We start from the raw sequence: 54,267 nt of genomic DNA on the forward strand, positions 1-54,267 counted from the left end.
GAAGGTGATGAAACCGCTCACGCCGTCGACGAAGCGGATCTTGACTGCGCCCGCGTTGCCCTTTTCAGTGCCCGAGCGGTCTTCGCTGCCCAGAAACCGGCCCCCTTCGTAGGACTTGAGATCGGCCGTGACCTGGTTGTCCACCACATTGCCCACAGCCAGGTAGAACGTGGACTTGCCGGTGTTCTCGTACGCATACATCTGCATCACCAGCGTGCCGTTCTGCACGTCGATGCCGAAGCCGCGGCCGGGCTTGCCGTTGACCTCGGAGGTCACCACCCAGGTCCCCGCCTGGGGGATGAACGCATGGGCCACGCCCGCACCGAAAACAAAGGCCGCAGCCACCAGCTTCTTGAACATCGCTCCCTCTCCTTTTCGCATTGACGACAATGGCGCCAGCCTTCCGATGAATGCTGAAGCGCGAACCCGAAATCATCGCCGTGAAGCCTGAATATTAACTTACACGATGTTGCAATATTTCACATTACCCGTCACCGCTTTCCAGCAGAACTGCTCGTTGGTGTGGTGCGACGAAACCCTTCTGGCCGCGGTGATCGACCCCGGTGGCGACCTGCCAGCCATCCTCGCCCAGGCGGAGCGGCGACAGCTGAAGCTGGAGCAGATCTGGCTCACCCACGCCCACATCGACCATGCAGGCGGAGCGGGCGAGCTGGCCCGCACCCAGGCGCTGCCCATCGTCGGGCCGCATCCCGGGGACCAGTTCTGGATCGACGGACTGCCGCAGCAAAGCGCGATGTTCGGCTTTCCGCCTGCGGAGGCCTTCACGCCCACACGGTGGCTGGACGATGGCGACACGGTGCAGATCGGCAAGGAGACGCTGGCGGTGCGCCACTGCCCCGGCCACACGCCGGGCCACGTGGTGTTCCACGCGCCCCAGATCGAGCGGGCTTTCGTGGGCGATGTGCTGTTTGCCGGCAGCATCGGCCGCACCGACTTTCCCCAGGGCAATCACCAGCAGCTCATCGACAGCATCACACAGCGCCTGTGGCCGATGGGCGACGGCACGGTTTTCATCCCGGGGCACGGGCCGGAGAGCAGCTTCGGGCGCGAGCGCAAGAGCAACCCCTACGTGGGCGGGACCTGATCCGCGCCCCACGCCGCCCCCGGTCGGCTCACCCCCGGCGCGCCGCCTGGTACAGCCCCTGCACCCGCGGCACGTTCTGCTCCAGTTGGCGGATGCGCTCCGGCCCGCTGGGGTGGGTGGAGAGAAACGCGATGCCGCCCTGGCCGCTGGTGGCCTCGCCCATCTTGCGCCACAGGCTCACCGAGGCGTCGGGGTTGTAGCCGGCGCGGGCGGCCAGTTCCAGGCCCACCAGATCGGCTTCGGTCTCATCGCCGCGGCTGAACTTCAACGTGATGAGCTGCGTGCCCAGGTTGGCCGCCGCGTTGCCCAGGTCGCCCAGGCCCAGCAGCTGCGCACCGAGGGACAGGCCCACGCTGGTGGCCTGGGTCTTGGCCAGGCGGGCGCGGGCGTGTTCGCGCAGCGCGTGGGCCATTTCGTGGCCCATGATCATCGCGGCCTCGTCGTCGGTGAGCTTGAGCTGGTCCAGGATGCCGGTGTAGAAGGCGATCTTGCCGCCCGGCATGCAGAAGGCGTTGATCTGCTTGCTGCCGATCAGGTTGACCTCCCACTGCCACTGGCGGGCCCGGTCGTTCCATTGGGCGGTGTAGGGGATCAGGCGCTGGGCGATGGCGCGCAGGCGCTGCAACTGCGCATTGTCGGCACCGGCCAGCGCGCGCTGCGCCTTGGCCTTGCCCATCATCTCGCTGTACTGCTGGTTGGCGGCGGTCTCGATCGTCTCGGCCGGCACCAGCTTGCGCATGCCCGAGGCGGACCCCACGTCCACCTGCGCCAGCGCGGGCCCCGCGACGGCGGCCCCGGCCGCCAGCAGGAAGCCGCGGCGGGCGTTCCAGGCGCTGCCGCGCAGGCTGCAGAACCGGCAACAGGCCGTGGCGGAGTCGGTCTCGGCAGGCGCCGGAGCGCGGGAATCGGGGGTGGGCAGGTGCGACATGGGCGGCAGTCTAGCCGCAGGCCGGGGGCCCGGTCTGTCAGCCGGAAGCCATCCCTGGGCCCTTTTTCAAGGTGCCGATGCGAGGCGCCGCCCGCCCCGCCGCCCTGCGCTCCTACCGGCGCAGCTCCGCGCGGATCACCACCAGCAAGCCCAGCAGCACCAGACCCAGGCCGCTCCAGGCGGCGAGCGGCTGCCGCTCCCCGACGATCGCCACGGCCAGCACGAAGGCGGCCACCGGCTCGACCAACGTCAGCGTGACACTGGTCGCCCCGGCGATGTGGCGCAGCCCGCTGGAAAACGCCACATAGGCCAGGCCGGACACCACCACCCCCAGATAGACGACCACGGCCAGCGACGGCAGGCTCCATTGCGGCACGCCGGCCAGCAGCCATGCCATGGGCAGCGCCAGCAGCGCGGCGCCGGTGAACACGCAGAAGTTGACCCAGCCGGTGGAGGCCCGCGCCACCAGCCGCTTGTTCACCAGCGCGTAGCTGGCGTACGACAGGCCGGCCAGCAGGCACAGCGCCAGCCCCGGCCAGGACGGCCCGGCCCCCGCGCCCTTGCTGAGCACCATCAGCACGCCGCCGGCCACGCTGACGGCGGTGCCCAGCCACCACAGGCCGATCAGGGGCGCGCGCAGCAGCACGGCCTGGATCAGTCCCGCCCAGATGGGGCCGCTGCCGATGGCTACCGCCGTGCCTACGCCCACGCCGGTGCGCTGCACGCCGGCATAAAAGCAGATGCTGTAGCCCGCCACGCCGGCCGACGCCAGCGCCAGCCAATGCGCGGGCCGGCGGTCCGAGGGGGTGGGGTCCGGTGCCGGGCCGCGCCGCTGCGCGCGTTGGCGCGCCAGCCCGCGCGCGGCGATGAGCAGTACCGAGAAGAAGGCGCTGGCCACCGCCAGCTGCGCGGCCCCCACCCAGAAGGGCGACAGGCCGCCCGCGCCCAGGCTTTGCGCCGTGCCGGTGGTGCCCCAGAGCGTGGAGGCGAGCAGCACCAGAGCGATGCCGCGGGTGGAATGGGGGGAAGGGGTCGTCATGCCGCCATGGTGCCGCGGGCGGGCGGCGCCAATGTCGAGCAACGCGCGAAGTGCGGGTCAGCAGGCCATGCTCCGAATCGGCCTCCACCGCAATCAATACTAGGGCGTTTTGCTACAAAAATAATAGCGTTCGAATCAGGCACGCAGCGCGCGGGCGCCGGTGCCCCGGTCGCGGCGCAGCGCATACGCCAGGGCGCTCGCGCTCGCATAGCCGGTGCGCAGGGCCACGGTGTCCAGCGGAACGCCCTGGGCCAGTTCGCGGGCGGCGGCATCCAGGCGCTCGCCGCGCAGCCAGGCCTGGGGCGTGCGGCCGGTCAGCGCCAGCCAGCGGGCATGAAAGCGCTGCGGGCTCAGGAAACACAGCGCGGCCATGCGCACCGTGGGCCAGTCCTCGTGCAGGGCGGCGCGCACGGCGCGCTCCAGCCGCTCCGGGGCGATGGCGCGGCGCGCGAGCACGCGCGGGGCCTGCAGGATCTGGGCGAGCCGCAGCGCGGCATCGTCGCTGGCGGCGAAGGCCCGGTGCTCGGGCGCGATGGCGAAGCGCCGCACGCGCCCCACGCCGGGCTGGTCGGGCGCGTCGATCACGAACATCCGCGCGCCGGGCGGGGCCAGGAACGCGTGCGCCGTGCCGGCCGGAATGACCATGCCGCAGGTGGTGTCCACGAAGGCGGCGCGGCCCGCCACCTCCAGTTCCATGCGCCCGTGCAGCGCGTAGAGCACCTGCGCGTGGCCGTGCGCATGCGCGGCGTGTTCGCCGCTGTAGCAGCGCACCGAGCAGGTGGGATGGAGGACGGCGGCGGAGCCCATGGCGCGCATCGTAGCGGCACGGCGCGCGCACGGCCGGCCCACCCCGGGGAAGGGGTGCGGATAATCCCTGCGATCCCCCTACCCGGCACGCCCCGCCCACCCCTTCCGATGCCCCCAGACCACGCCCCCGCCACCGCCCCCCGCCGCAGCTGGCGCGAGGCCTGGCTCGTCTACCTCGAACCGGCCAGCCTGCGCATGCTGGCGCTGGGGTTCTCCGCCGGGCTACCGCTGCTGCTGGTGCTGGGCACGCTGTCGTTCTGGCTGCGCGAGGCGGGCCTGGACCGCACCACCATCGGCTACCTGAGCTGGGTGGGCCTGGCCTACGCGTTCAAGTGGATGTGGGCGCCACTGGTGGACCGCATGCCGCTGCCGCTGCTCACGCGCTGGCTGGGGCGCCGGCGCGGCTGGCTGGTGGTGTCGCAGGCGATGGTGATGGCGGGCCTCGTGGGCATGGCGTTCAACGACCCGCGCGTGGCGCTCGAACCACTGGTGTGGTGCGCGCTGGCCGTGGCGTTCGGATCGGCCACGCAGGACATCGCGCTGGACGCCTTCCGCATCGAATCGGCCGACGCCGACCGCCAGGCGGCGCTGGCCGCCACCTACCAGACCGGCTACCGCCTGGCGATGATCTGGGCCGGCGCGGGCGTGCTGTGGGTGGCCGCGCGCGCCGAGCTGCCCGGCCTCGCCGGCTACCAGCACGGCGCCTGGCAGGCGGCCTACCTGACGATGGCCGCCTCGATGCTGGTGGGCACCGCGACCGTGCTGCTGTCGCGCGAGCCCGTGCCGCGCCCGCTGCCGCCCGCGCGCAACCCGGCCGAGTGGCTGCGCGGCGCGCTGGTCGATCCGTTCGCGGACTTCATCGGGCGCTACCGCTGGCAGGCGGCGCTGATCCTGGCGCTCATCGCCGTGTACCGCATCAGCGACGTGGTGATGGGCATCATGGCCAACCCGTTCTACGTGGACATGGGCTACACCAAGGACGAGGTCGCCGCGGTCACCAAGGTGTTCGGCGTGCTGATGACGTTGGCCGGCGCCTTCGTGGGCGGCGTGCTGTCCATGCGCCTGGGCGTGATGCGCGTGCTGATGCTGGGCGCGGTGCTCAGCGCCTGCAGCAACCTGCTGTTCGCCTGGCTGGGCCTGCGCGGGCACGACGTGACCGGGCTGGTCTTCGTGGTGTCGGCCGACAACTTGGCGGGGGGCATCGCGTCGGCGGCGTTCATCGCCTACCTGTCCAGCCTCACCAACGTGCAGTATTCGGCCACGCAGTACGCGCTGTTCAGCTCCATGATGCTGCTGGCGCCCAAGTGGATCGCGGGCTTTTCGGGGCGCTTCGTGGACGCCTTCGGCTACACCGAGTTTTTCGTGGGGACGGCGCTGCTGGGACTGCCGGTGCTGGTGCTGGTGGCGCTGGCGTCCAGGATCGAAACGCCCCCACGCCGGTGATTTTCATGCCGCCATAGCTATCAATTCAGTAGCACATGGCGCACGCCACACCGGCCCGGCCTGCGCGGCCGCAAAATGGCCCCGGCTGGGGAATGCCCCTGGTTTACCTAACTTTACGGGGACTTCAACGCAACGACGCCCCCCGGCGCGACGATGAAGCCTCCCCCAAGGACACCCGCCATGAGCTCTCAACTGTTGATGATCGAAGACGACTTCCGCCTCGCCCAGATGGTGGGGGAATACCTCGGCCAGTCGGGCCTGGAAGTGACGCACATGGCCGATGGCAAGAGCGGCATGGCGCGCCTGCAGGGGGGCGATGCGGGGCCCCTGCCCGACCTGGTGATCCTGGACCTCATGCTGCCGGACATGGACGGGCTCGAAGTGTGCCGCCGCATCCGCTCGCTGCAGGGGCCGGCGGCGCAGGTGCCGGTGCTCATGCTGACCGCCAAGGGCGACCCGATGGACCGCATCATCGGCCTGGAGCTGGGCGCCGACGACTACCTGCCCAAGCCGTTCGAGCCGCGCGAGCTGCTCGCCCGCATCCGCGCCATCCTGCGCCGGCGCACCGACGGCGGCACGCCCGCCGCGCAGGTGCTGCGCTTCGGCTCGCTGGAGATCGACCGCGATGCGCGCACCGTCACCGTGAGCGGCCAGGCGGCTGAACTGACCTCCTACCAGTTCGACCTGCTGGTGGCGCTGGCCGAACGCGCGGGCCGCGTGCTCACGCGCGACCAGATCATGGAGGCCGTGCGCGGCCGCGAGCTGGAAGCCTTCGACCGCTCCATCGACGTGCACATGGGCCGCATCCGCGCCGCGATCGAGCAGGACGCCAAGAACCCCCGCCGCATCCTCACGGTGCGCGGCGTGGGCTATGTGTTCGCCAAGCAGCAAGACTGACCCATGTCCAACCCGTTTTCCCGGCGCCTCTATCTGCGCATCTGGCTGGCCGTGGTGGTGGGCGTGGCCGTGCTCACCCTGGCCGTGGGATGGGCATGGCGCATCGCCTCGGACCAGAACGCGCAGACGCCCCCCACCCCGCCCGCCCGCGAGATGGTGCTGATCAACGAGCGCGGCGAGCCGGTGCTGCGCGGGCTGGCCACGCGCATCCCGAACGGGCCGGCCGAGGGGCTGGAGTTCCGGGTGGAGGCCGAGGGCGGCGAGGTGTTCTCGCTGCAGATGGCGCCGCGCCCGAAGCCGCCCGGCGCCGACCGGCGCGGCGAGGTGGCGTTCTGGACCCGCCCGCCGTTCGGCTTCCTGTGGATGCTGGGCCTCGTCGGCGTGGCCGTGGCCGTAGGCGTGTTCCCCATCATCCGGCGGCTGCTGCAGCGGCTGGAGACCTTGCAGCGCGGCGTGCAGCGCTTCGGCGAAGGCGACCTTTCCGTGCGCGTGGCCGAGACCGGACATGACGAAGTGGCCGACCTGGCGCGCCAGTTCAACGCCGCGGCCGCACGCATCGAGACGCTCGTCAAATCCCACAAGTCGCTGCTGGCCAATGCCTCGCACGAGCTGCGCTCGCCGCTCACGCGCATCCGCATGGGGCTGGAGCTGATGCAGGGCTCGGCCCCGTCCCCGGCGTTTCGCGACGAGATCCTGCGCAACATCGCCGAGCTGGACCAGCTGGTGGACGAGATCCTGCTCGCCAGCCGCCTGGATGCGCGCGAGGCGGACATGGGCACCGTCGAACTGGTGGACCTGCTGGGCCTGGCGGCCGAGGAGTGCGTGCGGGTGGATGCTGAGCTGGAAGCCGGCGCCGCCAGCGCGGAAGGCCTGGAGGTGAACGGCGTGGCCAAGCTGCTGCGCCGCGCCCTGCGCAACCTGCTGGAAAACGCCCGCCGCTACAGCCAGGGCGACATCACGGTGGGGCTGCAGCGCACCGGCACCCACGCCGAAGTGCGCGTGTGCGACCAGGGCCCCGGCGTGCCGCCGGCCCAGCGCGAGCGCATCTTCGAACCCTTCTACCGGTTGCCCGGCGCCAGCGAGCGCGCCGGCGGCGTGGGGTTGGGGCTGGCGCTGGTGCGCTCCATCGCGGAACGCTCGGGCGGCACGGTGCGCTGCGAAGACCGCCCCGATGGCGAGGGCGGTGCCTGCTTCGTGCTGAGCCTGCCGTTGGCGAGCGCCTGACCTCCTTGCGAAGGCGCGGCACGCGCCGCACCGGTGTCGGCACACGGCTGAGGCCGCCATGCAAGGGCATGCGCTTGATGTTGCGCATGGTCACATCTGTTTCGTTCGGTCAGCGGCTTGGCCCCGGAATCCGGGTGGCTTCGGAAGGCGGTTTCCCTTATCCTGAATTCCGCCCAACGGAATACAAGACCGAGGCGTCCATTTTGCACACCGATCCACCCAGTTCCACCATGGCAGTCAAAGACATCCGGGTCATCCACACCCTCGGGCCGGCCGGCACCAACTGCGAAGCCGCAGCCCACGAATGGTTCCGGCGCAACGGCCGCAAAGGCACCGTGCACCTGCACCCCACCTTCGAGATCGCCGCCGAGTCGCTGAATGACGATCCGGCCATCGCGGTGCTGGGGTGCGTGGCCTATCCCGACCTGCACAATCTCGTGTTCTCCAACCTGAACCGCTTCCAGATGGTGGATGTCTTCGTGATGCCCACCTTCAACATGATCCTGGCGTCGCGCACGGGCGAGGCGCCCCGCACCATCTCGACCCATCCCGCGCCGCAGCAACTGGCGCCCCCCGGCACGGAGCTGTGCTTCGTCAACAGCAATGCGCAGGCCGCCGTGGAATGCCGGCACGGCCGCACGGAAGGCTGCATCACCACGGCCAAGGCTGCGCGGTCGCTGGGACTGAAGGTAATCCAGGACTTCGGCCCGGTGCCGATGGGGTTCACGGTTCACGCGGCGGTCTGAGCGCGGCGCGGCGCAGCGCCCGCCCCGGCTCAGTTGCGCCAGGCGAGCGAGCGGGCCTCGCCCTGGATCACGGGCGCCTGGGCATTGAGCGTCTCACCCGCCAGCACACGCTCGTACATGCGCAGGTAGTCGCGCGCCATGCGCTCGGCGCCGAAGTGGCGCACGGCATGGTCGTGGCAGGCCCGGGGGTCGAAGCGGTTGGCGCGCACCGCCTCGGCCAGGGCACTGGCGTTGTCCGCCAGCACGCCGCATTCGGCCGGCACCAGTTCCGGCAGCGCGCCGTAGGGCGTCGAGAACACGGGGCAGCCGAAGTACAGGCTCTCGATGACGGCCAGGCCGAAGGGCTCGTGCCAGCGCACCGGAAAGATCAGCCCGCGCGAGGCGTTGAGCCGCTCGGTCTTCTGCGCGCCGCCCACCATGCCGAAGAAATGGATGCGGCGCGACAGCGTCCACCGGAATCCCCGGCGGAAATTGATGCGGTCGCCGCCCAGCACGTCCAGCTCCACCCCGGCCAGTTGGGCCACGCGGATGGCGCCGCTCACGTTCTTCACGCGCCACGCGGCCTTGCCCAGGAAGTGGTAGTGGTCGCGGGGCCGGGCGAAGTCCACGGCGCCGTAGCTCTCCCACTGCAGGCCGTTGTAGACGAACTCGGTGGAGCCGTAGCGCGCCGCATGGTCGCGCGAGAGGAACACGGTGTTGCGCGGCAGCGGCTTGGGCTTTCGGGCATTGCCGTGCTCGGTGACCAGGTAGGGCGTGCCGATCTCGGTGCGGGGGTTGAACTGGAAGTGCGTGATGTCCACGTCGGCGGGAATCTGCGAATCCCACGGCGCATCGGGCCGGATGGGCAGCACCGCGCCGAAGTCGCAGGTGGAGCCCTCGGGCACCAGGTAGCTCACGCGGTGGCCCAGGCGCACCAGCATCTGGCCCAGATCCCAGATGACGCGCTCGGTGCCGCCATAGCCATAGACCGGGATCGGGGAGTTGTTGACGAGCAGCACGTGCATGGCAAAACCTTCTTTGGCGGTCAGGAGGGGGCGGCAGCGGTGGCCCGCGCGGCCCGCGCCTCGCGCTCGCGGCCCTGCAGGATGGCCAGCACCAGCATGCACATGAACAGGTAGAACATGGTGCCGCTGTTGTGGCCCAGGAACACCTGCGTGAGCCCGAAGCCGATGTAGGCGATGGGCAGCAGCACGCCCACCATACGCAGGCACAGCACCTGCGGGTCCATGGCGCCATGCGCCGAGGTGCGGCACACGCGCCGGCGCGTCGGCCAAAAGAGCGCGAGCGGCACCGCATAGAACAGCAGCAGCACCGCCACGCCGGGCAGGCCGCGCTTGGCGAAGATGTCCAGCACCTCGTTGTGCGCATGGCTGAACCGCAGCACGAACGGATGGGCCTGCCCCGCGGCCACGCGCCGCTGCTTCTCGGCCTCGTAGCCGTAGCGGCCCCAGCCGGTGAGCGGCCGGTCCAGGCCCATGGACCACGCCAGCTTCCAGTGCGCGAGGCGCTGGCCGACCGAGCTGGCGGCGTCGCCCTTGGATTCGTACTGGGTGATCTCCTGGCGCGCCTCGTCCACGCGGGAGCGCACGTCGTGCGCCTTGAGCGCCATGAGGCCCGCCATGCCGGCCAGGATCAGCGCCGCCCCGACCATCGCCAGCCGGCGCTGGCCGCAGCGGGCCTGCAGCCACGCGCACACGGGCAGCGCCAGCGGCAGCACGAGCCAGCCCCCGCGCGACTCCGACAGCAGCGAGCCCTCGAAGCCCAGCAGGATGCACACCACCCAGCCCACGCGCTGCCAGGGTGCCCAGCGGCCCCACTGCACGAGCAGGGCCGCCGAACACATCAGGCCCAGCAACAGGCTCAGGCCGCCGAACTGGATCGCATTGGTGTAGCCGTTGGCGCGCAGCAGGTGCAGCACGCCGGTCTGGTAGATGCCGATGAGCCCCGCGCCGCACGCCCCCACGGCGAGGCCCCACCACAGCCAGACCGCACGCGGCGGGTAGGCCAGCAGGTAGAACAGGCAGGGCAGTGCCAGCAGGTACTTGGACGGCCGGTCCAGGTTGGACCAGCCGCCCTGGGCCGGGTCGAAATCGAGGGCCCACACGAAGCCCATGGCGACGATGGAGGCGAACAGCCACCAGGCCTCGCGGCCCGGGGGCCGGCGCAGCCACACGCCGGCCGTGGCCAGGCTGCACAGCAGCAGGACCACCGCGCCCCACGAATAGCCCGAGCGCAGCCACAGGGCCAGGCCGGGCACCATGAAAGCCGCCACGCCGGACAGGCGTGCGAAGACATCCGAAGGTTTCACCGGCGCACGCTCTCGCTCAGGCGGTCGCTGTCGTACTCCAGCGCCGCATACCGGAAGAACGCCTCCAGGGCCACGAACAGGCAGTAAAGGAAACCGGCACCGCCGCACAGGAAACCGAGCCGCAGCACGTACAGCCGCACGAACATGCTCGCGCCCGAGGCCAGCCCGCGCCCCACGCCGCCGCGCTTGCCGGCCGCCGCGCGCTTGGCGGCGCCCAGCATGGCGTACTGCGTGAGCTTTTCCAGGCTGCCGCGCACGGTCTCGCGCGAGTGGTGCAGCAGCCGCGCGCGCATCACGTGGCGCGGCACGCCGGGCTCGGTGAGCACGGCCTCCTCGTGGACCACTCCCACGTACTCGCGCAGCATGTCGCGCCGGAACAGGCGCTCCACGGTCGAGGTGGTGCGCAGGTAGCGCAATTCGTGGCCGAAGGCCACCATGCGCCAGCGGATCTTCCACACCGCGCGCTCGCCCGAGCGCACGATGGCCTGCAGCTCCTCGCGGAAGTCGGGGCCCATCACCTCGTCGGCGTCGAGAAAGAAAAGGTAGTCGCCCGTGGCATGCGCCAGCAGGCGGTTGCGCTGCACGGCAAAGCCCTGCCAGTCGGGATACACATGCACCTGGGCACCCAGGCGCCGCGCCACGGCCACGGTGTCGTCCGTGCTGCCGCTGTCCACCACCACGATCTGGTCGGCGAACGAGGCGCTCGCCAGACAGGCCTCGATGCGGTGGCCCTCGTTCAGCGTCAGCACCGCCACCGTGAGCGTGGGGCGGGCCGCGCTGCCGCGTTCAGCCGGCATCAATCAGTGGCCGGAGTGGACGCGTTCTCCCGCCTTCAGGCGGTACACCGTGCCGCAGTAGGGGCACTTGGCCTCGCCCGTGTGGGCGACGTCCAGGTACACCTTGGGGTGGGTGTTCCAGATCTTCATGTCCGCCTTGGGGCTGGGGCAGAAGACGCCGCCCTGGGGGTTGAGGTCTTTGGCGACCAGTTCGACGATGGCTTGCGACATGTTCTTCAGACCTTGGTGAGCCAGTGGGCGTATTGGGGGTTGCGGCCGTTCACGATGTCGAAGAAGGCGCTCTGGATCTTTTCGGTGATCGGGCCGCGCGAGCCGCCGCCGATGGCGAGGCGGTCGAGTTCGCGGATGGGCGTCACTTCGGCGGCGGTGCCGGTGAAGAAGGCCTCGTCGGCGATGTACACCTCGTCGCGGGTGATGCGCTTTTGCACCAGCTCCAGGCCCAGGTCCTTGCAGATGTGGACGATGGTGTTGCGCGTGATGCCGTTGAGTGCGCCGGCCGACAGGTCGGGTGTGTACACCACGCCGTTCTTGATGATGAAGACGTTCTCGCCCGCGCCCTCGGACACGAAGCCGGAGGCGTCCAGCAGCAGGGCCTCGTCGTAGCCGTCGTCCAGGGCCTCCATGTTGGCCAGGATCGAGTTGGTGTAGTTGCTCACCGCCTTGGCCTGCGTCATGGTGATGTTGACGTGGTGGCGCGTGTAGCTGCTGGTCTTGACGCGGATGCCGCGCTTCATGCCCTCTTCGCCCAGGTAGGCGCCCCAGGCCCAGGCCGCCACCATCAGGTGGATCTGGTTGCCCTTGGGGGACACGCCCAGCTTCTGCGAGCCGATCCAGGTCAGCGGGCGCAGGTAGCACGATTCGAGCTGGTTCTCGCGCACCACGGCCTTCTGGGCCTCGTTCACCTCGTCGCGGGTGAACGGAATGGTCATGCGCAGGATCTTGGCGCTGTTGAACAGGCGCTCGGTGTGCTCCTCGAGGCGGAAGATCGCCGTGCCGTCGGCCGTCTTGTAGGCACGCACGCCTTCGAAGGCGCCGCAGCCGTAGTGCAGCGTGTGGGTCAGCACATGGATCTTGGCGTCGCGCCAATCGACCATCTGGCCGTCCATCCATATCTTGCCGTCACGGTCGGCCATCGAGGGAGCTACGGGACTCATGGGGTTCCTTTGGAATTGCTGGAAGTCGCAAAACCCGCGATTTTACGAGTCTGCGCGGGCAGGGGCCGCCACATCCGCCGGCGCCTGGGGCGCATCCTCCTGCGGCACGGGCCGCACGAGCGCCCATTCCACCAGCTTGCCGGCCCGGAATTCGCACGTCACGTGCGACTGCGTGCCGTCGGTCCAGCGGTAGCGCTCGGGCTCCTCGCCGTCGGCCGACAGCGGCTCGCCCAGCGAACGCGTCATGGCCACCACGTGCATGAGATTGACCCCCTTGCGCAGCTTGGCATTGAGCATGACGGCGCTGCCCACATGGCCGATGGGCCGGTCGGCCGCCTTGCGCATGACGTTCATGAGCCGGGTGAAATGCAGCAGCGCCCACATCACGAGCCCGCCCCCGACCGCCATGACGCCCTGCCAGCCATAGGAGCGGTGGGCCGCGAAGACCAGCACCGCGATGCCGACGGGAATGAAGAGGTTGCGCAGATTCATGGGGCGAGATTGTCCTATGGCGGCCGCCGGGGCCGGGTGTGGATGGTGCGTAGGCGCGGCATCGCCGCCCGGCGGGCCGCCTTCAGCCCATGCCGCGCACCACCTCCATCGCCTCCTCCACCCGCTCCACCGCATGGATGGTGATGCCCTCGATGGGCTTCTTGGGCGCATTGGCCTTGGGCACCACGGCCACGCTGAAGCCCAGCTTGGCCGCCTCCTTGAGCCGCTCCTGCCCGCGCGGGGCCGGGCGCACCTCGCCGGCCAGCCCCACTTCGCCGAAGGCGATGAACCCGCGGGGAAGTGCTTTGCCGCGCAGGCTGGAGGTGATGGACAGCATCACCGCCAGGTCGGCCGCGGGCTCGCTGATGCGCACGCCGCCCACGGCGTTCACGAACACGTCCTGGTCCATGCAGGCCACGCCGGCATGCCGGTGCAGCACCGCCAGCAGCATGGCCAGGCGGTCGCGGTCCAGCCCCACCGACAGCCGGCGCGGGCTGGGGCCGCCCTCGTCCACCAGCGCCTGGATCTCCACCAGCATGGGCCGCGTGCCCTCCAGCGTGACCAGCACGCAGCTGCCCGGCACGGGCTCGCTGTGCTGGCTCAGGAAGATGGCGCTCGGGTTGGTCACGCCCTTGAGGCCCTTTTCCGTCATGGCGAACACGCCGATCTCGTTGACCGCGCCGAAGCGGTTCTTGATGGCGCGCACCAGGCGGAACTGGCTGTGCGTGTCGCCTTCGAAGTACAGCACCGTATCGACCATGTGCTCCAGCACGCGCGGGCCGGCGAGCGCCCCCTCCTTGGTGACGTGGCCCACGAGGATGATGGTCACGCCCGAGGCCTTGGCCGCCCGCGTGAGATGCGCGGCGCACTCGCGCACCTGCGCCACAGAGCCGGGCGCGCTCGTGAGCTGGTCGGAGTACACGGTCTGGATCGAGTCGATCACCGCCACGGCCGGCTGGGTGGCATCGATGGTGGCGAGGATCTTCTCCAGCTGGATCTCGGCCAGCACGTTCACCTGGCTGTGGTCCAGGCCCAGGCGGCGCGAGCGCAGCGCCACCTGCGCGCCGCTTTCCTCGCCCGTCACGTACAGCGTGGGCAGGCCCACGCGCTGCAGCGCATCCAGCGCCTGCAGCAGCAGCGTGGACTTGCCGATGCCCGGGTCGCCGCCGATCAGCACCACGCCGCCCTCCACGATGCCCCCGCCCAGCACCCGGTCGAGCTCATCGATGCCGCTCGGCGTGCGGGCGATGTCGGTCGCCTCGATGGCCGCCAGCGGCATCACCGCCTGGGCCTGCGCCAGGCCCGAAAACTGCGGCGCGCTGAGGCGGTTCTTGCCCGGGCCGGCCTCGGCCACGGTCTCCACCAGGGTGTTCCAGGCACCGCAGGCCGGGCATTTGCCCAGCCAGCGCGGGCTGGTGCCGCCGCACTCGGAGCAGGTGAAGAGGGTTTTTTCTTTGGCCATGGCAGGGATCGGGAAACGGGGCAGCAAGGTGGATCGCAGCGGGCGGCATGCCCGGCGGCGGGCCAGCCGCAGCGGCCCCAAGCCGGGCGCCAGCGGGGGTGCGCGGCCTGAAAGTAAGCAATTGCGATGTCAACCCTATCCTACCCCGCGCTTCCTGGAGCCTGCCTAGCATGCCCATTCCAGCGGCAGTCCGCCGCACGCCATTCAAGGAGATACAACCCATGACCCCAACCACCATGAACGCTTCGGCCACCCCTTCCCGCCGATGGCTCGCCGCCGCCCCGCTGATCGTCGTGTCCGCCCTGGCGCTCACCGCCTGCGACCGCAACAAGCCGGCCGACACGCCCACCAACACGGCACCCGTCACCACCCCGGCGCCGACGACCCCCGCCACCCCCACCCCCGCTCCTGCCACGCCTGCGTCGGACGCCGGCATGTCCTCCACCCCGTCTTCCTCCGCCCCGGCCGGCGGCGCCGTGTTCGGCGGCAGCACGCCGGCGCCGGCCACCGCGGCCTCCGAGCCGGCCAGCGACGCCAAGTGATCGCGCGCTGACCGCGCCCCTGCCGCCTCCCCCGGCGCACGCCGCGGGGAGCGCTTAACATCCACCGCTTCGCGGCCGTTCGGCCGGTCCCTGCAGAGGCGGATGTTTCGATGAAGGCATGTATCTATGGCGCGGGCGCCATCGGCGGCTGGCTCGCGGTGGCACTGGCACGTGCAGGCGGCGATGTGTCCATGGTGGCGCGCGGCGCCACGCGGCAGGCCCTCGATGCGCAGGGCCTGCGCCTCGTTCAACCCGATGGTTCCGTGCACGCCACGCCGGTTCGCGCGCACGATGATCCGGCCGCCCTGGGCGTGCAGGACCTGGTGGTGCTGGCCGTCAAGGCCCCGGCCCTGTCCGACGTGGCCGCCCGCATCGCGCCGCTGATCGGCCCCCACACGCTGGTGCTCACGGCCATGAACGGCGTGCCGTGGTGGTTCCTCGACGGCTGCGGTGGCCCCGCGCAAGGCCGGGCGCTGCAGTCGGTCGACCCCTCGGGCGCCATGGCGCGTGCCGTGCCGGCCGGCCAGGTGATCGGCGGCGTGGTCCACACCAGTTGCTCGCTCGATGCGCCCGGGGTGGTGCGCCACCACTTCGGCAACCGGCTCATCCTGGGCGAGCCCGCCGGCGCGCCCACGCCGCGGCTGCAGGCACTGGCCGACACGCTGCGGCGCGGCGGCATCGAGGCCGAAGTGTCCTCCCGCATCCAGCAGGACGTGTGGTTCAAGCTCTGGGGCAACCTGACGGTCAACCCCATCAGCGCGCTCACCGGTGCCACCACCGACCGCATCCTCGACGACGACCTGGTGCGCACCTTCATCTCCGACGTGATGCGCGAGGCCAAGGCCATCGGCGAACGGCTGGGCCTGCCGATCGACCAGCAGCCCGAAGACCGCCACGCCGTCACCCGCAAGCTAGGCGCGTTCAAGACCTCGATGCTGCAGGACGTGGAGGCCGGCAAGCCGCTGGAGATCGACGCCCTGGTGGGCGCGGTGCACGAGCTGGGCCGCCTCACCGCCGTGCCCACGCCGCACACCGACGCCCTGCTGGGCCTGGTGCGGCTGATGGCGCGGGTGCGTGGCCTGCACTGATGCGCACGGACGGGCACATCAAAAACCATAGCAATACGCCCTAGTACCCATTGCCTTCCTGCGGTTTTTGGCTTGGAACCACCAGGCCGCAGGCGGCGGCCGTTCCTTTTCCCATCGCCAACCCACTGGAGCCCCCATGGCCTCGCTGACCCTCTACTACGCCCCCGGCACCTGCGCGCAGGCCGTTCGCATCGCGCTGAACGAAGCCGGCGCCGATCACGCGCTGGAGCGCATGGACTTCAAGGCACAGCAGCAGCGCACGCCCGAGTACCTGGCCATCAACCCCAAGGGCCGCGTGCCGGCCCTGGTCACCGAGCAGGGCGTGCTGACCGAGACACCCGCGCTGCTGGCCTATGTGGCCCAGCGGTTCCCTGAGGCGCGGCTGGCGCCCACCGATCCCCACGGGTTCGCGCGGATGCAGGAGTTCAACAGCTACCTCGCCTCCACCGTGCACGTGGCCCATGCCCACCGGCCCCGCGCCAACCGCTGGGCCGACGAGCCCGAGGCCATCGCCGCGATGCAGCGCAAGGTCGGCGCCAACATGACCGAATGCTTCGCGCTGATCGAGCAGCAGCTGCAGGGGCCGTGGGTGCTGGGCGACGCCTATTCGGTGAGCGACGGCTACCTGTTCACCATCGGTGGATGGCTGCAGAGCGATGGCGTGGACATCGCCCGGTTCCCCAAGGTGCATGCGCACGCGCAGCGCGTGGCGGCGCGGCCGGCGGTGCAGCGGTCGTTGGATTGATGTCCCGCGGGGGGACGGATGCCGCGCGAGGCGGCGCCCCTGCAGAAAAAGCCCCGGGGCCGGGCGGCCCGCGGAGCGGTTCGGGAAGGGCCAGGCGCGATGACCGGCAACGATATGGCCTGGCGGCTCAGTTGACCTTCAGCAGGCGCCAGTCGATGCGGTTGTCCGCGCGGTGGACGATCTCCACCTTCTGCGAGGCCGCCCAGGGAATGACCTGGTTGTACAGCGGGATGTGCGAGATGAGCTGGTGGTCCTGCACCAGCGCCTGCTCGATCAGGCTGTTGCGCGTGGCGGCGTCGGTTTCCTTCTTGATGCGCTCGATCAGTGCGTCCTGCTGCGGGTCGCTGAAGCGGCCCAGGTTGAAGTTGCCGTCGCCGCCGGCACCGGGCGAGCGGATCAGCGACTGCAGCGAATAGAACGCATCGAACGTCGGCACGCCCCAGCCCAGCAGGTAGATGCTGGCCTCGTTGCGCTGGATCATCGGGAAGTACGTGGCGAACGGCAGCGAGCGCAGCCTGGCTTTCACGCCCACCTTGGCCCACTGGGCGGTGATGGCCTGGCACAGCTGCTCGTCGTTGATGTAGCGGCCCGCGCTGCAGGCGAAGTCCACGTCGAAGCCCTGCGGGTAGCCGGCCTCGGCCAGCAGCTTCTGCGCGGCGGCGGGGTCGTAGGGCCAGCGCGCGTCGGCCTTCGGGGTCCAGCCGTTCACCTGCCGCGCGATGATCGCGCCGGTGGGCTGGGCCAGGCCGCGCAGCACCACGCGCTGGATGGCGTTGATGTCGATGGCCTGGTAGAGCGCCTTGCGCACGCGCACGTCCTTGAGCGGGTTCTTGCCCTTCACGTTCGAGTTCTGCAGCTCGTCGCGGAACTGGTCCAGGCCCAGGAAGATGGTGCGGTTCTCGGCGCCGTCCAGCACCTTCAGCTGCGGCTGCTGGCGGATGCGGGGCACGTCCTGCAGGCTGGGGTCGAGCACGAAGTCCACCTCGCCCGACAGCAGCGCCGCCGTGCGCGTGGCATCGGACTTGATGGGCGTGTAGACCACGTCGGTCACGTTGCCGCCGAATTGGCCCTTGCCCCACCAGTGGGGATTGGCCGCCAGCACCAGGCGCTGGTCGGGCGCCCAGGACTTGAGCACGAACGGCCCCGTGCCCAGCGTGTTGCGGTGGGTGTAGGGCTCGTCGCTGGTCTTGATGTCCTTCGGGACCGTGGCGTTGTTCTTCTCGGCCCAGGGCTTGCTCATGATGCGCAGCTCGGTCAGCTGGTTGACCAGCACCGGGTTGGGCACCTCGGAGAAGATGTCCACGGTGTTCGCGTCCACCACGTCCACGCGGTCGATGCCCTGCGTGTACACGGCGTAGTTGGAGGTCTTGGCCTTGGCGCGCTCCAGCGAGAACTTCACGTCGTCGGCCGTGAGGGCGGAGCCGTCGCTGAACTTCACGCCCTGGCGCAGCGTGATGCGCAGCTGCGTGGGGCTCACCCGCTTCCAGGCGATGGCCAGCTGCGGCTCGGGCTTGAAGGTCTTGCTGTTGTATTCGACCAGCGTTTCGTACACGGCCGAATGCAGCGCGTTGTTCACGCCCACGTTCTGCGCGTGGATGTCCCACGAGGACACGTCGGCCGAGCGGGCGAAGCGGAAGGTGGCGGCCTGCGCGGCCAGCGGCGTGGCCACGGTGAAGGCGGCAGCGGCCAGGGTGGCCGCGAGGGAAAGCGAAAAGCGCATGGTGCAAAGGCCCTGAAGCAACGAAGAGTGCGGCCACTATGCCCGCGGCCCCCACCGCGGCGAACGACTTTGTGGTTCTAACGTTATGCAGGCCGCGGAGCCGGGTAAATTCAGGGCCCGTTTCGTTGCCTTCCACCCCTCACACAGGCCATCCCCCATGGGCTCCATCGATCCGCAGGAAAGCACCCCTCAGCTGCTCAACCGGCTGCGCATGCGGCAGGTCGCGCTGATGCTGGCCATCGCCGAGCACCGCACGCTGCGCGCGGCTGCGGGCGCGCTGGGCCTGAGCCAGCCGGCCGCGACCAAGATGCTCCACGAACTGGAGGCCGCCCTCGGCCAGCCGCTGTTCGACCGGGTGGGCCGCGGCCTGCGGCTGAACGCCGCGGGCGAGCGGGTGACCGGCTACTTTCGCAGCATCCGCGGCAGCATGGAAGCGCTGAACCGCGAACTCAGCGAGATGCGGCTGGGCAGCGCGGGCAAGCTGTCGGTCGGCAGCATCATGGCGGCCTCGCCGGGTCGGCTGACCGACGCGCTGCTCGGGCTGAAGGCGGTGTTCCCGCTGCTGGCGCTGGAGATCGCCGTGGACACGAGCGACCGGCTGCTGGCGCAGCTGCGCGAGGGCGTGCTCGAAGTGGTCGTGGGCCGGCGTTCCGGCGATTCGGGCCGGGACTGCACCTTCCAGCCCATCGACGGCGAAGGCCTGGCGGTGGTGGTGCGCAACGGCCATCCCCTGGCGGGCAAGGCGCGCGTGGGCTTCGCGGCGCTGCTCGATTTTTCGTGGGTGCTGCAGCCGGCCGGCAGCCCCATGCGCGACCTGATCGCGCAGGAATTCAAGGACCACGGCGCGGCGCTGCCGCAGGGGCTGATCGAGACCGGCTCCATCCTCACCACCATCAACCTGGTGCGGCGCTCCGAACTGATCGGGGTGATCCCGGAGGCCGTGGCGCAGCGCGATGCAGAGCACGGCCTGCTGCACGTGCTGCCCTACCGCTTCCAGCACACGCTGGAGGCCTACGGCAGCCTGGTGCGGGCCGACCGGCCGCTGAGCCCTCCGGCCCAGGCCTTCCTGCGGCTGCTGCACGCGCCGAAGTAACGCCCGGCCCCGCGGGCTTCAGCGCGCGCGCAGCAGGCGCACCGCTTCGGGCAGGGAGTTGGCCTGCGGCAGGAAACGGTCGATGGCCGCGCCCAGCACCACCGCGCACAGCAGTGCGCCGAGCAGCGGCTTCCAGGTCAGCCGCACCGCGGCCGAGAGCCAACCGGCCCGCTCCACGCCCATCGCGGCGCGCGCGGTGGCGTACGAGAACGCCAGTTCCACCGCCACGGCCAGCAGCACGTCGAAGCCGAAGTACAGCAGCGCGAGCGCCCCCGCGCCCAGCACGATGGCCGCGCCGATGAGGAAGATGGCCACCACGGGCACGATCACCACCGCGCCCTCGTCCGCGCCGCTGGCGGCCTCCAGCGCCCCGCCGGCCACATCGCTCAAGCCCTCGCCCAAACCCTCGCCCAGGCCGCTCCCCAAGCCATCGCCGAAATCGCCGCTCGCCCCGCCACCGCCGAAGTCGCCGCCGCCCCCGCTGCGCGGCACGGGAACCCGCGCGCCGCCGGTCGGCAGGTCGATGTCGGACGGCAGGTCGATGCCGTCGGTCCACCCACTGTCGTCCCGCTGGCGGGGCGGCCGCACCAGCCAGGCCGCCCAGGCCCGCAGCACCAGCAGGTAGGCGATGTAGCCCACGCCCAGCGTGATGCCGTAGCGCAGCGCGAGCGAGTCCACGCCCATCACCTTCTGGGTGTGCGAGGTAGCCCACATCAACGCCATCATGAAGGCGCCGATGCACCAGCCGTGCACGTGCAGCCGGTGGCGCTGGCGCAGGGTGTGCACCAGTTCGCGGTCGGGCGCCTGCACCCGCCGCCAGGTCGAGCCCTTGCCGGATCGGGCGGCCGGCGCGCGCTGCCCCGGGCGCATCAGGCCACCGCCACCGGCACGCGCGGGGCCAGGGCGCACATCAGCTCCCAGCTCACCGTGCCGGCGGCATGCGCCACCTCGTCGATCGACAGCACGGCACCGCTGGCGGCGCGCCCCCAGAGCGTGGCCTCGGCGCCGAAGCCCGCCTCCACGCCCGCCGCGATCACGGGGGAGAGGTCCACCGTGATCATGTCCATGCTCACCCGGCCCACCACGCGCGTGCGCACGCCGTTCACCAGCACGGGCGTGCCGGTGCCGGCGTGGCGCGGGTAGCCGTCGGCATAGCCGCAGGCCAGCACGCCGATGGTGAGCGGGGCGTCGGCCGTGAAGGCGGAGCCGTAGCCCACCGTGTCGCCGGCCTGCACGTGCTGCACCGCGATCACGCGGGCCGACAACGTCATCGACGGCTGCAGGCTCCAGTGGGCGGCGTCGTGCTCGGGGTAGTCCGGCGCCCCGCCGTAGAGCACGATGCCGGCGCGGATCCAATCGCCGCGCACGCGCGCATCGACCGCATGGCGCAGGGTGGCCGCGCTGTTGCACACGCTCTTCTCGCCGGGCAGGTCCTGCGTGGCGGCCTGGAAGGCCTGCATCTGGTGCGCGATGCCGCGGGGGCCGTCGGCGTCGCTGAAATGGGTCATGGATGAGATCTCGTCCACCTGCGTGAGCGCATTGAGCCGCGCCCAGGCCGAGCGGTAGCGCTCGGGCGTGAAGCCCAGGCGGTTCATGCCGGTGTTCATCTTGAGGAAGACGCGGTGCGGCGCCTGCGTCTTGTGGGCGGCCAGCCAGTCGATCTGCTCGTCGCAATGCACCGCGTGCCACAGCCCCAGGCGCGAGCACAGCTCCAGGTCGCGCGGCTCGAACACGCCCTCCAGCAGCAGGATGGGGCCGCGCCAGCCCAGCGCGCGCAGGCGCTCGGCCTCGGACAGGTCCAGCAGCGCGAAGCCGTCGGCCGCACGCAGCCCCTCGAACACGCGCTCGATGCCGTGGCCGTAGGCATTGGCCTTCACCACCGCCCAGGCCAGGGCGTCCGGCGCACTGGCGCGGGCGCGCTCGAGATTGTGTTGCAGTGCAGCAGTGTGGATGGTGGCTTGGATGGGACGCGGCATGGGGTGGATCTGCGGAGCGAAAAGGAAGGAATTCTGGCATCGCCCTCTAGAAACCGCGTGATATAACCGCCAGTCACTTGCAGCGGGTTCCGATATTTAACAGGGCATCAGGCGAACTGATGCACCCAACAGCCATTCGATGAAGCGCGGTTTCTACACCATCATGTCGGCGCAGTTTTTCAGCTCGCTGGCCGACAACGCACTTTTCGTGGCCGCCGTGGAATTGCTGCGCACCAACGGGTCGCCGGAATGGCAGCGTGCGGCGCTCGTGCCGATGTTCGCGCTGTTCTACGTGGTGCTGGCGCCGTTCGTGGGCGCCTTCGCCGATGCGATGCCCAAGGGCAAGGTCATGTTCTTCAGCAACGCGATCAAGGTCGTGGGCTGCCTCATGATGCTGTTCGGCTCGCACCCGCTGATCGCCTACGCCGTGGTCGGCCTGGGCGCGGCGGCCTACTCGCCCGCCAAGTACGGCATCCTCACCGAACTGCTGCCGGCCTCGCAGCTGGTCAAGGCCAACGGGTGGATCGAGGGGCTGACCATCGCTTCCATCATCCTGGGCGTGCTGCTGGGGGGCCAGCTCGTGGGGCCCGCCATCGCCGGACTGCTGCTGTCGGTGGACCTGCCCTTCGTGGACACCGGCGTGGACACCGCGGCCGAGGCCGCCATCGCCGCGCTGATCACGCTGTACCTGGTGGCCGCGTGGTTCAACACCCGCATTCCCCACACCGGCGTGGAGATGCGCCCGCTGCCCTCCAACCCGCTGGCGATGCTGCCGGACTTCTGGGCCTGCAACAACCGCCTGTGGCGCGACAAGCTGGGCCAGATCTCGCTGTCCACCACCACCCTCTTCTGGGGCGCGGGCGGCAACCTCAAGTTCATCGTGCTGGCCTGGGCCGCGGCCGCGCTCTCCTACAACACCACGCAGGCCTCGGCCCTCACCGGGGTGGTGGCCATCGGCACAGCCGTGGGCGCGGTGGTGGCCTCCATGCGCATGCGGCTGGACATGGCCACCAAGGTGATCCCGCTGGGCATCGCCATGGGCCTGCTGCTGGTGCTGATGGTGTTCATCAAGAGCATCTGGGTCGCCATTCCCTTCCTCATCCTGCTGGGCGGCCTGGGCGGCTACCTGGTGGTGCCGATGAACGCGCTGCTGCAGCACCGGGGCCACAACCTCATGGGCGCGGGCCGCTCCATCGCGGTGCAGAATTTCAACGAGCAGGCCTGCATCCTGGCGCTGGGCGCGTTCTACAGCCTGTCGCTCAAGATGGGGCTGTCGGTGTTCGGCGCCATCACCGCGTTCGGCCTCGTGGTGGCCGGGGTGATGTGGCTGATCCGCCGCTGGCACCAGCACAACTGCGTGCGCTACCGCGAAGAGGTGGACCACCTGCTGCACCTGGCGCGGCACGATCACCACCACTGACCGCCGCCGGCCGCCGCGGCGCGCCCCGGGCGCCACGCGCGGCCGCCTGCCGGCCTGCGCAATGGAAAGTACAACTTAACCACAGCCGGACATGGAACTGCCTTCATCCGAGGGCAGAAAATCATGCCGATGCTGCGGCCCCCCTTTTTCCGTGCCCATCCGACTGCGAAGCGGAGGCACCCCTGCCGCACCACGACGCTCCATGCCATCGCCGCTGCCCTATTTCGCCCTGCTGTTCAATGCCTTCGTCTGGGGCCTGGCATGGTGGCCGTTCCGGGTGATGCACGGGGCGGGGCTGCACCCGCTGTGGGCGACCGCCGTGATGTACAGCGCCATCCTGGCCGGCCTGCTGGCGCTGCGGGCGGGCCTGTGGGCGCAGGTGCGCCAGCACCCGCAGCTGTGGCTGCTGGCCCTGAGCTCGGGGCTGAACAACGTGGCCTTCAACTGGGCGGTGACCGTGGGCGACGTGGTGCGCGTGGTCCTGCTGTTCTATCTGATGCCGGTCTGGGGCCTGCTGCTGGCCTGGCGGGTGCTGGGCGAGCGGCCCACGCCCATGGCGCTGCTGCGGCTGGCGCTGGCCTTCACCGGCGTGGTGCTGGTGCTGGTGCCCGAGGGCACCTCGCCGTCCCGGCTGCTGCAGAACCTGTCGCTCGCCGACGGGCTGGCGCTGGCGGGCGGCTTTTTCTTCGCGCTGACCAACGTCACGCTGCGGCGGCTGCATGCGGTGCCGGGACAGGCGCGCATGTTCGTCATGTTCGGCGGCTGCATGCTGATGGCGCTGGTGGTGGCCTGCATCGGGCTGCAGGCCGGCGTGGTGGAGCCGTTTCCCCCGGTGAACGCCACCTGGGTCGCCACGGCCGCCCTGCTCGCGGTGGCGCTGTGGCTGGGCAACGGGGCGCTGCAGTACGGGGCGTCGCGGCTGGCGGCGGGCACCACGGCGGTGATCCTGCTGTCGGAGGTGGTGTTCGCCAGCGTGTCGTCGGTGCTGCTGTCGGCCGCGCAGCTGCAGCCGCGCACCTTGCTGGGCGGGGGCCTGATCGTGTTCGCCGCCCTCCTCGCATCGCTGCGGCGCTGAGCGCCCGGCGGGCCGCCGCACAGGCGCTGCCCCGCCACGGGGCCGGGGCCCAAAGGCCCTTGGCCGCCATGGAAAATAGGGCTCTCCCGGCCGGTGCTTGCGTGCCCGCGGGGCGCCGGTATAGTCATTGCAAGTTACGTCATCAGCGTACGCCGTTGTCATGCATCCGCAGGCCGGCGCTGCGCGCTTTCGGAGATTCGGTATGAAACGTCGTTCGTGGTGCGCGCTCTTCATGGCGCTCGGTTCCTTGGCGCTGCCCGGTGCCGCATCGGCGCAGGCGAAGTGGACCCTCGCCACGGGCTACCTGCCCGAGGTGTTCCACACCGTCAACCTGCAGCAGTTCGCCCAGGAGGTGAACGACCGCACGAAAGGCGCGCTGGTGATCGACGTGCGCCCCGACAACAGCGTGGCCCGGCTGTCCGAGATCGCCGGCCAGGTGCGCGTCGGCAAGATCGCGGCGGGCGAGGTGTTGCTCAGTTCGCTCGCGGCCGATACCAAGCTGGCCGGCGCCGACGCCATTCCCTTCATCGTGGACAGCTACGACGACGCGCTGCGGCTGTGGAAGGCGCAGCGCCCCGTGCTGCAGGAGGCGCTGGACCGGCAGGGCCTGGTGCCGCTGTACGCCGTGCCCTGGCCGGCCCAGGGGCTGTTCACCACGCGGTCCATCCGCCACGTGAGCGACCTGCGCGGCGCCAGGATGCGCAGCTACAGCCCCAGCACCGTGCGCATCGCCCAGCTGATGGGCGCCACGCCGGTGGACGTGCCCACCAAGGGCATCAACCAGGCCGTGCTGGACCGGCAGATCGACACGCTGTTCACCTCCCCCGTCACCGGGGTGGAGAACAAGGTGTGGGAGCTGCCCATCAAGTACTTCTACAACGTGCATGCCTGGTACCCGAAGAACCTGGTGCTGGTGAACAAGGCCCAGTGGCTGGCCCTGCCCGAAGGCACGCGCAAGATCGTCGAGGAGGCCGCCGCCCAGGCCCAGGTGCGCGGATGGAACGCGAGCAGCGCCGCGTCCACCGCCTCCATCGCCGAGCTGGCGCGCAACGGCATCAAGGTGGAGACGCCCGACTTCGAGCTGCGCCGCGAACTGCGGCGCCTGGGCGAGCAGTTCTCGCTCGAATACATCCGCGACACCGGCGCCGACGGCAACCGCATGATGATTCCGTACTTCTCCGGCGAGAATGCCGCTGCCGCCGCCAAGACCCGGTGAAACCCCTGCCGGCGTGGCGGCGCCCGATCGATCCGATCCATCCACCTTTCTTGCAAGGGATGCGCGCCATGACCAGCGTCTACGACTTCGAGGCCCGGCAGATGAACGGCCAGACCGTGCCCCTGCGGCAGTACGCGGGGCAGCTGCTGCTCATCGTCAACACGGCGAGCGCCTGCGGCTTCACGCCGCAGTTCGCCGGGCTGGAGGCCCTGCACCAGCAATACGGCCCTAAGGGGCTGGCCGTGCTGGGGTTTCCCTGCAACCAGTTCGGCCGCCAGGACCCGGGCAGCAACGACGAGATCGCCAGCTTCTGCCAGCTCAACTACGGCGTGAGCTTTCCGATGATGGCCAAGTTCGACGTGAACGGCGCCGACGCCGACCCGCTGTACCGCTGGCTCAAGGCCGAGGCCCCGGGCCTGCTGGGCACCCAGGCGATCAAGTGGAACTTCACCAAGTTCCTCATCGGCCGGGACGGGCAGGTGCTGCGCCGCTACGGCCCGCGGGACACGCCGCAGTCCATGGCAGGCGACATCGAGGCCGCCCTCAAGCGCTGAGCCTGGCCTACACGGCGGCCACGGGCTTTTCGAGATCGATGATCTCCATCGGCACCCTCTTGTAGGCCAGGTAGTCCCACTTCAGGTACAGAAACTGCCCGCCGTCCGGTTGCGGAACCATGCCGTAGAAAGCGGGGCGCGGGGCTTTGGCATTGGTGACGATGAACTGCGCGGCGCGGATCAGATCTTCCGTCTTGACGACGGCCGCCGAGCGAAGGCGACCCCCCTGGCCGGACAAGAAAGCCTGCACCGTGAGGTGCGGGAACACATAGCCCTCCTGCCGAGCATTGAGCGCCATCAGCCGCTTCTGGTATTCGGTCTCCGCACCCGACGGGCGGGCATAACGGATGGTGAAGCTGCGGTGGTTTTCCTCGGTCCACTGCACACGGCTTGCCAGACCCCGTATCGCTCCGGGCTGGTTCATCACTTGCCAGGCATCAATGCCCGCCAAAAGATCGAGTTCGTCCTTGAAGTCGCGCGCCGCATTGGCCTCAACCGGCCGGATCTTGCCGCCGCCCACCAGCGGGTAATGCTGAATGGCAGGCCAGACGGTATTGACGAAGTCCGCGGCACTGGCGGACAGGTTTTTGAGCAACATGGTTCTCCTCCGCAGGAAATCTTAGCCTGCAGGGATTCGGCGAACGGATGCGCGCAGGGCCATGCCCCCCCCCTTGACCGCTTTCAGCGCTGCGGCTGCGGATCGCCGCGCACCACGAAGTGCCTGGAGAACCCCAGCGCCCGCGTGACGCCCCGGGGCTCCGAGACCAGCGGCATGCGAAAGCCCGGGCTGGGCAAAATCTCCACGCTCCAGTCGGTGTCGCCGATGAAGCGGAACCGCACGGTGTGCTCGCCCTCCAGCCCGATCAGCGAAAAACTCCCCGTGGTGTAGGCCCCGCCGATGGTGGCCGCATCCAGCGGCTGCCACTGGCCATCGAACAGCGTGATGTGCAGCAGGTCTTCCTGCGGCACATCGTCGGTGGTGAACAGCAGGTGAAAGCCCCGGCACTCGAAGGCCGCCTCCAGCACCAGCCCGTCCACGCGGGCCTGCAGGGGCATGCCGCCCTGCACGACCCGGCTTTGCATCGGGGCCTCGCCACCCTCGGCGGGCAAGGGTGCCAGGGAAATGTCGGCGGGGGTGAGGATGCGCATCGCCGGCCCGCCGCTCACCACAGGAAATCCACGCCGAAGGCCGCCAGCGCGCCGCCCACGAACGCCCCGATGGTCACGCACACCGGCGCGCCGGGCCCGCAGGCCAGGCCCGCCAGCGCGCCCCCGGCGATGCCGCCGCCGATCCCCGCCCCGGCCACGGCGAGTTCCTTGCCCGCTGCGGCGGTCTTGTCGTCGGCCGTCGCCACGTTGTAGACCGAAAGGGCGATGGACAGCACGATCAGCCCCCGGCCCGCGCGCGACAGGCCGCGCATGGTCTGCGTGACCTTGGGGTTGGAACGGCCGGCGGACTGGACGATCTCGCCGTACACCGCGTTCTGCTGCGCCGCCGTGAGCCGGTCGAACTGCACGGTGGGCCCGTGGATCTGCTGGGCCTTGCGGGCGATGAGCTCGTTGAGCGTCCGGCCCTCGGCCTTCAGGCTCTGCGCCATGGCGCGCCCGATGGGCGTGCTGCGCCCGCGGATGATCTCCATGATGGTGTTGCGCGCCACCTGGGCCTGCTCGGCCGCCTGGGCCCAGGTGATGCGGCCGCTCATCGCCTCGAACTGCAGGTCGTTGGCCATGGCCTGGATCTGCCGGGTATAGGCCAGCCGGGCCGAGGCATCCAGCGAGAGGTGGGCCCCGGCGTTGGCGATCTCCGCCTTCAGGGCCTGGATGGCCGAGTCGAAGGCGGCACGGTCTTTCGGATCGTCGTTCTGCATGCGTTGTGGTCTCCTCGTCTGGATGGGAAACGGCGCTGTTTTGCGTTGTGGCCGCCGGCCGCGCGCAGCAGGGGCTGCGTCGGGAGGCTTGGGGGTTTTGCGCACCGGTGCATGGCGGCATGCACGCGCCGAAAGTAACCGCCTGAGCGGCGATCGGGCGAAACCATCGGTCAAAGAGGTTTCAATACGTAGGAAAGTGTCGAATCGACCGCGGAGCGCAACCCCGCGCCACAGCGCCGTTCGCCCCGCCGGGCGGGCTTGTCAAAGCCCACACCCCACCATAGGGGGGATTGGCAGGCCCGTTGAATTTGTATCTATTACGGGTCTTCGGCCCCCATTCCATATGCCGGAAGGAACTTTTCGCATGCCTTGTCCTGCGGCGGTGAAGATCACGCTGAAGGTGGGTGATACGGAATTTTTTGGAGAAAAAGGCCTGCAGCGCATGATTTTCTAGGGCATATCGCTACAAAAACAGGAGCAAATCCAAAACCGGGTGATGGGGGCGCCGGACCGCCTTTCTCCTGGCAGGGTCGCGAATGGCGTCCGCCAGCCGGATCCCGCTTTTTTTCGCAGAACTGCCGCCCGCCTCGACGGGGCTGGCAGGCATTTCGCGTCGGGCCTGTTGCAGGCCACGGCACCCTGATTCCAATCCAAGGAGGAACTTCCCGCATGTCCCGTTTCGCAATGACCAAGACACTCGCGCTCTGCGCCGGGGGCCTGATCCTGGCCTCTTCGGCTTGGGCGCAGACCACCACCCCGCCCCATGCCGAGCCGGAGCCGGGCCTGTGGGCCTTCGACGGCGAGCTGAACGGCCAGCCTGGGCGCAGCCTGCAGATCGATACCGAACAGGGCCGCGCCCTCATCGTGTCCTACCTGGGCTACCGCGCCGACGGGTCGTCCGTGTTCCTGCAGGCCAGCGGCCTGCGCGGCGGCGACAGCTCGGCCTTCCGGGGCCCGCTGCAGGAGTTCCGCAACGGGCCGCCCGTGATCGGCGGCGGTGCGGGCAACGGCGAAGTGGCGGGCAGCCCGGGCGAGATCCAGCTGGCCTTCGACTCGCCCACCTCCGGCACCGTCACGCTGCCGGGCGACGTGACGCGCCGCATCTCGCGCTTCACGTATGGCCTCCCGACCGGCGGCACGCAATACACCCTGCAGACCTATTCCACCCGCCTGTCAACGACGCCCGCCGCCTCCTACCGCGTCGAACTGCGCGACGGCAATTTCCTGATGAGCCAGCTGACCACGTCCGATGGCCGCCTGTGCTCCTACTCGGGCACCTACCAAAAGCGCGGACAGGGCATCGAGTCCGACGGCACCGCCAGTTGCGTGGACCCCTCCGGCACCCAGCAGCGCAGTCCGTACCGGATCGAGCAGTTTGCCGTGGACCCCTACGGCATGGCCACCGGCACGCTGCGCAAGGACGGGATCGAATCCTTCTTCATGGGTGCCTGCCATGCGGGCGCCGTCATGCTCGGCAGCCCGGGCACCTGCGCGTCCGGCTCGTCGCCATCCGACATCGTGGTGCAGCCCGGCATCTGGGCCTTCGACAGCGAGGTGAACGGCCGACCGGGCCGCAGCCTGCAGATCGACACCCAGAACGGCAGCCGCGCGCTGGTCCTGTCCTACCTGGGCTACCGCACCGACGGCTCTTCGCTGTTCATGCAGGGCAGCACCGCGAACCGCGACACCAATGCCCAGTTCACGGTGCCCCTGACCGAATTCCGCAACGGCCCGGTGATCGGTGGCGCCATCCGCCCCGCGGAGGTGGCCTCGACCATGGGCGCGGCGACCATCGTGTTCGACAGCCCCACGACCGCCACCATCACGCTGCCCTTCGACACGCCGCGCCGCATCTCGCGCTTCCGCTACGAAGACCACCTGGTGCGTTTCAACAAGGCCTTTTCCGCCCAGGTGTATCCGTTCTGGTCACCCACCCCGACCGCCACCAGCATCGACATGGTGGTGCGCGACGGCATCTTTCGCATGGACACGCGGACCGCGGACCTGCTGACGGCCTGCGAGTACCGCGGCACCTACCGCCTGTCGGGCGAGGGCCTGGACTCGGACGGCACGCGCACCTGCACGGCCCCCAGCGGCCCCACGAGCGAGGCCTACCGCGCCGAGCAGTTCACGGTGGACCGCAACGGCCTGCTGCGCGGCCTGATGCAAAGCGCGTCGGGCGCCCGGACCCTGGTCCTGGGGGCCTGCTGGAACGGGCGCCTGTGCACCCCGCCCGAGCTGGAACTGCCGCGCTGACAGGCACCGGCCCTTGCCAGGGGCCGCAGGCAGGCGCCTGCTGGCGGCCCATCCTCAGCCGCCGCCGGGCCCGACCCCGGGGCGGCCCCACACGTGGCGCAGCATGTCGGCCAGCGAGCGGCCGGGCTCCACGGTGAAGCGCTCGTCCAGCACGTCGAGCGAGACGATCCGGTCCACGCGAAAGCCGCGAAAGTCATCGCGCAGCTCGCACCAGGTGGACAGCGTCCAGACCTTGCCCCAGTAAAAGCACCCCAGCGGCCGCACCCGGCGCTCGCTGGGGCGCCCCTGTTCGTCGGCATAGTGCAGCCGCACCACGTGGCGGGACTGCACGGCCTCGCGCAGCGGGCGCAGCAGGGCCTGGGTGCGCGGGTCCACCGCCACGGCCGGGGCATAGAGCGCCTGGGCCTCGGCGGCCGCGCGTGCCGCGGGCGGCAGCACCGACAGGATCTTGCCCAGGGCGCTTTCCACCTCGCCGGCCAGGCCGGTGTCCAGCCAGGACTGCGCCAGCCGGGCGGCGGCGACCAGGGCGTTGGCCTCGCCCTGGCTGAACATGAGCGGCGGCAGATCGAAGCCCGCGCCCAGGCGATAGCCCACGCCGGCCTCGCCCTCGATGGGCACGCCCTGGTGCTGCAGGTCGGCCACGTCGCGGTAGATGGTGCGCGCCGAGACCTCCAGCCGCTTCGCCAGGAAGTCGGCCGTGGACAGGCGCCGGCCCCGGATGAGCTGGACGATCTGGAACAGGCGGTCGGCGCGGCGCATGGGTGAGGCAGTGGGGGCGGGATCGGGGCGTGGGCGAAGATTGTGCCCTGCCCCGCACAGGGCGCGTCAGCCCTGCACGCCGATGCAGACGGCCACCTGGTCGGGGCCTTCGTAGGCCTCGAAATCGACGTCGAAGCGGCGGCGCGGTACGGGGTGCTGCCCGAAGTGCGCCCACACCGCACCCCAGGTGTCGATCACGGCCTGCGGCAGCGCGCCCTGCCGGCGGAACACGAGGTAGAGGCCGGCCGGCACCTGCACGCGCTCGAGGCCGGGCGCGGCACCGGCGCCGTCCAGGGCCACGCCCGCGAGCACATCGAATTCGCCCTCGTGGTCGGACGCATACCGGCTGTACACGCCCACCACGCGGGGCGGCGCCAGGCCGGGCTGCTGCACCCGCTGGGCAACGCCCTCGGCGGCGAACCGCTGCCACAGGGGGCCGATGCGGGCCTGGGCAGGGTCGCGCTCCTGGCGGTTGCTGGTGCGCGTGGCGATGCCGGCGACGGTGAAGGCGCCGAAGGTTTCCAGGGTGGGGGTCATGCGGCCCGCTCCTTCAGCGCGCCATGGCGTGCAGGCCGACGGTGTTGCCCTCGGTGTCGCACAGGTGCGCGATGAAGCCGATGCCGTTCGGCAGCTCGATGCAGGCATCGATCACGCGCCCGCCCGCCGGGGCGATGCGCTCGACGGCGGCGTCCAGGCCCGGGGCGCAGTCGAGGTAGATGCGCGTGCCGGCATCGGGCGCCACGCGGCGGCTCGGGCCTTCGATGAGGCAGCCGCCGGTGGCCGGCCGGTCGTAGGCGAAGACGGCCAGCGGATCGCCGCCCATCGTCTGGCGTTGCATGGGCCGGCCCAGCACCTGTTCGTAGAAGGCCTGGGCGCGGCCGAGGTCGGCGCAGGGGATCTCGAACCAGCTGATGGCGGAAACGGAAGAAGCGGGGGCAGCAGAGGTCATGGCGGAAAGGTCCTTTCGGTCGTTGTTGCGAAGGACGCCATGGTGCCGGGGGCCTCCTGACAGCGTCGTGTCAGGAGGCTGCGCCGGCCCGGCCGCGCGGGCTCAGGCGGCGGGCTCGGCCGGGGGTTCGGACGGCGCGTCGGCGGCCGGTGCGGCAGGAGCCGCCACCGGCGCGGCGCGCAGCTGGCGCGCGCGGTGCAGCGAGCGTTCGGCCGTGCGCGGGTCCATGCCGTACATGTCGGCGAACTGCGCCACCGTGCTGCCGCTGGCCTCGAAGGCACGCAGCAGCGCCTCGGCCTTGGCGTCGCGTTCGGCCACTTCGGCAAAGGCTTCGTCGAGCAGGGCATTGGCGGCCTCGTCGCGGCCCCGCACCAGCGCGTCGTACGCCTCGCGGGTGAGGCCCGAGGCCTCGTAGGCCTGCGCGATGCGGCGGCGCAGCTTGGCGGTCATGTCCTCGCCGTCGCGGGGCTTGCGGCGGCGGAACACTTCCAGCAGCGCATGGTGCACATGCTCGGGGGCCATGGCCTCCACGGCCTGGCCCTGCAGGTCGTGGCGCTGGCGGCCTTCGGCCACCACCTGCAGGTAGCGCGTGGAGCGGGTGTGGATGCCCAGGGCGAGCTTGAGCGCATCGCGCTCGAACAGATCGGGGTGGGCGGCCTGCAGGTCCTGGAAGATGCCGCGCTTGAGCGGCAGGAACTGCGCGCCGAACAGGTGCGGGTACAGCGCGGCCAGTTGCTCCAGCGCGGGATGCGTGCGGCGCGGGCCTTGCGAGCCTTGCGGGGCGGCGCCCTTGCCGTTGCGGGGCGCGGCCTGCGCTGTAGGCGCGGCGCCTTCGGCGACCGGGGCACCGCCGGGCTTGCGGCGGTTGCGGCCGCCGCGGCGCGAGGCGGGGCGGTCGGCGCGCGGCGCGGCCTCCTGCGGCCCTTCGCCTGCCTGCGGGCCATCGGCCGCGGGCGATGCCGTGGCGGCAGCGGCGTCGGTCACCACCGGTGCGCTGGAAGCGTCGGTCGCGGCCGCCGAGGTGGGGGCCGGCGCGGGGACGTGGTTCTGTTGTTCTTGTGCGGTCACGGAGTCGGTCATGGCAGAGGAAAACGCGGTTGGTGCGCGTCAGCGCGGCGGTCAAAACCCACCATCATGCCAGCCTCGTGGCCGACGGGGTCAGCGCGCGGCGGGCGACAGCGCCTCGTCGAGCACTTCCACCCAGTGGCGCACCGGCAGCGGCGTGCCGCTTTGCAGGTGGGTGATGCAGCCGATGTTGGCCGACAGGATGGCCCCGGGCGGCGGCTCGCCGAACGCCTCGCCCAGCGCCGCGAGCTTGCGGTCGCGCAGCGGATAGGCCAGCTCCGGCTGCAGCACCGAGTAGGTGCCGGCCGAGCCGCAGCACAGGTGCGCCTCGGTGCGCGCCACCCGCACCCGAAAGCCCAGGGCGCTCAGGTGCGTCTCGACGCCGCCACGCAGCTTCTGGCCGTGTTGCAGGGTACACGGCGGGTGGTAGGCGAACAGCGTGTCTGGCGGCACCACGCGGCCGCGCAGCGTGCCGGCCAGCCCGGCCAGCAGCTCGGGCAGCCACTCGGACAGGTCCTGCGTCAGCGCGCTGATGCGGGCGGCGCGCTCGGCATAGGCCGGGTCGTCCCGCAGCAGGTGGCCGTAGTCCTTGACGGTGACGCCGCAGCCCGAGGCATTCATGACGATGGCCTCGACACCGCCCTGCTCCACGAACGGCCACCACGCATCGATGTTGGCGCGCATCTGCGCCTTGCCGCCCGCCTGGTCGTTCAGGTGGAACCGCACCGCGCCGCAGCAGCCGGCCTGCGGCGCGACGACGGTCTGGATGCCCGCCGCATCGAGCACGCGCGCCGTGGCGGCGTTGATGTTGGGCGCCATCGCGGGCTGCACGCAGCCGGCCAGCAGGAGCACCTTGCGCGCGTGCTCGCGCCCGGGCCACGCCCCGGCGTCGCGCGGCGCCGGCACCTTGGCGCGCAGGCCCTCGGGCAGCATTCCGCGCACGGCCTGCCCCGCCTTCATGGCCGGGCCGAACCAGGGCGACGGCAGGCCCTCCTTGAGCGCCCAGCGCAGGGCGCGCTCGCCCAGCGGGCGCGGCACCTTCTCGTCCACGATCTTGCGGCCGATGTCCACCAGGTGGCCGTACTGCACGCCGCTCGGGCAGGTGGTCTCGCAGTTGCGGCAGGTCAGGCAGCGGTCCAGGTGCAGCTGCGTCTTGCGCGTGGGCTGCTCGCCCTCCAGCACCTGCTTGATGAGGTAGATGCGTCCGCGCGGGCCGTCCAGCTCGTCGCCCAGCAATTGGTAGGTGGGACAGGTGGCGGTGCAAAAGCCGCAGTGCACGCACTTGCGCAGGATGGCTTCGGCCTCCTGCCCTTCGGGCGTGCCCTGGAATTCGGGGGCGAGCGTGGTTTGCATGGCGTGTCTCGGCGGTGGGGTGGTCAGGGGCCGGGGGGCTCGGCGTGCGGCGCGCGCTGGGCCAGCGCGCGGCGGGCGCGCCACAGCCGGGCCAGGTGTTCGAAATCGGCCGCCAGCGGCGGCAGCGACAGGCCCAGCAGGATGGCGGCCAGCGGCACGACCCAGATGAAGCCCACGTGCTTGAACCCGGCCGCGCCCACGATGCCGCCCACGGTGAACATGGCCAGCAGGCTGGCGAACAGCCGCAGCCGCGCCTGGTTGGCGTGCACCTGCGCCTCGGGGGGCGTGCCGTTGCGGTTCCAGTACAGCATCTTGCCGATCTCGATGCCCAGGTCGGTCGCCACGCCGGTCATGTGCGTGGTGCGGATCTGCGCCGAGGACATCTTGGTGACCACCGCGTTCTGCAGCCCCATCAAAAAGGCCAGCAGCAGCACGGTGAGCGGCACGGAAAACGGCGTGCGCCATTCCAGCGTGATGGCGCCCAGCAGCCCGAAGACCAGCAGCAGCACGGCCTCCAGCAGCAGCGGCAGCGCGAAGCCGCTGCGCAGCCGGTGGTGGCGCGCCCAGTTGACCAGGATGGCCGTGGTGCCCGCGCCCGACATGAAGGCCCACAGCGTGCCCACCGCGCCCAGCACCAGCGCCATGTTGCCCAGCACCAGGTTGTCGGCCACCATCGACAGGAACCCCGTCATGTGCGAGGTGTACCGGTGCACCACCAGAAAGCCGCCCGCGTTCACCGCCCCGGCGTTGAAGGCCAGCAGCAGGCCGAGCAGCCGGTTGGTGGACGGGGTCCGGTGCCGGCCGGTGAGGTGCCGCAGCAGCCGCATGGCGCTACCGCCCCGGGCCCATCCGGCCGGGGTTGAAGATGCCCGCCGGATCGAACGCCTGCTGCAGCCGGGCATGGATCTGTGCCAGCGTGCCGGGCAATACCGGATCGAAATGGCCCGATGCCCTAGTACCGATTGCCTGGTTTGCTACAAAAAGAGAAGCACTCCCGCCCACGGCCTGCGCCGCCTCGTGCAGCGCCGCGCCCGCTTCCGGCGGGGCCTGCACCCAGCGCAGGGCGCCGTGCCATTCGATCAGCGGCGCCGCCACACCGGCGGGCAGCGCCAGCATCGGCGCGGCGGCGGGCACCGACAGGCGCCACAGGGCCAGGCCCGGCCGCTCGGCCCGGGCGGCGAACCACGGCAGGGTCTGCTCGCGGCAGGCCTGCCAGGCGGGCGCCGCGGCAGCGGTGTCCAGGCGCTCGCCCCCCATGCTGCGGCAGGCGGCCTCGACGGCGGCCACGGCGCCGCGCAGCCGTACCCACAGCGTGCCCGTGCCCCCGGGACCGCCTTCCCAGCGGCTGGCGTTCAGGGGCAGCGGCTGCCCGCCCCAGGCCTGCAGCCGGCGCAGCGCGTCGGCCGGGTTGGCATCGAAGCGCAGGGTGGCCTCGGCCGGCGGCACGGGCAGCACCTTCAGGCTGACCTCGGTGAGCACGCCCAGCGTGCCCCAGGCGCCCACCATGAGGCGCGAGACGTCGTAGCCCGCCACGTTCTTCATCACCTGGCCGCCGAAGCGCAGCAGCTCGGCCCGGCCGTTGACCAGCTCCAGCCCCAGCACGTAGTCGCGCACCGCGCCCACGCTGGCGCGCGCGGGCCCCGACAGGCCGGCGGCCACCATGCCGCCCACGGTCGCGCCCGGGCCGAAATGCGGCGGCTCGAAGGGCAGGCACTGGCCGTGGGCCGCCAGCGCGGCCTCCAGTTCGGCCAGCGGCGTGCCGGCGCGCACGGTGGCGACCAGCTCGCTCGGCTCGTGGTTCACGATGCCCGACAGGGCCGTGGTGTCCAGGCGCTCGCCCTGCAGCACGGCGCCGCCGTGGAAGTCCTTGGTGCCGCCGCCGCGGATGCACACGGGGGCCTGGCGCTGGACGCTGTCGCGCACGCGGTCGATGATCTGGCGGAGGGCGGAGTCCATGGCGTGGATCGTACCGGCCCCCCTTCGCCAGCGGGTGCCGGCGGGGCTCGGCCGGCCGTGAATTTTTTGAACGCCGGGCGTGAATCCACCGTCCCGGTGCCGGGCCCTGGCACTCAGGCGAGGCCGGCGGGCAACTGTCCCTCTTCGTACCAGTTCACCGGCCGCCCAGCCACCGGCAGGCGCTCGCCGGCGACCATCAGGTGGCCCGAATGCGGCTCGCGCGCCAGTTCGTCGGCCGGGCGCCCCTGGCGGGCCGAGGTGACGAACAGTGTGGCACCCTCAGGCCCGTCGCCGCCCAGGCAGGGCATGGTGGGGCACTGCGCCGGCACGGGGAGGTCGGCCACGATCTCGCCGCCGGGCGACAGCCGCAGCACGCGGCCGCCCTCGTACATGGCGCACCAGTAGTGGCCCTCGGCATCCACCGCCGCGCCGTCGGGCCGGCCGCCGTAGCCCGGCTGGCCGGGCTTCCAGCCATCGGGCTTGGGCGCGAAGGCATGCAGCACGCGCGGCGCGCCCACGGGCTCGCCCGAGGCATCGCATGCCCAGGCCCGGATGGTGTGCGAGGGGGTATCGACCCAGTACAGCGTGCCGCCATCGGGGGACCAGGCCAGGCCGTTGGCCGTGGCCACCCCATCCAGCATCTGCCGCACGCGGGGCGCCCCGTCGCCGCGCCCGTCCACGCAGTACAGCGCGGCCACCGGCTGGCGGGGGCCCGCGGCGGGCTCGTGCATGGTGCCCACCCAGAAGCGGCCCAGCGCGTCGCACTTGCCGTCGTTGGCCCGCTGCGTGGCCGGATCGATCGGCAGCCGGGCCACCGGCACCAGGGGGCCGCCCCAGTCCTTGGCGCGGTAGAGGGTGTCGCGCAGGGCGATCACCAGGCCGCTGGGCTGGCCCCCGGTGCGCGCGGGCGCGATGCAGCCGGGCTCGGACGGCATGGCCCAGCGCTCGGCCCGGCCCGAGGCCGGGTGCAGCCGGCACAGCGCGCGGCCGGCGATGTCCACCCAGTACAGGCGCGATTCGACAGGGTGCCAGAAAGGCGATTCGCCCAACTGGTCGGGCTCGGAAGTGGCGGGACGCCAGTCCATGGGCATGGGGGGGTCTCCTGGGAAGGCGGTGGAAGGGGCCGGGCACGCCACCGCTGGCGCGCCGGTCTGCTGCTTCCATTATTCGCGGCCGGTGGCCGCGGGCCAAAAAAAAGGCCCACCTTGCGGCGGGCCCAATGTCCAGGAGGAATATCTCGCTTGTTGTCGCACCGCCGCGATGCCACCAGTCACCGCGGCAGGGATCTCAGCCGGTCAGCGGTTGTAGGCGGTCTCGCCGTGCGAAGTGATGTCCAGGCCTTCGCGCTCGGCTTCTTCCGGCACGCGCAGGCCCACCAGCAGGTCGGCGATCTTGTAGGCGATGAAAGCCACGACGCCGGACCACACGATGGTGATCAGCACGCTCTTGAGCTGGATCCAGACCTGTGCACCCATGGCGAACGTGTCGGGGGTCAGGCCACCCGTGCCGCCCAGGCCTTGCGATGCGAACACGCCGGTCAGGATGGCACCGATGATGCCGCCCACGCCGTGCACGCCGAACACGTCGAACGCATCGTCGGCGCCCAGCATCTTCTTGAGGCCACCCACGCCCCAGAGGCAGACCACGCCGGCGATCAGGCCGAGCACGATGGAGCCCATGGGACCGACGAAACCGGCGGCCGGCGTGACGGCCACCAGGCCCGCCACGGCACCCGATGCGGCGCCCAGCATGGAGGCCTTGCCCTTGTGCAGCGACTCGCCGGCCAGCCAGCTCAGCGTGGCGGCGGCCGTGGCCAGAACGGTGTTGATGAAGGCCAGGCCCGCAGCGCCGTTGGCGGCACCGGCGGAGCCGGCGTTGAAGCCGAACCAGCCCACCCACAGCAGAGAGGCACCGACCATCGTCAGCGTCAGGCTGTGGGGCGTGAGCGCTTCCTTGCCGAAGCCGATGCGCTTGCCCACCATGTAGGCGCCCACCAGGCCGGCGATCCCGGCGTTGATGTGCACCACGGTGCCGCCGGCGAAGTCGAGCGCGCCGTCCTTGCCCAGCAGGCCGCCGCCCCACACCATGTGCGCCATGGGGATATAGCTGAAGGTGAACCACAGCACGCTGAAGATCAGCACGGCGGAGAACTTGATGCGTTCGGCGAACGAGCCCACGATCAGCGCCACGGTGATGGCCGCGAAGGTGCCCTGGAAGGCCACGAACACGTACTCGGGGATGGTCGGCAGCGCGCCCGAGAGCGTGTCCGGCGCGATGCCCTTGAGGAAGATCTTGTCGAAGCCGCCGAAGAACGTGCCTTCGCCGCCGAACGTGAGGGTGTAGCCGTACACGGCCCACAGCACGCTCATCAGCGAGAAGATCACGAACACCTGCACCAGCACCGACAGCATGTTCTTGGAGCGGGCCAGGCCGCCGTAGAACAGGGCCAAGCCCGGGATGGTCATGAGGATCACGAGCAGCGTGGAGGTCAGCATCCAGGCCGTGTCGCCCGAATCGAGCTTGGGCGTGGGGGCGGCGGCGGGCGCTGCGGCCGCGGCGGCTTCCGCCGGTGCGGGTGCGGCCGCCACTGGCGCAGGGGCTGCGGCCGGAGCGGCGGCGGGCGCCGTGGCCGATGCGGGTTCGGATGCCGCGGGCGTCTGGGCCAGCACGGCGGTGCCGGAGGCCATCAGGCTCAACCCCAGCAGGAAGGAAGCAAGCAGTTTTTTCATGGCAGTTTCTCTTGGGTGTCTGGTGACAGGCGCGGGGGGCCGGGCCTTACAGGGCTTCCTTGCCGGTCTCGCCGGTGCGGATGCGGACGACCTGCTCCAGGTGGCACACGAAGACTTTGCCGTCGCCGATCTTGCCGGTGCGCGCGGCCCCCTCGATGGCTTCGATGACGCGGTCCACCAGCTCGTCGGACACGGCCGCCTCGATCTTCACCTTGGGGAGGAAGTCCACCACGTATTCGGCGCCGCGGTACAGCTCCGTGTGGCCCTTCTGGCGGCCGAAGCCCTTGACCTCGGTCACCGTAATCCCTTGGACCCCGATGTCCGACAGGGCTTCGCGCACCTCGTCGAGCTTGAAGGGTTTGATGATGGCTGTCACCATTTTCATGTTGCTTTTCTCCATTGGAGGCACCCCTCGGCGCCCGTTGTCTTACAGGGTTTTCGTGAGCGCGACGATCAGGCGCGACTTGTTGACCGGGCCGAAGAAGGCCTTCTTGTTGGCGCCCACCACGGCGGCCGACAGGGACAGGCCCGAACCGAAGTCATAGGCACCGCCCACGCTGTAGTCCATGTAGTTGGGCACGCCCAGGTCCTTGATGTCGCTGGCGAAGCGCGTGAAGCCGACCGACGCCTTCAGCGTCGTCTTGGGGGCCACTTCCTGCGCATAGGCCAGGTTCAGGTAGCCGGTGTTGCGGCCCTTGTTGCTGGTCGTCTTGGCGGAGGCCCAGCCGAAGTAGTCCTTGGAGATGGTGTGCGAGTACTTCGCCGTCAGCGGGCCGTAGGTGGCCGCGCCGTAGAGTTCGGTGGTGTTGCCGACGGAATTGCCGGGGTACGCATAGGTCAGCGCGCCCAGGTCCAGGTCCACGTCGCCGGCCTTGAATTTGTAGCCGCCGTAGAAATCCATCTCGATGGAATTGCCCGGCAGCCAGTCCACGCTGGAGTTCCAGTTGCCCAGATACCAGCCGCTGTCGCCGAAGCTGTAGTCGAAGCCGCCCTGGATGGCGGGCTTGACGGCCTTGACCCGGCTGGCGTCCTGGTCCTGGCCACGGAACTTGTAGTTGGTGGTCAGGCTGACGTTGCCCGTCAGTTGTGCGCTGGCCAGCAGAGGCAGGGCGGCAACGAGGGCGACGCTCAAGGACTTCATGGATACACGGGACATGGTTCCTCCGGGGGTGGCTGATTAGGGATGTCCACGCTCCAAGCATGGACCGTGCCATCTCCCTCGCACTTTGCCGTCCGGGCCTGGGCGCCGGCCTGGCAGGTATGCCGAAAGTGGTTACATGCTATGCGCCCGCGTTACTTTTTGCACCATTGCAGTGCTGCCAAGGCCATGATTCGCCGCAACAGTCCGTCCATGCACCGCCATGGGGACAGGGCGGCGGGACGCACTGCGTTGGTGCATCCCGCCGCCCGGCCGGGCCGACCGCGCTGTTTTTTTGGAGGAAGCGCTCCCGCCGTCAGCGCGCCGAACGGGCCTTGAGCCACTGCGCCGGAGGCTCGTCCGGCGGGGCGGGGGGCGCCGCCTGCGGCATGGAGCGCAGTTCGACCTGGATGCCGCGCTCCTGCGCATGGGCCATGAAATCATCCAGCGCTTCGCGGATGTCGCGGTCCATGAAGCCGCAGTTGCAGCCGTCGATGACCAGCGAATGCCCCGGCTCCACCCGGTTCAGGTGGTTGCGCAGCGTGGCCTTGCTGAAGAACGAGACATCCTTGCTGAGCCGGATCAGGTGGACATTGCCCTCGGAGATCATCGTCAGCGCGCCGCGCGTGTTCGCCTGGATCAGGAAAAGCATGCTGCAGGCCAGCCCGATGAGGATGCCGATGAGCAGGTCGGTCGCCAGGATCGCGCCCACCGTCACCGCGAACGGCACGAACGCCGACCAGCCCTCGCGCCAGACCGCCGCGATCATGGCCGGCTTGGCCAGCTTGAAGCCGGTGTGCAGCAGCACGGCGGCCAGCGCGGCCAGCGGCACCCACTGCAGGAACTCCGACAGGAACAGCACGCTCGCCAGCAGCAGCACTCCATGGAACACCGCCGACAGCCGGGTGCGCGCACCGGACTGGATATTGGCCGAGGTGCGCACGATCACCGCCGTGATCGGCAGCCCCCCCAGCAGGCCGGCCAGCATGTTGCCCACCCCTTGCGCCTGCAACTCCCGGTTGGGCGGCGCCACGCGCTTGAGGGGATCGAGCCGGTCGGCCGCCTCCAGGCTCAGCAGGGTTTCCAGGCTGGCCACGACGGCGAGGGTGAAGGCGATGGTGTAGACCTCCGGCCGCGCCAGCGCCGACCAGTCGGGCGAGGCGAGCTGAGACCACAGCGCGGCCAGGCCGTCGCCTTCGGGCAGGGCCACGCGCTGGTGGTCGGGCAGCGCGACGGACGGCTCGGTGGCCATGGCCACGGCCTGGTACCCGATGCCCCAGAGCACCGCCAGCAGCGGCCCGGGCAGCCGGCCGATCAGCGGCAGGCGCTTGGCCCAGGGGGAGTCCCAGGCGAACAGGATGGCCAGCGCACCGGCGGCGATGATCACCGCACTGCCGGTGACGGCGCCGACCAGCCGGCCCAGGTCGTCGAAACCGTCGATCGTGCGGGGCACCAGGCGCATGGCCTGCTCGCCCGATACGAAGCCGAACGCCACCGGAAGCTGCTTGAGGATGAGGATCAGCCCGATCGCGGCCAGCATGCCCTTGATGACCGGCGAGGGAAAGCAAGCGCCCAGGTCGCCGGCCTGCAGGCGGCCGAACAGCCACTGCAGCGCGCCCGCCACCATCACGGCGACGAGGAACGCCTCGAAGCTCCCCAGCTTGGCGATCGCATCGACGACGATCACGACCAGACCGGCCGCCGGCCCGCTCACGCTGAGCTGGGAGCCCGACAGCCAGGCCACGACCAGCCCGCCCACGATGCCGGAGACGAGCCCCGCCATCAGCGGCACGCCGCTGGCCAGTGCGATGCCCAGGCACAAGGGCAAGGCCACGAGGAAGACGACAACGCCCGCCGGCACGTCGCTGCGCCAGTGGGACAGAAGACCGGCGGCCGACGCGCCGCCCGGGTTGCGAAGGGTGGTTTGCATGGTGGGCACTCCTTCGCGTCAGGCCGCCGCGGCCAGCTGGATGCTGCTGGCATCGAGGTCCAGCACCTGGCGCAGGCGCCCGTCCCGCAAGGCGTAGACCCAGCCCAGCAACTGCAGGGGCTGCCCCCGCTGCCAGGCCCGCTGCACCTGCGGCGTGGCCGCCAGCGTGTGCACCTGATCGGCCACGTTCAGCTCGACGAAACGGCCCACCCGGGCGGCAACTTCATCGGCATCGTCCGGGTCGGGGACGGTCTGGCCGTCGATCTCGCCCGCGCGGCGGCGGTACAGGGCCCGCAGCGGGCGAAGGTGCTCGGCCAGGTAGTCGCCCCGCGCCGGCACCGCGCTGTCGGCCGGCATCAGGGCGGCCCGGACGCCGCCGCACCCCTCGTGGCCGCAGACGATCACGTACCGCACCTGGAGCACGTCGAGGGCGTATTGCAGCGCGCTCATGATGTTGGGATCGTCCGGACGGACCAGGTTCGCCACGCTGCGGTGCACGAACAGCTCGCCCGGCAGGGCATTGGTGATGCTCTCGGCGGGCACGCGGCTGTCGGCGCACCCGATCCAGAAGACGCGCGGCTGCTGGCCGGCCACCAGGTTTTCGAAAAATGCCGGGTCGCGTGACGTCATTTCGTCAGCCCAGGCACGGTTTTGAAGCATGAGTCGCGTGGTCAGGTCCATGGAAACCTCCGTGTTGTTGATTCGATGTTGCAGTGCAGCACGGTATTAGGCTAGATCAAAAACCACCGCCATTTTTAATATGGGGTTTTTATGTTTCATTTGCTTGCGTGTGATTCGATCAATGGCCCTGGGGCCATGCTTTTTTCCCTCGCAACATAAGGAAATTTTATTTAACCCATCGAGTGAAAATAATATTCACAGCGAATATAGTACGGAGTCGTACATTATTAAACCGCCGTTTATCTTTTCGGGTCCGGCCTTTTTCATGGCATTAATCCCCGGCTTTGACGGTCCTGATTAACCCCGGCAAACGAAGGCATTCAAAACAGGACCGCAACGGCGGCGCGCGGAGGCCGACCGATGGCGCGATCCCGCGCCCCGGCGCGGCCAGCCTGGGCGCCCTCTGCACTGGTTCTCAACCGCTGCCGTGCCGGGAGGACCGCGATTGCCGATATCCTCGCCCTTCGAAATTCAGGCGCTGGCGAACAGCCGGCTTTCCAACGAGGGAGAAAATCAACCATGGGTCTTGCTTTGGTGCAGAGCCGGGCATTGCTGGGACTGCAGGCCCCGTGCGTGACGGTCGAAGTGCATCTGGCCAACGGATTGCCCAGCTTCACGCTGGTCGGTCTGGCGGATGTGGAAGTGAAGGAGGCGCGGGAACGCGTGCGCTCGGCACTGCAGAATGCCGGGCTGGAGTTTCCGCACAACCAGAAAATCACGGTCAATCTCGCGCCGGCCGATCTGCCCAAGGACTCCGGTCGGTTCGACTTGCCGATTGCACTGGGGATTCTGGCGGCCAGCGGGCAGATCGACAGCGCACGCCTGGCGGGCCATGAATTCGCGGGGGAGTTGTCGCTGTCCGGCGAGCTGCGCCCCGTGCGCGGCGCGCTCGCCACCAGCCTGGCCCTGCGTTCGGCCGGCGTGGCCGTGCGCATGGTGCTGCCGCCCGGCAGCGCGGAGGAAGCCGCCCTGGTGCCCGGCACCGAGGTGTACCGGGCGCGCCACCTGCTCGACGTGGTGCAGCACTTTCTGCCCGTCTCCGCCCATGCGCCCGCCGAGCCGGCCGGCGAGGGGTTCGTGCGGCTGCAGGCGTCGCCGCTGCAATCGGCGGCGCCGCCGGCGGATCTGGCCGACGTGAAGGGCCAGGCCGCCGCCAAGCGGGCGCTGGAGATCGCCGCCGCAGGCGGCCACGGTCTGCTGCTGGTCGGCCCGCCGGGGTCGGGCAAATCGATGCTGGCGCACCGCTTTGCCGGGCTGCTGCCTCCGATGACGGTGGACGAGGCGCTGGAGAGCGCTGCCATCGCCAGTCTGGCAGGACGCTTCGGCCCGGAAAGATGGGGCAACAGAAATACGAGCGCTCCGCACCACACCTGCAGCGCGATTGCACTGGTCGGCGGCGGCTCACCCCCACGGCCCGGCGAGATCTCGCTCGCCCACCATGGCGTCCTTTTTCTCGATGAATTTCCGGAATACGCCCGCAGCGCGCTCGAAGCCCTCCGCGAGCCGCTGGAGACGGGCCGCATCACCATCGCCCGTGCGGCACAGCGGGCCGAATACCCTGCCCGCTTCCAGCTGGTGGCCGCGATGAATCCCTGCCCTTGCGGTTTTCTCGGCTCCGGCCAGCGCACCTGCCGCTGCACGCCCGACCAGGTGGCACGCTACCAGGGCAAGCTCAGCGGCCCGCTGCTGGACCGCATCGATCTGCATGTGGAAGTGCCCGCGCTGCCCCCGGGCGAGTTGCTGCAGGCCCCGCCCGGCGAGGCCACGGCGGCGGTGCGCGAGCGCGTGGTGCAGGCCCGGCAACGGGCCATCGACCGCCAGGGCCTGCCCAACCAGGCCCTGCAGGGCCAGCAGATCGACACCCACCTGGCGCTGGACGACCCGGCCGCGCGCTTTCTGCAGGCCGCCGCGACCCGGCTGGCCTGGTCGGCGCGCAGCACGCACCGCGCGCTGAAGGTGGCCCGCACGATCGCGGACTTGGCCGGCAGCGCGGCCATCGCCCCGGCGCACGTGGCCGAGGCCGTGCAGTACCGGCGGGTGCTGCACCGCAGCGCGGCGTGACCTGAGGGTTACAGGAACATGCCGCCGGACGCCTCGATGCGCTGCGCGTTGACCCAGCGGCTGCCGGGCAGCAGCAGCGAGGCGATCACGCCGCCGATGTCGTCCGGCTGGCCCACCCGGCCCAGCGCGGTCTGGGACGCGATGAAGGCGTTCATCTGCGCGTTGTCGCGCACCGCACCGCCGCCGAAGTCCGTCTCGATGGCACCCGGGGCGACCACGTTCACGGCGATGCCGCGCGGGCCGAGTTCCTTGGCCAGATAGCGGGTCAGCACTTCCACGGCGCCCTTCATGGCCGCATAGGCCGCGAACCCCGGCAGCGCGAAGCGGGCCAGGCCGGTGGACACGTTGACGATGCGCCCCCCGTCGTTCATGAGCGGCAACAACTTTTGCGTGAGGAAGAACACGCCCTTGAAATGGATGTCGACGAGCTGGTCGAACTGCGCCTCGGTCGTCTCCATGAAGCCGGCATGGATGCCGATGCCCGCGTTGTTCACCAGGAAGTCGAAGCGCTCGCGTTGCCAGCGGCTGGACAACACCTCGCGCACCTGGGCCGCGAACGCGGCGAAGCCGGCGCTCTGCGAGACGTCGAGCGGCAGGGCCACAGCGCGCCGACCCAGGCGTTCGATCTCGGCCACGGTGGCCTGGGCTTCGGCCGCCTGGCTGCGGTAGGTCAGGATCACGTCGATGCCCTGTCGGGCGATGTGCAGCGCGGCATTGCGGCCCAGGCCGCGGCTGCCGCCGGTGACCAAGGCGACGGGCGCACCGGTTTCCGGCGAGGACGCGGTGGAGGATGGGAAGGGAAGAGAAGCGGTCATGGCAGGCCTTTCAATGGGATGGCAACGGAATGCCTGGCAGTCTATTGAGCAGACGTCCTCCCATAAATCGGCAAAAATTGATCAGTTTGTTCACTCCAGAAAGACAATGAACCCCCTCGACCGCATGCTGGTGTTCGTCCGCGTGGCGGAGCTGTCCAGCTTCACCCAGGCCGCCGATGCGCTCGGCATCCCGAAAGCCGGCGCGTCGGTGGCCGTTCAGCAGCTCGAAAGCCAGCTCGGTACCCGGCTGCTGCACCGGACCACGCGGCGGGTGCAGCTCACGCAGGACGGCCAGGCCTACTACGAGCGCTGCAAGGACCTGCTGGCCGATGTGGACGAGCTGCAGTCCATGTTCCAGCAGCCCGGGGGCGAAGCGCTGCGGGGGCGGGTGCGCATCGACATGTCCACCGGCATCGCGCGCCGCGTGATCCTGCCGCAATTGCCCGAACTGCTGCAGCGCCACCCGCGCCTGGAGATCGAGATCAGCAGCACCGACCGCCGCGTGGACCTGGTGCGCGAGGGCTTCGATTGCGTGGTGCGCGTGGGCACGGTGTCGGAGCCGGGCCTGGTGGCGCGGCCGCTCGGGCAGTTGCGCATGGTCAATTGCGCCAGCCCGGGCTATGTGGCGCGGGCCGGGCAGCCGCAATCCGTGCAGGACCTGGCGCACCACCACCTGATCCACTACGTGACCACGCTGGGCGCCAAGTCCGGCGGGTTCGAGTACCTGCATGAGGGCGAAACCGTGCGCCAGACGATGGCTGGCCCCATCACCGTCAACGGGGCCGAGGCGTACCAGGCCGCCTGCCTGGCGGGGCTGGGCATCGTGCAGGCGCCGCTGATCGGGGTGCATGCGCACCTGGAGCGCGGCACGCTGGTGCAGGTGCTGCCCGACCACCCGGCCCCGCCCATGGCCTTGACCCTGCTCTATGCCCATCGCCGCCACCTGCCCCGCCGCGTGCGCGTGGTGATGGACTGGATGGCGCAGGTGATCGAGGCGCACGTGGCGCGCATTGATGCGTTCGCCTGAACCCGCATCAGGGGCTGGGGGCCAGCGGCGCGCGCGGCCTGCCCGGCGCCATGCCGTCCATCAGGAACCCAAGGCAGGCGTCCACATGCCGCCGGTACCCGACCGGATCGGTCTCCTCCACCGGCTCGGCCAGCACGCTGCGTCCGACGGCATGCAGACAGCGCGCCGCCAGGGCCGGCTCCAGCCCCTCGCGCAGGTGGCCCCGGCGTGCCGCCACGGCCAGCGCAGACTCCAGGTGGCGAACGGCCGCCGCCTGGGCCACCGCCGCGCGCGGTCCCAGGCCCTCCCACCCCTCTGCCTGACCGGCTTCGCGCAGCATCCATTGCACCAGCGGCCATTGCACCGGGTCTTCACGGCACTCGCCGATCTGGTGGGCCAGGCAGCGGTGCAGCAGCGACAGGGGCTGCGCCGCGATCTGGTAAGCATCGAGGCGGGCACCGATGTCCAGCGGCCACCGCAGCCCGCCGAGCAGCTCCTGCAGCAGCGCGGTCTTGTCCGCGAAGTGCCAGTAGATCGCGCCGCGGGACACCCCCGCCTGCCGCGCCACCTCGCCCAGCCCGGCGCCTTGCACCCCATGCCGGGCGAAGGCCTGCAACGCAGCGCTGACGATGCGCGCCCGCGTCAGCTCCGCTTCGGTCTTGGTGTGCTTGGCCACGGTGGCAGGCGATCAGGCCCCGTCAGGTGCCCGGCCGGCATCAGGGTTTCGCGGTGCCGACGGCGGCCACCGGTGTTCCGGTCGATTCCACCCACCCGCCGCCGAGCGTCTTGTAGAGCGTGACGAGGTTGGTGTAGCGCGACAGCCGCGTGCCGATCAGGTTCTGCTGCGCGGTGTAGAGCGAGCGCTGCGAGTCCAGCACGGTCAGGTAGCTGTCCACCCCACGCTTGAAACGCGCATCCGACAGGCGGTAGCTGTCGGCCGTGGCGTCCACCAGCGACTGCTGGGCCTCCAGCTGGCGGCCCAGCGTGCTGCGCTGGGCCAGCGCATCGGACACCTCGCGGAACGCGGTCTGGATCGCCTTCTCGTACTGGGCCACGTCGATGTCGCGGTCGGCCCGGGCGATGTCCAGATTGGCCTGGTTGGCGCCGCCGTCGAAGATCGGCAGCGAGATCTGCGGCGCGAACGTCCAGCTGCCCGAGCCGCCCTTGAACAAGCCCGACAGGTCCGCGCTGGAGGTGCCGGCCGACGCTGTCAGGCTGATGCGCGGGTAGAAGGCGGCGCGGGCCGCACCGATGCTGGCGTTGGCGGCCCGCAAGGTGCGCTCGGCCTGCAGGATGTCCGGGCGGCGCTGCAGCAGGTCCGATGGCAGCCCGGGCGGAACCTGGGCCAGCGGGTTCGATGCGGCGCTGGCATCGCTGGGCAGGGCCTGCGGCAGCCACTCGGGCGGCACCTCGGCGCCCACCAGCAGCACCAGGGCATTGCGGTCCTGCGCCACCTGGGCGGTGTAACGCTCCACATCCACCCGGGCCGAATCCACGCTGGTCTGCGCCTGCCGCAGCGTGAGGGCCGAGGCCACGCCCAGATCGAAGCTGCGCTGGTTGAGCGCGAAGGCATTGCTCTGGTTGGCGAGCGTGTCTTGCGCCAGGCGCAGCCGGTCCTGGTCGGCCGCCAGCGTGAGGTAGGCCGACGCCACTTCGGACACCAGGCTGATGTGCGTGCTGCGGCGGGCTTCCGCCGTGGCGAAGAACTGCTCCAGTGCCTGCGCATTCAGGCTGCGCACGCGGCCGAACAGGTCCAGTTCGTAGGCGCTGAAGCCCACGGTGGCGCTGTAGCTGTGGGCCACCACGGGCCGGCCCGCGCCGGAAAGGTCTGCCGGCGTGCGGCTGCCGCTGCCGCCACCGCTGGCGTTGACGGTCGGGAACAGCGCCGCGTCCTGCACGCGGTACTGCGCACGCGCCCGCTCGATGTTGAGCGCCGCCACGCGCAGGTCGCGGTTGTTGGCGATGGCCATCTCGATCACGCGCTGCAGCGAGGGGTCGGTGAACACGTCGCGCCAGCCGATGTCGGCCACCGGCACCGCGGCGGGCGTGCCGGCATCGCCGGCGAAGGTGGAGGCTACGGGCGCGGCGGGCTGCACATAGGCCGGCATCAGGCTGCAGCCAGCCAGGGATGCGGCGGCCAGGGCCAGGGGAGCGAAGAGGAAGCGGGACATGTCAGGCACCTTCCGAAGCGGGGTGTGGCAGCGCACCGTGCGCGACCTGGGCGTTCGGGGCGGCCGGCTTGCGCCGGAACAGACCCACGATCAGCACGAAGAACAGCGGCACGAAGAAGATCGCGAGGACGGTTCCGGACAGCATGCCGCCGATCACGGCCGTGCCCAGCGCATGCTGCGCGCCCGCCCCGGCGCCACTGCCCAGCACCAGCGGCAGCACCCCCAGGATGAACGCCAGCGATGTCATCAGAATGGGGCGAAGGCGCATGCGCACCGCCTCCATGGCCGACTCGACCAGGCCTTTGCCGCCCTCGTACAGCTCCTTGGCGAACTCCACGATCAGGATGGCGTTCTTGGAAGCCAGCCCGATGGTGGTGAGCAGGCCCACCTGGAAGTACACGTCGTTCATCTTCCAGGTCAGCATGGCCCCGAGCAGCGCGCCGAACACGCCCAGCGGCACCACGAGGATCACCGAGAACGGAATCGCCCAGCTTTCATAGAGCGCCGCCAGGCACAGGAACACGATCAGGATCGACAGCGCATAGAGCAGGCCGGTCTGGCCGGTCGAGGCTTTCTCCTGGCGCGACAGCCCGGTCCACTCGAAGCCGATGCCGGGCGGCAGCTTGGCCACCGCCGCCTCGACGATCGCCAGCGCCTCGCCGCTCGATGCCGCGCCCGGCATCGCCATGCCCAGGATTTCCATGGAGGGCACGCCGTTGTAGCGCTCCAGCCGCGGCGAACCCGATGCCCAGCTGGCCTTGGCGAACGAGGTGAAGGGCACCATCGTGCCGGCGCTGTTGCGCACGTACCAGCGGTCGATGTCCTCCGGCAGCATGCGAAACGGCGCGTCGGCCTGCAGCATCACCTTCTTCACGCGCCCCTTGTCGATGAAGTCGTTGACGTAGCTGCTGCCCCAGGCGGCCGAGAACGTGTTGTTGATGTCGGCCATCGACAGCCCCAGCGCCCCGGCCTTGTGCGGATCGATCTCCAGGCGGAACTCCGGCGTGTCCTCCAGTCCGTTGGGGCGCACCGCCACCAGGCGCGGGTCCTTGGACAGCTCGCCCAGCAGCTGGTTGCGCGCCTGCATCAGCGCGGCATGGCCCAGGTTGGCGCGGTCCTGCAGCATCAGGTCGAACCCGGTGGCGTTGCCCAGTTCGGACACGGCAGGCGGCGCGAAGGCGAACACCTGCGCATCGCGGATCGTCGCGAAGAACGCACCGGCCTTTTGCGAAACGCCCGACACGCTCAGCGCCTCGCCCTTGCGCTCGTCCCAGGGCTTGAGCTTGACGAAGGCGAACCCCGTGTTCTGGCCGCTGCCGGCAAAGCTGAAGCCGGACACCGAGAACACACCCGCCACCGCATCCTTCTGGTCCTCCAGGAAATGCTTCTCCACCTGGTGGATGACCTCTTCGGTGCGCGCGTTGGCGGCACCGGGCGGCAGTTGCACCAGCACGAACATCGTGCCCTGGTCCTCGTCGGGCAGGAAGCCCGCGGGCAGCTTCATGAAGCCGAACACCACCGCCGCCAGCAACACCGCATACAGCACCATGTAGCGCCAACCCTTGCCCAGCATGTGCCGCACGATGCCCTGGTAGCCGCGGTTGCCGCGATCAAAGGCACGGTTGAACGCGCCGAAGAAGCCGGTCGTCGCCATGGCGTGGCCCTTGGGCACCGGCTTGAGCAGCGTGGCGCACAGGGCGGGCGTCAGCACCATCGCCACCAGCACCGAGAGCGTCATCGCCGAGACGATGGTGATGGAAAACTGGCGGTAGATGACCCCGGTCGAGCCGCTGAAGAACGCCATGGGCACGAACACCGCGGCCAGCACCAGGGCCACGCCGACGAGCGCTCCGGTGATCTGGCCCATCGATTTGCGCGTGGCCTCTTTGGGCGACAGTCCCTCCTCGGTCATCACCCGCTCGACGTTCTCCACCACCACGATGGCATCGTCCACCAGCAGCCCGATGGCCAGCACCATCGCGAACATGGTCAGCGTGTTGATCGTGAAGCCGAACGCCGCGAGCACGCCGAAAGTGCCCAGCAGCACCACGGGCACCGCAATGGTGGGGATCAGCGTGGCGCGGAAGTTCTGCAGGAACAGGTACATCACCAGGAACACCAGCACCACGGCCTCGACCAGGGTCCGCACCACCTCCTCAATGGAGATGCGCACGAACGGCGTGGTGTCGTAGGGCTTTTGCACCTTCATGCCGGGAGGGAAGAACTTCTGCAGTTCGTCCACCCGCGCGTCAATCGCGCGGACCGTGTCGAGGGCATTGGCGCCGGTGGCCAGCTTGATCGCCAGGCCGGCGGCCGGCTTGCCGTTGTAGCGGCCGACGGTGCTGTAGTTCTCGCTGCCCAGCTCGATGCGCGCCACATCGCGCAGCCGCACCTGCGAGCCGTTGGTCAAGGTGCGCAGCAGGATCTCCTCGAACTCCGGCGCCGTCTTCATGCGCGTCTGCGCGGTGATGGTGGCGTTGATCTGCTGGTTGCCGGCCGCGGGCAGCGCGCCCAGCTGGCCGGCCGAGACCTGCGCGTTCTGCGCCTGGATGGCGGTCTTCACGTCGAGCGGCGTGAGGCCGAAGTTGGCCAGCTTGTCCGGATCGAGCCAGACCCGCATGGCGTACTGCGAACCGAACAGGGTCGTGTCGCCCACGCCTTCCACGCGGCTGATCGCGTCCTGCACGTTGGCGGCCACGTAGTCCGACAGGTCGGAGCCGTTCATGCTGCCGTCTTCGGAGGTGAAGGCCAGCACGTTCAGGAAGTTGGTGGCCGACTTGGTCACCGTGACGCCCTGCTGCTGCACCTCTTGCGGCAGCAGCGGTGTGGCCAGCGACAGCTTGTTCTGCACCTGCACCTGGGCGGTATCGGGGTCGGTGCCGTTGTCGAACGTGAGCGTGATGGTGACCTGGCCGGACGACTCGCTGGTCGAGGCCATGTAGCTGAGCCGGTCCAGCCCCTTCATCTTCTGCTCGATGACCTGGGTGACGCTGTCCTCCAGCGTCTTGGCGGAGGCGCCGGGGTAGTTGGCCGTGATCGCCACGGCGGGCGGCGCGATGCTGGGGTACTGCGCGATCGGCAGGGTGAAGATCGAGAGGGCGCCGGCCAGCATCACGATGATGGCCAGGACCCACGCGAAGATGGGGCGGTCGATGAAAAAGCGTGCCATGGGGTTCTTTCGCGCGCGTCAGTTCGCGGGGTTGGCGGCACCCTCGGGGGCGGTGGCCTGTGCCACGGGCGCGGCCGGGGCCTTGGGTGTCCAGGGCTGCGCCTTCACCAGGGCGCCGGGCGCGGCCCGCTGCTGTCCGTCCACCACGAGCCGGTCGCCGGCCTGCAGCCCGGTGCGCACCAGCCACTGGTCACCCACCGTGCGCTCGGTCTCCAGGGCCCGCCGCTGCAGCTTGTTGTCGGCGCCGACCACATAGGCCATCGGCTTGCCGGTGCTGTCACGCGTGACGGCCTGCTGCGGCACGAGCAGGCCCTGCTCCTTCACGCCTTCCTGCAGCACGGCGCGCACGTACATGCCGGGCAGCAGATCGGCCCGCGGGTTGGGGAACACGGCGCGCAGCGTGATCGCGCCGGTGCTCTGGTCCACGGTGACGTCCGAGAACTCCAGCTTGCCTTCCAGCGGGTAGGCGCTGCCGTCTTCCAGCATCAGCCGCACCTTGGCGGCATTGGCTCCCGCCTTTTGCAGATCGCCGCGGGCCAGGGCCTGCTTGAGGCGCAGCAGCGCGGCGCTGGGCTGCGTCACGTCCACGTAGATCGGGTCCAGTTGCTGGATGGTCGCCAGCGCCGTGGCCTGGCTGGCGGTGACCAGCGCGCCCGGCGTGACGCTCGACTTGCCGATGCGGCCCGAGATGGGCGCATCGACCCGCGCATAGGCCAGGTTGATGCGGCTCGTTTCCACGTTCGCCCGGGCCGATGCCACGTCGGCCTCGCCCTGGCCCAGCGATGCGGCCGCGTCGTCGTAATCCTGCTGGCTCACGGCCTGGATGGCCACCAGTTCCTTGTAGCGGTCGGCCTTGAGCCGGGTGGTCTTGAGGCTGGCCTGGGCCTTGGCCAGGGCGGCCACGTTGCTGTCGTAGGTGGCCTGGTAGGTGGCGGGGTCGATCTGGTAGAGCGCCTCGCCGGCCTTCACATCGCTGCCCTCGCGGAACTTGCGTGCCTTCACGATGCCGCCCACCTGGGGCCGCACGTCGGCGACCTGGTAGGGCACGGTGCGGCCGGGCAATTCGGTGCTCAGCGCCACGGCCTGCGGCTGCACGGTCATCACGCCCACGATGGGCGTGCCTTGCGGCGGCGGCGGGCCGCCCGGGGGCTTGCCGCAGGCGGCGAGCAGACAGGCCATGGCAGCTGCGGCCGACAGCGTGAGCAAGGGGCGGTGAACGGGTCGCATGGGCAATCTCCAAAGAACAATGCGCCGATGATATACAAACCGTACTGTACGGTAAAGTAAATTTGACTTCGATTCTTCGCCCATCAATACTCGGACGCATGAATACAGAAAACGGAAGTCGGTAGATGCGCGTCAAGACGGAAGCCAAGCGGGACGCGATCGTGGAAATTGCCTCCCAGGTTTTTTCGGAGTCGGGGTTCGAGGGGGCGTCGATGGCGGAGATCGCCGCCCGGGTCGGGGGCTCCAAATCCACGCTGTACGGGTATTTCAGTTCCAAGGAAGAGCTGTTCCTGGAGGTCGCCATCGGCGCGGCCAAGCAGCACATCGAACTGTTCTTTCTCGCGCTCGAGCAGGACGAGAGCGAGCTGGAAACCGCGCTGAAGACCTTCGCCGAGAAGATGCTGGCCGTGATCTGCAGCGAGCCGGCCATCCAGGCCAAGCGCGCCTTCGTCGCCGAATCGGGCCGCAGCGACATCGGCAAGCGCTTCTTCGAACTGGGCCCCCACAAGGGCATTCAGGCCCTGGGTTCGTTCCTGGAAGCCCAAATGCGCAAAGGCCTGCTGCGGCAGGCCGACCCCCTGACCGCGGCGCGCCACTTCATGGCCCTGATGGAGTCGGAGACGGCCACGCCGCGCCTCTTCGGCCTGGAGGACAACCTGTCCAAGGTGAAGATGCGCCAGGCCATCGGCCGGGCCATCGACGTGTTCTTGCGCGGCTACGCGGTGGACCCGGCCGACGGCGCCTGAAGCGCCCGGCACCGCCGATCGCGGGAGCGCTCCGGCGCCCGCCGGCCCCCACCGGGCCCGGCTGGCATAAGCACATGCGCAGATGCCATAAGGCCGCGGGGCCGGTTTGCCCGACAATGTGCGGGTTTGCCCGCATGGCAGGGGGCAGCCCAGGTCGCGCAATGCGCCCATCCGCCACCGGCCCTGCCCCTGAAGGCTTCTTTCGTCTCACACCCAATCTGCACCATTTCCATGAGCGCATTCAACGAAGAACGAGTCCTTTCCGTCCACCACTGGACCGACCGCCTGTTTTCCTTCACCACCACGCGCGACCCGGCGCTGCGGTTCTCCAACGGCCACTTCACCATGATCGGCCTCAAGGTGAACGACAAGCCGCTGCTGCGGGCCTACAGCATCGCCAGCGCCAACTACGAAGAGCACCTGGAGTTCCTGTCGATCAAGGTGCCGGACGGCCCGCTGACCTCGCGCCTGCAGAACATCCAGGTGGGCGACTCCATCGTGGTGGGCAGAAAGCCCACGGGCACGCTGCTCATCGACTATCTGCTGCCCGCCAAGCG

The 54,267-nt window shown here is 70.1% G+C and carries 53 protein-coding genes (2 of these 53 cut by a window edge); 18 read left to right on the forward strand and 35 right to left on the reverse strand.

From position 1 onward, the window contains the following. Nucleotides 1-360, reverse strand: the start of a protein-coding gene (locus AVAK2825_RS04085; protein WP_284394630.1) for a hypothetical protein. The gene continues 486 nt to the left of window position 1, outside the view; 360 of the gene's 846 nt are visible here — the first part of the coding sequence; its start codon is at nucleotides 358-360; its stop codon lies off the left edge, out of view. Between the two features lie 106 nt (nucleotides 361-466). Here AVAK2825_RS04085 and AVAK2825_RS04090 point away from each other — a divergent pair, with 106 nt between their 5' ends. Beyond that, nucleotides 467-1,105, forward strand: coding sequence for an MBL fold metallo-hydrolase (locus tag AVAK2825_RS04090; RefSeq protein WP_284394631.1), 639 nt, complete (start codon nucleotides 467-469; stop codon nucleotides 1,103-1,105). 28 nt (nucleotides 1,106-1,133) lie between these two features. On the opposite strand, the gene AVAK2825_RS04095 is transcribed toward AVAK2825_RS04090, so the two are convergent. From AVAK2825_RS04095 to AVAK2825_RS04105, 3 genes are all read right to left on the reverse strand, one after another. Beyond that, a complete protein-coding gene (locus tag AVAK2825_RS04095; protein ID WP_284394632.1) occupies nucleotides 1,134-2,033 on the reverse strand; it encodes a M48 family metallopeptidase in 900 nt (299 codons plus the stop codon). A gap of 112 nt (nucleotides 2,034-2,145) precedes the next feature. Beyond that, nucleotides 2,146-3,072, reverse strand: coding sequence for a DMT family transporter (locus tag AVAK2825_RS04100; RefSeq protein WP_284394633.1), 927 nt, complete (start codon nucleotides 3,070-3,072; stop codon nucleotides 2,146-2,148). A 135-nt stretch (nucleotides 3,073-3,207) separates the two neighbouring features. Then, complete coding sequence (locus tag AVAK2825_RS04105; protein WP_284394634.1) at nucleotides 3,208-3,879, reverse strand: helix-turn-helix domain-containing protein; 672 nt, start codon at nucleotides 3,877-3,879, stop codon at nucleotides 3,208-3,210. A gap of 108 nt (nucleotides 3,880-3,987) precedes the next feature. On the opposite strand from AVAK2825_RS04105, the gene AVAK2825_RS04110 reads away from it, so the two are divergent. The 4 genes from AVAK2825_RS04110 to AVAK2825_RS04125 all read left to right on the forward strand — a co-directional run bounded on the left by AVAK2825_RS04110 (nucleotide 3,988) and on the right by AVAK2825_RS04125 (nucleotide 8,189). Continuing rightward, nucleotides 3,988-5,322 (forward strand): AmpG family muropeptide MFS transporter, encoded by a 1,335-nt coding sequence (locus AVAK2825_RS04110; protein ID WP_284394635.1) that lies wholly within the window; start codon nucleotides 3,988-3,990, stop codon nucleotides 5,320-5,322. A 180-nt stretch (nucleotides 5,323-5,502) separates the two neighbouring features. Continuing rightward, complete coding sequence (locus AVAK2825_RS04115; protein WP_272549751.1) at nucleotides 5,503-6,219, forward strand: response regulator; 717 nt, start codon at nucleotides 5,503-5,505, stop codon at nucleotides 6,217-6,219. A gap of 3 nt (nucleotides 6,220-6,222) precedes the next feature. Beyond that, nucleotides 6,223-7,443: an ATP-binding protein gene (locus AVAK2825_RS04120; RefSeq protein ID WP_284394636.1), complete on the forward strand. Its 1,221-nt coding sequence runs from the start codon at nucleotides 6,223-6,225 to the stop codon at nucleotides 7,441-7,443. Nucleotides 7,444-7,673: 230 nt separating this feature from the next. Further along, nucleotides 7,674-8,189 carry a type 2 periplasmic-binding domain-containing protein gene (locus tag AVAK2825_RS04125; protein ID WP_284394637.1) on the forward strand — a complete coding sequence of 172 codons (516 nt, stop codon included), beginning with the start codon at nucleotides 7,674-7,676 and terminating at the stop codon, nucleotides 8,187-8,189. Nucleotides 8,190-8,218: 29 nt separating this feature from the next. Here AVAK2825_RS04125 and AVAK2825_RS04130 read toward each other — a convergent pair whose 3' ends face one another. From AVAK2825_RS04130 to radA, 7 genes are all read right to left on the reverse strand, one after another. Further along, complete coding sequence (locus tag AVAK2825_RS04130) at nucleotides 8,219-9,193, reverse strand: glycosyltransferase (RefSeq protein WP_272565920.1); 975 nt, start codon at nucleotides 9,191-9,193, stop codon at nucleotides 8,219-8,221. Between the two features lie 20 nt (nucleotides 9,194-9,213). Then, on the reverse strand, nucleotides 9,214-10,497 hold the full coding sequence (locus AVAK2825_RS04135; RefSeq protein WP_284394638.1) for an O-antigen ligase family protein: 1,284 nt from the start codon (nucleotides 10,495-10,497) through the stop codon (nucleotides 9,214-9,216). Then, entirely contained in the window at nucleotides 10,494-11,294 is an 801-nt protein-coding gene (locus AVAK2825_RS04140) for a glycosyltransferase family 2 protein (protein ID WP_284394639.1), read from the reverse strand. The genes AVAK2825_RS04135 and AVAK2825_RS04140 overlap by 4 nt, the downstream gene beginning before the upstream one ends. Before the next feature lie 3 nt (nucleotides 11,295-11,297). Next, nucleotides 11,298-11,504, reverse strand: coding sequence for a zinc-finger domain-containing protein (locus AVAK2825_RS04145; RefSeq protein ID WP_272549760.1), 207 nt, complete (start codon nucleotides 11,502-11,504; stop codon nucleotides 11,298-11,300). 5 nt (nucleotides 11,505-11,509) lie between these two features. Beyond that, nucleotides 11,510-12,448 carry a branched-chain amino acid transaminase gene (locus tag AVAK2825_RS04150; protein WP_284394640.1) on the reverse strand — a complete coding sequence of 313 codons (939 nt, stop codon included), beginning with the start codon at nucleotides 12,446-12,448 and terminating at the stop codon, nucleotides 11,510-11,512. A 42-nt stretch (nucleotides 12,449-12,490) separates the two neighbouring features. Beyond that, entirely contained in the window at nucleotides 12,491-12,940 is a 450-nt protein-coding gene (locus AVAK2825_RS04155) for a glycerate kinase (protein ID WP_272565926.1), read from the reverse strand. Between the two features lie 82 nt (nucleotides 12,941-13,022). Then, a complete protein-coding gene (gene radA, locus AVAK2825_RS04160) occupies nucleotides 13,023-14,402 on the reverse strand; it encodes a DNA repair protein RadA (protein ID WP_284394641.1) in 1,380 nt (459 codons plus the stop codon). 221 nt (nucleotides 14,403-14,623) lie between these two features. On the opposite strand from radA, the gene AVAK2825_RS04165 reads away from it, so the two are divergent. The 3 genes from AVAK2825_RS04165 (at nucleotide 14,624) to AVAK2825_RS04175 (ending at nucleotide 16,777) form a co-directional block, all read left to right on the forward strand. Next, on the forward strand, nucleotides 14,624-14,944 hold the full coding sequence (locus AVAK2825_RS04165) for a hypothetical protein (RefSeq protein WP_284394642.1): 321 nt from the start codon (nucleotides 14,624-14,626) through the stop codon (nucleotides 14,942-14,944). 110 nt (nucleotides 14,945-15,054) lie between these two features. Continuing rightward, nucleotides 15,055-16,032 (forward strand): 2-dehydropantoate 2-reductase, encoded by a 978-nt coding sequence (locus AVAK2825_RS04170; protein WP_284394643.1) that lies wholly within the window; start codon nucleotides 15,055-15,057, stop codon nucleotides 16,030-16,032. Nucleotides 16,033-16,168: 136 nt separating this feature from the next. Then, nucleotides 16,169-16,777, forward strand: a complete 609-nt coding sequence (locus AVAK2825_RS04175; RefSeq protein ID WP_284394644.1) for a glutathione S-transferase family protein — start codon at nucleotides 16,169-16,171, stop codon at nucleotides 16,775-16,777. 127 nt (nucleotides 16,778-16,904) lie between these two features. Here AVAK2825_RS04175 and AVAK2825_RS04180 read toward each other — a convergent pair whose 3' ends face one another. After that, entirely contained in the window at nucleotides 16,905-18,497 is a 1,593-nt protein-coding gene (locus AVAK2825_RS04180) for an ABC transporter substrate-binding protein (RefSeq protein WP_284394645.1), read from the reverse strand. Nucleotides 18,498-18,654: 157 nt separating this feature from the next. Between AVAK2825_RS04180 and AVAK2825_RS04185 the strand changes: the two genes are divergently transcribed. Further along, on the forward strand, nucleotides 18,655-19,590 hold the full coding sequence (locus AVAK2825_RS04185) for a LysR family transcriptional regulator (RefSeq protein ID WP_284394646.1): 936 nt from the start codon (nucleotides 18,655-18,657) through the stop codon (nucleotides 19,588-19,590). Between the two features lie 18 nt (nucleotides 19,591-19,608). Here the strand turns inward: AVAK2825_RS04185 and AVAK2825_RS04190 are convergent, their stop codons facing one another. After that, the gene (locus AVAK2825_RS04190; protein WP_284394647.1) at nucleotides 19,609-20,460 is read right to left on the reverse strand and encodes a hypothetical protein; all 852 of its coding nucleotides are present in this window, start codon (nucleotides 20,458-20,460) and stop codon (nucleotides 19,609-19,611) included. Continuing rightward, nucleotides 20,460-21,566: an alanine racemase gene (alr, locus tag AVAK2825_RS04195; RefSeq protein WP_284394648.1), complete on the reverse strand. Its 1,107-nt coding sequence runs from the start codon at nucleotides 21,564-21,566 to the stop codon at nucleotides 20,460-20,462. The genes AVAK2825_RS04190 and alr overlap by 1 nt, the downstream gene beginning before the upstream one ends. A 139-nt stretch (nucleotides 21,567-21,705) precedes the next feature. On the opposite strand from alr, the gene lplT reads away from it, so the two are divergent. From lplT to AVAK2825_RS04215, 4 genes are all read left to right on the forward strand, one after another. Further along, nucleotides 21,706-22,986, forward strand: coding sequence for a lysophospholipid transporter LplT (lplT, locus tag AVAK2825_RS04200; RefSeq protein WP_272565936.1), 1,281 nt, complete (start codon nucleotides 21,706-21,708; stop codon nucleotides 22,984-22,986). 202 nt (nucleotides 22,987-23,188) lie between these two features. Continuing rightward, complete coding sequence (locus tag AVAK2825_RS04205; RefSeq protein WP_284394649.1) at nucleotides 23,189-24,061, forward strand: DMT family transporter; 873 nt, start codon at nucleotides 23,189-23,191, stop codon at nucleotides 24,059-24,061. Between the two features lie 202 nt (nucleotides 24,062-24,263). Beyond that, nucleotides 24,264-25,277, forward strand: a complete 1,014-nt coding sequence (locus tag AVAK2825_RS04210) for a TRAP transporter substrate-binding protein (RefSeq protein WP_284394650.1) — start codon at nucleotides 24,264-24,266, stop codon at nucleotides 25,275-25,277. Between the two features lie 68 nt (nucleotides 25,278-25,345). Further along, a complete protein-coding gene (locus AVAK2825_RS04215) occupies nucleotides 25,346-25,831 on the forward strand; it encodes a glutathione peroxidase (RefSeq protein ID WP_284394651.1) in 486 nt (161 codons plus the stop codon). A gap of 7 nt (nucleotides 25,832-25,838) precedes the next feature. On the opposite strand, the gene AVAK2825_RS04220 is transcribed toward AVAK2825_RS04215, so the two are convergent. The 3 genes from AVAK2825_RS04220 to AVAK2825_RS04230 form a co-directional block, all read right to left on the reverse strand. Then, nucleotides 25,839-26,429, reverse strand: a complete 591-nt coding sequence (locus tag AVAK2825_RS04220) for a hypothetical protein (RefSeq protein ID WP_284394652.1) — start codon at nucleotides 26,427-26,429, stop codon at nucleotides 25,839-25,841. Between the two features lie 83 nt (nucleotides 26,430-26,512). Then, the gene (locus AVAK2825_RS04225) at nucleotides 26,513-26,980 is read right to left on the reverse strand and encodes a hypothetical protein (RefSeq protein WP_284394653.1); all 468 of its coding nucleotides are present in this window, start codon (nucleotides 26,978-26,980) and stop codon (nucleotides 26,513-26,515) included. A 14-nt stretch (nucleotides 26,981-26,994) separates the two neighbouring features. After that, complete coding sequence (locus tag AVAK2825_RS04230; protein WP_272565948.1) at nucleotides 26,995-27,699, reverse strand: hypothetical protein; 705 nt, start codon at nucleotides 27,697-27,699, stop codon at nucleotides 26,995-26,997. Nucleotides 27,700-28,368: 669 nt separating this feature from the next. Here AVAK2825_RS04230 and AVAK2825_RS04235 point away from each other — a divergent pair. Then, nucleotides 28,369-29,955, forward strand: a complete 1,587-nt coding sequence (locus AVAK2825_RS04235) for a hypothetical protein (protein ID WP_284394654.1) — start codon at nucleotides 28,369-28,371, stop codon at nucleotides 29,953-29,955. Nucleotides 29,956-30,009: 54 nt separating this feature from the next. Here AVAK2825_RS04235 and AVAK2825_RS04240 read toward each other — a convergent pair whose 3' ends face one another. The 13 genes from AVAK2825_RS04240 to AVAK2825_RS04300 form a co-directional block, all read right to left on the reverse strand. After that, a complete protein-coding gene (locus AVAK2825_RS04240; RefSeq protein ID WP_272565951.1) occupies nucleotides 30,010-30,714 on the reverse strand; it encodes a helix-turn-helix transcriptional regulator in 705 nt (234 codons plus the stop codon). 66 nt (nucleotides 30,715-30,780) lie between these two features. After that, on the reverse strand, nucleotides 30,781-31,251 hold the full coding sequence (locus AVAK2825_RS04245) for a GyrI-like domain-containing protein (RefSeq protein WP_284394655.1): 471 nt from the start codon (nucleotides 31,249-31,251) through the stop codon (nucleotides 30,781-30,783). A gap of 13 nt (nucleotides 31,252-31,264) precedes the next feature. Continuing rightward, nucleotides 31,265-31,663: a VOC family protein gene (locus AVAK2825_RS04250; protein ID WP_284394656.1), complete on the reverse strand. Its 399-nt coding sequence runs from the start codon at nucleotides 31,661-31,663 to the stop codon at nucleotides 31,265-31,267. 102 nt (nucleotides 31,664-31,765) lie between these two features. Further along, nucleotides 31,766-32,743 (reverse strand): ProQ/FINO family protein, encoded by a 978-nt coding sequence (locus tag AVAK2825_RS04255; protein WP_284394657.1) that lies wholly within the window; start codon nucleotides 32,741-32,743, stop codon nucleotides 31,766-31,768. A 78-nt stretch (nucleotides 32,744-32,821) separates the two neighbouring features. After that, nucleotides 32,822-34,081 carry a glycolate oxidase subunit GlcF gene (gene glcF / locus AVAK2825_RS04260; protein WP_284394658.1) on the reverse strand — a complete coding sequence of 420 codons (1,260 nt, stop codon included), beginning with the start codon at nucleotides 34,079-34,081 and terminating at the stop codon, nucleotides 32,822-32,824. 23 nt (nucleotides 34,082-34,104) lie between these two features. Beyond that, a complete protein-coding gene (locus AVAK2825_RS04265; RefSeq protein ID WP_284394659.1) occupies nucleotides 34,105-34,908 on the reverse strand; it encodes a YoaK family protein in 804 nt (267 codons plus the stop codon). Nucleotides 34,909-34,912: 4 nt separating this feature from the next. Next, nucleotides 34,913-36,037, reverse strand: coding sequence for a glycolate oxidase subunit GlcE (gene glcE / locus AVAK2825_RS04270; protein WP_284394660.1), 1,125 nt, complete (start codon nucleotides 36,035-36,037; stop codon nucleotides 34,913-34,915). Between the two features lie 113 nt (nucleotides 36,038-36,150). After that, entirely contained in the window at nucleotides 36,151-37,122 is a 972-nt protein-coding gene (locus AVAK2825_RS04275) for an SMP-30/gluconolactonase/LRE family protein (RefSeq protein WP_284394757.1), read from the reverse strand. A gap of 210 nt (nucleotides 37,123-37,332) precedes the next feature. Continuing rightward, on the reverse strand, nucleotides 37,333-38,766 hold the full coding sequence (gene amt, locus AVAK2825_RS04280; RefSeq protein WP_284394661.1) for an ammonium transporter: 1,434 nt from the start codon (nucleotides 38,764-38,766) through the stop codon (nucleotides 37,333-37,335). A 46-nt stretch (nucleotides 38,767-38,812) separates the two neighbouring features. Next, a complete protein-coding gene (gene glnK / locus AVAK2825_RS04285) occupies nucleotides 38,813-39,151 on the reverse strand; it encodes a P-II family nitrogen regulator (protein ID WP_092744562.1) in 339 nt (112 codons plus the stop codon). Between the two features lie 42 nt (nucleotides 39,152-39,193). Then, on the reverse strand, nucleotides 39,194-39,922 hold the full coding sequence (locus AVAK2825_RS04290; RefSeq protein WP_272565959.1) for a TorF family putative porin: 729 nt from the start codon (nucleotides 39,920-39,922) through the stop codon (nucleotides 39,194-39,196). 298 nt (nucleotides 39,923-40,220) lie between these two features. Beyond that, entirely contained in the window at nucleotides 40,221-41,834 is a 1,614-nt protein-coding gene (locus tag AVAK2825_RS04295; protein ID WP_272565960.1) for a SulP family inorganic anion transporter, read from the reverse strand. Nucleotides 41,835-41,852: 18 nt separating this feature from the next. Continuing rightward, nucleotides 41,853-42,515 (reverse strand): carbonic anhydrase, encoded by a 663-nt coding sequence (locus AVAK2825_RS04300; protein WP_284394662.1) that lies wholly within the window; start codon nucleotides 42,513-42,515, stop codon nucleotides 41,853-41,855. Between the two features lie 519 nt (nucleotides 42,516-43,034). Here AVAK2825_RS04300 and AVAK2825_RS04305 point away from each other — a divergent pair. Continuing rightward, the gene (locus tag AVAK2825_RS04305) at nucleotides 43,035-44,576 is read left to right on the forward strand and encodes a YifB family Mg chelatase-like AAA ATPase (RefSeq protein ID WP_284394663.1); all 1,542 of its coding nucleotides are present in this window, start codon (nucleotides 43,035-43,037) and stop codon (nucleotides 44,574-44,576) included. Nucleotides 44,577-44,584: 8 nt separating this feature from the next. Here AVAK2825_RS04305 and AVAK2825_RS04310 read toward each other — a convergent pair whose 3' ends face one another. Continuing rightward, entirely contained in the window at nucleotides 44,585-45,391 is an 807-nt protein-coding gene (locus AVAK2825_RS04310) for an SDR family NAD(P)-dependent oxidoreductase (protein WP_284394664.1), read from the reverse strand. Nucleotides 45,392-45,497: 106 nt separating this feature from the next. Here AVAK2825_RS04310 and AVAK2825_RS04315 point away from each other — a divergent pair, with 106 nt between their 5' ends. After that, on the forward strand, nucleotides 45,498-46,418 hold the full coding sequence (locus AVAK2825_RS04315; RefSeq protein WP_284394665.1) for a LysR family transcriptional regulator: 921 nt from the start codon (nucleotides 45,498-45,500) through the stop codon (nucleotides 46,416-46,418). A gap of 7 nt (nucleotides 46,419-46,425) precedes the next feature. Here the strand turns inward: AVAK2825_RS04315 and AVAK2825_RS04320 are convergent, their stop codons facing one another. Genes AVAK2825_RS04320 through AVAK2825_RS04335 form a run of 4 tightly spaced genes read right to left on the reverse strand, consistent with a single transcriptional unit; the run spans nucleotide 46,426 to nucleotide 52,964 of the window. Further along, nucleotides 46,426-47,073: a TetR family transcriptional regulator gene (locus AVAK2825_RS04320; protein ID WP_284394666.1), complete on the reverse strand. Its 648-nt coding sequence runs from the start codon at nucleotides 47,071-47,073 to the stop codon at nucleotides 46,426-46,428. A gap of 40 nt (nucleotides 47,074-47,113) precedes the next feature. After that, nucleotides 47,114-48,568 (reverse strand): AdeC/AdeK/OprM family multidrug efflux complex outer membrane factor, encoded by a 1,455-nt coding sequence (adeC, locus tag AVAK2825_RS04325; RefSeq protein WP_284394667.1) that lies wholly within the window; start codon nucleotides 48,566-48,568, stop codon nucleotides 47,114-47,116. A gap of 1 nt (nucleotide 48,569) precedes the next feature. Next, the gene (locus AVAK2825_RS04330) at nucleotides 48,570-51,737 is read right to left on the reverse strand and encodes an efflux RND transporter permease subunit (RefSeq protein WP_284394668.1); all 3,168 of its coding nucleotides are present in this window, start codon (nucleotides 51,735-51,737) and stop codon (nucleotides 48,570-48,572) included. Nucleotides 51,738-51,755: 18 nt separating this feature from the next. Further along, nucleotides 51,756-52,964 (reverse strand): efflux RND transporter periplasmic adaptor subunit, encoded by a 1,209-nt coding sequence (locus tag AVAK2825_RS04335; RefSeq protein WP_284394669.1) that lies wholly within the window; start codon nucleotides 52,962-52,964, stop codon nucleotides 51,756-51,758. Between the two features lie 125 nt (nucleotides 52,965-53,089). Here AVAK2825_RS04335 and AVAK2825_RS04340 point away from each other — a divergent pair, with 125 nt between their 5' ends. Continuing rightward, a complete protein-coding gene (locus AVAK2825_RS04340) occupies nucleotides 53,090-53,710 on the forward strand; it encodes a TetR/AcrR family transcriptional regulator (RefSeq protein ID WP_284394670.1) in 621 nt (206 codons plus the stop codon). Nucleotides 53,711-53,941: 231 nt separating this feature from the next. Beyond that, nucleotides 53,942-54,267, forward strand: the 5' portion of a protein-coding gene (locus AVAK2825_RS04345; RefSeq protein ID WP_272549805.1) for a ferredoxin--NADP reductase. The gene runs 448 nt beyond the window's last position; 326 of the gene's 774 nt are visible here — the first part of the coding sequence; the start codon lies at nucleotides 53,942-53,944; its stop codon lies beyond the right edge, outside the window.

It is taken from the genome of Acidovorax sp. SUPP2825 (assembly GCF_030158995.1).
In the GTDB taxonomy this organism is placed as follows: domain Bacteria; phylum Pseudomonadota; class Gammaproteobacteria; order Burkholderiales; family Burkholderiaceae_C; genus Paracidovorax.

What these genes read in the sequence shown, in the direction of transcription:
- AVAK2825_RS04145 (WP_272549760.1), bottom strand. Translation starts at nt 11,504, where the DNA reads ATGTCGCAAGCCATCGTCGAACTGGTCGCCAAAGACCTCAACCCCCAG.
- AVAK2825_RS04310 (WP_284394664.1), bottom strand. Translation starts at nt 45,391, where the DNA reads ATGACCGCTTCTCTTCCCTTCCCATCCTCCACCGCGTCCTCGCCGGAA.
- AVAK2825_RS04115 (WP_272549751.1), top strand. Translation starts at nt 5,503, where the DNA reads ATGAGCTCTCAACTGTTGATGATCGAAGACGACTTCCGCCTCGCCCAG.
- AVAK2825_RS04170 (WP_284394643.1), top strand. Translation starts at nt 15,055, where the DNA reads ATGAAGGCATGTATCTATGGCGCGGGCGCCATCGGCGGCTGGCTCGCG.
- AVAK2825_RS04315 (WP_284394665.1), top strand. Translation starts at nt 45,498, where the DNA reads ATGAACCCCCTCGACCGCATGCTGGTGTTCGTCCGCGTGGCGGAGCTG.
- AVAK2825_RS04210 (WP_284394650.1), top strand. Translation starts at nt 24,264, where the DNA reads ATGAAACGTCGTTCGTGGTGCGCGCTCTTCATGGCGCTCGGTTCCTTG.
- AVAK2825_RS04265 (WP_284394659.1), bottom strand. Translation starts at nt 34,908, where the DNA reads ATGCGGCTGCTGCGGCACCTCACCGGCCGGCACCGGACCCCGTCCACC.
- AVAK2825_RS04165 (WP_284394642.1), top strand. Translation starts at nt 14,624, where the DNA reads ATGACCCCAACCACCATGAACGCTTCGGCCACCCCTTCCCGCCGATGG.
- AVAK2825_RS04100 (WP_284394633.1), bottom strand. Translation starts at nt 3,072, where the DNA reads ATGACGACCCCTTCCCCCCATTCCACCCGCGGCATCGCTCTGGTGCTG.
- AVAK2825_RS04105 (WP_284394634.1), bottom strand. Translation starts at nt 3,879, where the DNA reads ATGGGCTCCGCCGCCGTCCTCCATCCCACCTGCTCGGTGCGCTGCTAC.
- AVAK2825_RS04245 (WP_284394655.1), bottom strand. Translation starts at nt 31,251, where the DNA reads ATGACCCCCACCCTGGAAACCTTCGGCGCCTTCACCGTCGCCGGCATC.
- AVAK2825_RS04185 (WP_284394646.1), top strand. Translation starts at nt 18,655, where the DNA reads ATGGGCTCCATCGATCCGCAGGAAAGCACCCCTCAGCTGCTCAACCGG.
- AVAK2825_RS04130 (WP_272565920.1), bottom strand. Translation starts at nt 9,193, where the DNA reads ATGCACGTGCTGCTCGTCAACAACTCCCCGATCCCGGTCTATGGCTAT.
- amt (WP_284394661.1), bottom strand. Translation starts at nt 38,766, where the DNA reads ATGAAAAAACTGCTTGCTTCCTTCCTGCTGGGGTTGAGCCTGATGGCC.
- AVAK2825_RS04240 (WP_272565951.1), bottom strand. Translation starts at nt 30,714, where the DNA reads ATGCGCCGCGCCGACCGCCTGTTCCAGATCGTCCAGCTCATCCGGGGC.
- AVAK2825_RS04235 (WP_284394654.1), top strand. Translation starts at nt 28,369, where the DNA reads ATGTCCCGTTTCGCAATGACCAAGACACTCGCGCTCTGCGCCGGGGGC.
- AVAK2825_RS04305 (WP_284394663.1), top strand. Translation starts at nt 43,035, where the DNA reads ATGGGTCTTGCTTTGGTGCAGAGCCGGGCATTGCTGGGACTGCAGGCC.
- AVAK2825_RS04205 (WP_284394649.1), top strand. Translation starts at nt 23,189, where the DNA reads ATGCCATCGCCGCTGCCCTATTTCGCCCTGCTGTTCAATGCCTTCGTC.
- alr (WP_284394648.1), bottom strand. Translation starts at nt 21,566, where the DNA reads ATGCCGCGTCCCATCCAAGCCACCATCCACACTGCTGCACTGCAACAC.
- AVAK2825_RS04300 (WP_284394662.1), bottom strand. Translation starts at nt 42,515, where the DNA reads ATGGACCTGACCACGCGACTCATGCTTCAAAACCGTGCCTGGGCTGAC.
- AVAK2825_RS04220 (WP_284394652.1), bottom strand. Translation starts at nt 26,429, where the DNA reads ATGTTGCTCAAAAACCTGTCCGCCAGTGCCGCGGACTTCGTCAATACC.
- AVAK2825_RS04125 (WP_284394637.1), top strand. Translation starts at nt 7,674, where the DNA reads ATGGCAGTCAAAGACATCCGGGTCATCCACACCCTCGGGCCGGCCGGC.
- AVAK2825_RS04090 (WP_284394631.1), top strand. Translation starts at nt 467, where the DNA reads ATGTTGCAATATTTCACATTACCCGTCACCGCTTTCCAGCAGAACTGC.
- glcE (WP_284394660.1), bottom strand. Translation starts at nt 36,037, where the DNA reads ATGGACTCCGCCCTCCGCCAGATCATCGACCGCGTGCGCGACAGCGTC.
- AVAK2825_RS04215 (WP_284394651.1), top strand. Translation starts at nt 25,346, where the DNA reads ATGACCAGCGTCTACGACTTCGAGGCCCGGCAGATGAACGGCCAGACC.
- AVAK2825_RS04295 (WP_272565960.1), bottom strand. Translation starts at nt 41,834, where the DNA reads ATGCAAACCACCCTTCGCAACCCGGGCGGCGCGTCGGCCGCCGGTCTT.
- AVAK2825_RS04110 (WP_284394635.1), top strand. Translation starts at nt 3,988, where the DNA reads ATGCCCCCAGACCACGCCCCCGCCACCGCCCCCCGCCGCAGCTGGCGC.
- AVAK2825_RS04155 (WP_272565926.1), bottom strand. Translation starts at nt 12,940, where the DNA reads ATGAATCTGCGCAACCTCTTCATTCCCGTCGGCATCGCGGTGCTGGTC.
- AVAK2825_RS04340 (WP_284394670.1), top strand. Translation starts at nt 53,090, where the DNA reads ATGCGCGTCAAGACGGAAGCCAAGCGGGACGCGATCGTGGAAATTGCC.
- AVAK2825_RS04255 (WP_284394657.1), bottom strand. Translation starts at nt 32,743, where the DNA reads ATGACCGACTCCGTGACCGCACAAGAACAACAGAACCACGTCCCCGCG.
- radA (WP_284394641.1), bottom strand. Translation starts at nt 14,402, where the DNA reads ATGGCCAAAGAAAAAACCCTCTTCACCTGCTCCGAGTGCGGCGGCACC.
- AVAK2825_RS04190 (WP_284394647.1), bottom strand. Translation starts at nt 20,460, where the DNA reads ATGCGCCCGGGGCAGCGCGCGCCGGCCGCCCGATCCGGCAAGGGCTCG.
- AVAK2825_RS04290 (WP_272565959.1), bottom strand. Translation starts at nt 39,922, where the DNA reads ATGTCCCGTGTATCCATGAAGTCCTTGAGCGTCGCCCTCGTTGCCGCC.
- AVAK2825_RS04095 (WP_284394632.1), bottom strand. Translation starts at nt 2,033, where the DNA reads ATGTCGCACCTGCCCACCCCCGATTCCCGCGCTCCGGCGCCTGCCGAG.
- AVAK2825_RS04250 (WP_284394656.1), bottom strand. Translation starts at nt 31,663, where the DNA reads ATGACCTCTGCTGCCCCCGCTTCTTCCGTTTCCGCCATCAGCTGGTTC.
- AVAK2825_RS04335 (WP_284394669.1), bottom strand. Translation starts at nt 52,964, where the DNA reads ATGCGACCCGTTCACCGCCCCTTGCTCACGCTGTCGGCCGCAGCTGCC.
- AVAK2825_RS04330 (WP_284394668.1), bottom strand. Translation starts at nt 51,737, where the DNA reads ATGGCACGCTTTTTCATCGACCGCCCCATCTTCGCGTGGGTCCTGGCC.
- glcF (WP_284394658.1), bottom strand. Translation starts at nt 34,081, where the DNA reads ATGCAAACCACGCTCGCCCCCGAATTCCAGGGCACGCCCGAAGGGCAG.
- AVAK2825_RS04275 (WP_284394757.1), bottom strand. Translation starts at nt 37,122, where the DNA reads ATGGACTGGCGTCCCGCCACTTCCGAGCCCGACCAGTTGGGCGAATCG.
- AVAK2825_RS04120 (WP_284394636.1), top strand. Translation starts at nt 6,223, where the DNA reads ATGTCCAACCCGTTTTCCCGGCGCCTCTATCTGCGCATCTGGCTGGCC.
- lplT (WP_272565936.1), top strand. Translation starts at nt 21,706, where the DNA reads ATGAAGCGCGGTTTCTACACCATCATGTCGGCGCAGTTTTTCAGCTCG.
- AVAK2825_RS04140 (WP_284394639.1), bottom strand. Translation starts at nt 11,294, where the DNA reads ATGCCGGCTGAACGCGGCAGCGCGGCCCGCCCCACGCTCACGGTGGCG.
- AVAK2825_RS04230 (WP_272565948.1), bottom strand. Translation starts at nt 27,699, where the DNA reads ATGCAGAACGACGATCCGAAAGACCGTGCCGCCTTCGACTCGGCCATC.
- glnK (WP_092744562.1), bottom strand. Translation starts at nt 39,151, where the DNA reads ATGAAAATGGTGACAGCCATCATCAAACCCTTCAAGCTCGACGAGGTG.
- AVAK2825_RS04175 (WP_284394644.1), top strand. Translation starts at nt 16,169, where the DNA reads ATGGCCTCGCTGACCCTCTACTACGCCCCCGGCACCTGCGCGCAGGCC.
- adeC (WP_284394667.1), bottom strand. Translation starts at nt 48,568, where the DNA reads ATGTCCCGCTTCCTCTTCGCTCCCCTGGCCCTGGCCGCCGCATCCCTG.
- AVAK2825_RS04180 (WP_284394645.1), bottom strand. Translation starts at nt 18,497, where the DNA reads ATGCGCTTTTCGCTTTCCCTCGCGGCCACCCTGGCCGCTGCCGCCTTC.
- AVAK2825_RS04225 (WP_284394653.1), bottom strand. Translation starts at nt 26,980, where the DNA reads ATGCGCATCCTCACCCCCGCCGACATTTCCCTGGCACCCTTGCCCGCC.
- AVAK2825_RS04150 (WP_284394640.1), bottom strand. Translation starts at nt 12,448, where the DNA reads ATGAGTCCCGTAGCTCCCTCGATGGCCGACCGTGACGGCAAGATATGG.